The sequence below is a fragment of the Sinosporangium siamense genome, assembly GCF_016863435.1.
Classification (GTDB): Bacteria; Actinomycetota; Actinomycetes; order Streptosporangiales; family Streptosporangiaceae; genus Sinosporangium; species Sinosporangium siamense.
The window spans coordinates 56376-113274 of sequence record NZ_BOOW01000009.1; the positions used below are offsets into that span (position 1 = coordinate 56376).

The 56899-nt window shown below is 68.2% G+C and carries 52 protein-coding genes, 1 tRNA gene, 2 pseudogenes, 2 CRISPR repeat arrays and 1 riboswitch (2 of these 58 only partly in view); of the genes and pseudogenes, 25 read left to right on the plus strand and 30 right to left on the minus strand.

From position 1 onward, the window contains the following. A protein-coding gene (locus Ssi02_RS07605) for a DUF3352 domain-containing protein (RefSeq protein ID WP_204022638.1) crosses the window boundary here: on the minus strand, positions 1-1287 show its 5' portion. 630 nt of this gene lie to the left of the window's left edge; only the first 1287 of its 1917 coding nucleotides appear in the window; the start codon lies at positions 1285-1287; the stop codon falls past the left edge of the window. 104 nt (positions 1288-1391) lie between these two features. After that, positions 1392-1727 carry a hypothetical protein gene (locus tag Ssi02_RS07610; protein WP_204022639.1) on the minus strand — a complete coding sequence of 112 codons (336 nt, stop codon included), beginning with the start codon at positions 1725-1727 and terminating at the stop codon, positions 1392-1394. 188 nt (positions 1728-1915) lie between these two features. Here Ssi02_RS07610 and Ssi02_RS07615 point away from each other — a divergent pair, with 188 nt between their 5' ends. The 8 genes from Ssi02_RS07615 to Ssi02_RS07650 all read left to right on the plus strand — a co-directional run bounded on the left by Ssi02_RS07615 (position 1916) and on the right by Ssi02_RS07650 (position 9100). Then, complete coding sequence (locus Ssi02_RS07615) at positions 1916-2707, plus strand: thioesterase family protein (RefSeq protein WP_204022640.1); 792 nt, start codon at positions 1916-1918, stop codon at positions 2705-2707. Positions 2708-2832: 125 nt separating this feature from the next. Next, a complete protein-coding gene (gene murI / locus Ssi02_RS07620) occupies positions 2833-3717 on the plus strand; it encodes a glutamate racemase (RefSeq protein ID WP_204022642.1) in 885 nt (294 codons plus the stop codon). A gap of 57 nt (positions 3718-3774) precedes the next feature. Beyond that, the gene (locus Ssi02_RS07625) at positions 3775-4539 is read left to right on the plus strand and encodes an MBL fold metallo-hydrolase (protein WP_204022644.1); all 765 of its coding nucleotides are present in this window, start codon (positions 3775-3777) and stop codon (positions 4537-4539) included. A 47-nt stretch (positions 4540-4586) separates the two neighbouring features. Then, on the plus strand, positions 4587-5303 hold the full coding sequence (rph, locus tag Ssi02_RS07630; protein ID WP_204022646.1) for a ribonuclease PH: 717 nt from the start codon (positions 4587-4589) through the stop codon (positions 5301-5303). Continuing rightward, positions 5300-5920: an RdgB/HAM1 family non-canonical purine NTP pyrophosphatase gene (gene rdgB, locus Ssi02_RS07635; RefSeq protein WP_204022648.1), complete on the plus strand. Its 621-nt coding sequence runs from the start codon at positions 5300-5302 to the stop codon at positions 5918-5920. The genes rph and rdgB overlap by 4 nt, the downstream gene beginning before the upstream one ends. 317 nt (positions 5921-6237) lie before the next feature. Beyond that, positions 6238-7944: a molybdopterin-dependent oxidoreductase gene (locus Ssi02_RS07640; RefSeq protein ID WP_307825597.1), complete on the plus strand. Its 1707-nt coding sequence runs from the start codon at positions 6238-6240 to the stop codon at positions 7942-7944. Positions 7945-8033: 89 nt separating this feature from the next. After that, the gene (locus Ssi02_RS07645) at positions 8034-8834 is read left to right on the plus strand and encodes a toxin glutamine deamidase domain-containing protein (RefSeq protein WP_204022650.1); all 801 of its coding nucleotides are present in this window, start codon (positions 8034-8036) and stop codon (positions 8832-8834) included. Beyond that, positions 8831-9100, plus strand: coding sequence for an SUKH-4 family immunity protein (locus Ssi02_RS07650; RefSeq protein WP_204022652.1), 270 nt, complete (start codon positions 8831-8833; stop codon positions 9098-9100). The genes Ssi02_RS07645 and Ssi02_RS07650 overlap by 4 nt, the downstream gene beginning before the upstream one ends. 103 nt (positions 9101-9203) lie before the next feature. Here the strand turns inward: Ssi02_RS07650 and Ssi02_RS07655 are convergent, their stop codons facing one another. From Ssi02_RS07655 to bcp, 6 genes are all read right to left on the minus strand, one after another. After that, complete coding sequence (locus Ssi02_RS07655) at positions 9204-11729, minus strand: ABC transporter permease (RefSeq protein WP_204022654.1); 2526 nt, start codon at positions 11727-11729, stop codon at positions 9204-9206. A gap of 1 nt (position 11730) precedes the next feature. Then, the gene (locus tag Ssi02_RS07660) at positions 11731-12483 is read right to left on the minus strand and encodes an ABC transporter ATP-binding protein (RefSeq protein ID WP_204022655.1); all 753 of its coding nucleotides are present in this window, start codon (positions 12481-12483) and stop codon (positions 11731-11733) included. 220 nt (positions 12484-12703) lie between these two features. Then, complete coding sequence (locus tag Ssi02_RS07665; RefSeq protein WP_239128676.1) at positions 12704-13375, minus strand: response regulator; 672 nt, start codon at positions 13373-13375, stop codon at positions 12704-12706. Next, positions 13372-14571 carry a sensor histidine kinase gene (locus Ssi02_RS07670; RefSeq protein ID WP_239128677.1) on the minus strand — a complete coding sequence of 400 codons (1200 nt, stop codon included), beginning with the start codon at positions 14569-14571 and terminating at the stop codon, positions 13372-13374. The genes Ssi02_RS07665 and Ssi02_RS07670 overlap by 4 nt, the downstream gene beginning before the upstream one ends. 389 nt (positions 14572-14960) lie before the next feature. Then, positions 14961-15036 (minus strand) — tRNA-Leu (locus Ssi02_RS07675). A 149-nt stretch (positions 15037-15185) separates the two neighbouring features. Further along, entirely contained in the window at positions 15186-15674 is a 489-nt protein-coding gene (gene bcp, locus Ssi02_RS07680) for a thioredoxin-dependent thiol peroxidase (RefSeq protein WP_204022658.1), read from the minus strand. A gap of 199 nt (positions 15675-15873) precedes the next feature. On the opposite strand from bcp, the gene Ssi02_RS07685 reads away from it, so the two are divergent. Further along, the gene (locus Ssi02_RS07685) at positions 15874-16212 is read left to right on the plus strand and encodes a DUF3618 domain-containing protein (protein ID WP_204022659.1); all 339 of its coding nucleotides are present in this window, start codon (positions 15874-15876) and stop codon (positions 16210-16212) included. Between the two features lie 154 nt (positions 16213-16366). On the opposite strand, the gene Ssi02_RS07690 is transcribed toward Ssi02_RS07685, so the two are convergent. Then, a complete protein-coding gene (locus Ssi02_RS07690) occupies positions 16367-17560 on the minus strand; it encodes an amino acid deaminase/aldolase (RefSeq protein WP_204022660.1) in 1194 nt (397 codons plus the stop codon). A gap of 195 nt (positions 17561-17755) precedes the next feature. On the opposite strand from Ssi02_RS07690, the gene Ssi02_RS07695 reads away from it, so the two are divergent. After that, entirely contained in the window at positions 17756-18379 is a 624-nt protein-coding gene (locus tag Ssi02_RS07695; protein WP_204022662.1) for a DUF6286 domain-containing protein, read from the plus strand. A 268-nt stretch (positions 18380-18647) separates the two neighbouring features. On the opposite strand, the gene Ssi02_RS07700 is transcribed toward Ssi02_RS07695, so the two are convergent. After that, positions 18648-20363, minus strand: coding sequence for a hypothetical protein (locus tag Ssi02_RS07700; RefSeq protein ID WP_239128678.1), 1716 nt, complete (start codon positions 20361-20363; stop codon positions 18648-18650). A 118-nt stretch (positions 20364-20481) separates the two neighbouring features. Next, positions 20482-20580: riboswitch (glycine riboswitch) on the plus strand. Between the two features lie 131 nt (positions 20581-20711). Here Ssi02_RS07700 and gcvT point away from each other — a divergent pair. From gcvT to Ssi02_RS07715, 3 genes are all read left to right on the plus strand, one after another. Further along, a complete protein-coding gene (gene gcvT / locus Ssi02_RS07705; protein ID WP_204022665.1) occupies positions 20712-21803 on the plus strand; it encodes a glycine cleavage system aminomethyltransferase GcvT in 1092 nt (363 codons plus the stop codon). Next, positions 21800-22189, plus strand: coding sequence for a glycine cleavage system protein GcvH (gene gcvH / locus Ssi02_RS07710; RefSeq protein WP_204022666.1), 390 nt, complete (start codon positions 21800-21802; stop codon positions 22187-22189). The genes gcvT and gcvH overlap by 4 nt, the downstream gene beginning before the upstream one ends. A gap of 70 nt (positions 22190-22259) precedes the next feature. Next, positions 22260-23636, plus strand: coding sequence for an L-serine ammonia-lyase (locus Ssi02_RS07715; RefSeq protein ID WP_204022667.1), 1377 nt, complete (start codon positions 22260-22262; stop codon positions 23634-23636). 543 nt (positions 23637-24179) lie between these two features. Here the strand turns inward: Ssi02_RS07715 and Ssi02_RS39755 are convergent. Beyond that, positions 24180-24704, minus strand: a complete 525-nt coding sequence (locus Ssi02_RS39755; protein WP_373870095.1) for a GntR family transcriptional regulator — start codon at positions 24702-24704, stop codon at positions 24180-24182. Next, on the minus strand, positions 24701-24871 hold the full coding sequence (locus Ssi02_RS07725; RefSeq protein WP_204022669.1) for a hypothetical protein: 171 nt from the start codon (positions 24869-24871) through the stop codon (positions 24701-24703). Before Ssi02_RS07725 ends, Ssi02_RS39755 begins: the two co-directional genes overlap by 4 nt. A 399-nt stretch (positions 24872-25270) precedes the next feature. Between Ssi02_RS07725 and Ssi02_RS07730 the strand changes: the two genes are divergently transcribed. The 3 genes from Ssi02_RS07730 to Ssi02_RS07745 all read left to right on the plus strand — a co-directional run bounded on the left by Ssi02_RS07730 (position 25271) and on the right by Ssi02_RS07745 (position 27642). Further along, on the plus strand, positions 25271-26050 hold the full coding sequence (locus tag Ssi02_RS07730; RefSeq protein WP_204022671.1) for a helix-turn-helix domain-containing protein: 780 nt from the start codon (positions 25271-25273) through the stop codon (positions 26048-26050). Next, complete coding sequence (locus tag Ssi02_RS07735; protein ID WP_204022673.1) at positions 26029-26235, plus strand: DUF397 domain-containing protein; 207 nt, start codon at positions 26029-26031, stop codon at positions 26233-26235. The genes Ssi02_RS07730 and Ssi02_RS07735 overlap by 22 nt, the downstream gene beginning before the upstream one ends. A gap of 358 nt (positions 26236-26593) precedes the next feature. Beyond that, a CRISPR array of direct repeats spans positions 26594-26887; the repeat unit is 30 nt; unit sequence GTTGTGACCCCTCGTAGGGGAGATGAGGAC. A 551-nt stretch (positions 26888-27438) separates the two neighbouring features. After that, the gene (locus Ssi02_RS07745) at positions 27439-27642 is read left to right on the plus strand and encodes a DUF397 domain-containing protein (protein ID WP_204022678.1); all 204 of its coding nucleotides are present in this window, start codon (positions 27439-27441) and stop codon (positions 27640-27642) included. On the opposite strand, the gene Ssi02_RS07750 is transcribed toward Ssi02_RS07745, so the two are convergent. Then, positions 27639-28118, minus strand: a complete 480-nt coding sequence (locus tag Ssi02_RS07750; protein WP_204022680.1) for a VOC family protein — start codon at positions 28116-28118, stop codon at positions 27639-27641. The genes Ssi02_RS07745 and Ssi02_RS07750 overlap by 4 nt on opposite strands. Positions 28119-28211: 93 nt before the next feature. Here Ssi02_RS07750 and Ssi02_RS07755 point away from each other — a divergent pair, with 93 nt between their 5' ends. Continuing rightward, entirely contained in the window at positions 28212-28808 is a 597-nt protein-coding gene (locus Ssi02_RS07755; RefSeq protein ID WP_204022682.1) for a TetR/AcrR family transcriptional regulator, read from the plus strand. 774 nt (positions 28809-29582) lie between these two features. Continuing rightward, positions 29583-29873: direct repeats of the CRISPR family, unit length 30 nt; unit sequence GTTGTGACCTCTCGTAGGGGAGATGAGGAC. A gap of 267 nt (positions 29874-30140) precedes the next feature. On the opposite strand, the pseudogene Ssi02_RS38580 reads toward Ssi02_RS07755, so the two are convergent. From Ssi02_RS38580 to fxlM, 8 genes and pseudogenes are all read right to left on the minus strand, one after another. Further along, a pseudogene (locus tag Ssi02_RS38580) lies at positions 30141-30329 on the minus strand (GntR family transcriptional regulator); the annotation flags it as partial. A 15-nt stretch (positions 30330-30344) separates the two neighbouring features. Next, a complete protein-coding gene (locus Ssi02_RS38585; protein WP_239128681.1) occupies positions 30345-30620 on the minus strand; it encodes a winged helix-turn-helix domain-containing protein in 276 nt (91 codons plus the stop codon). Between the two features lie 321 nt (positions 30621-30941). Next, complete coding sequence (locus Ssi02_RS07765; protein WP_204022685.1) at positions 30942-31868, minus strand: phosphotransferase; 927 nt, start codon at positions 31866-31868, stop codon at positions 30942-30944. A gap of 33 nt (positions 31869-31901) precedes the next feature. Next, positions 31902-32924 carry a thiopeptide-type bacteriocin biosynthesis protein gene (locus tag Ssi02_RS07770; protein WP_239128682.1) on the minus strand — a complete coding sequence of 341 codons (1023 nt, stop codon included), beginning with the start codon at positions 32922-32924 and terminating at the stop codon, positions 31902-31904. 26 nt (positions 32925-32950) lie between these two features. Next, entirely contained in the window at positions 32951-34126 is a 1176-nt protein-coding gene (locus Ssi02_RS07775) for a lanthionine synthetase C family protein (RefSeq protein ID WP_204022688.1), read from the minus strand. 5 nt (positions 34127-34131) lie between these two features. Then, a complete protein-coding gene (locus Ssi02_RS07780) occupies positions 34132-37080 on the minus strand; it encodes a lantibiotic dehydratase (protein ID WP_204022691.1) in 2949 nt (982 codons plus the stop codon). 202 nt (positions 37081-37282) lie between these two features. Next, positions 37283-37471 (minus strand): FxLD family lanthipeptide, encoded by a 189-nt coding sequence (locus Ssi02_RS07785; RefSeq protein WP_204022693.1) that lies wholly within the window; start codon positions 37469-37471, stop codon positions 37283-37285. Between the two features lie 44 nt (positions 37472-37515). Then, complete coding sequence (gene fxlM / locus Ssi02_RS07790) at positions 37516-38706, minus strand: methyltransferase, FxLD system (protein WP_204022695.1); 1191 nt, start codon at positions 38704-38706, stop codon at positions 37516-37518. Between the two features lie 346 nt (positions 38707-39052). Here fxlM and Ssi02_RS07795 point away from each other — a divergent pair, with 346 nt between their 5' ends. Continuing rightward, a complete protein-coding gene (locus tag Ssi02_RS07795) occupies positions 39053-40441 on the plus strand; it encodes an NsdA family TPR-like regulatory protein (RefSeq protein WP_204022697.1) in 1389 nt (462 codons plus the stop codon). 31 nt (positions 40442-40472) lie between these two features. Then, entirely contained in the window at positions 40473-40937 is a 465-nt protein-coding gene (locus Ssi02_RS07800; RefSeq protein WP_204022699.1) for an SAM-dependent methyltransferase, read from the plus strand. On the opposite strand, the gene Ssi02_RS07805 is transcribed toward Ssi02_RS07800, so the two are convergent. Next, positions 40925-41407 carry a transposase gene (locus Ssi02_RS07805; protein ID WP_275410617.1) on the minus strand — a complete coding sequence of 161 codons (483 nt, stop codon included), beginning with the start codon at positions 41405-41407 and terminating at the stop codon, positions 40925-40927. The two genes, Ssi02_RS07800 and Ssi02_RS07805, sit on opposite strands and share 13 nt — an antisense overlap. A gap of 71 nt (positions 41408-41478) precedes the next feature. Here Ssi02_RS07805 and Ssi02_RS07810 point away from each other — a divergent pair. Further along, positions 41479-41646, plus strand: a pseudogene (locus Ssi02_RS07810) (DUF397 domain-containing protein); the annotation flags it as partial. A 189-nt stretch (positions 41647-41835) separates the two neighbouring features. On the opposite strand, the gene Ssi02_RS07815 reads toward Ssi02_RS07810, so the two are convergent. From Ssi02_RS07815 to Ssi02_RS07830, 4 genes are read right to left on the minus strand one after another with little or no spacing between them, the layout of a single operon-like run. Continuing rightward, the gene (locus Ssi02_RS07815) at positions 41836-42537 is read right to left on the minus strand and encodes a gamma-glutamyl-gamma-aminobutyrate hydrolase family protein (protein ID WP_204022704.1); all 702 of its coding nucleotides are present in this window, start codon (positions 42535-42537) and stop codon (positions 41836-41838) included. Then, entirely contained in the window at positions 42537-43307 is a 771-nt protein-coding gene (locus Ssi02_RS07820) for a 3-oxoacyl-ACP reductase (RefSeq protein ID WP_204022707.1), read from the minus strand. Before Ssi02_RS07820 ends, Ssi02_RS07815 begins: the two co-directional genes overlap by 1 nt. 38 nt (positions 43308-43345) lie before the next feature. After that, on the minus strand, positions 43346-44692 hold the full coding sequence (locus Ssi02_RS07825; protein ID WP_204022710.1) for an aldehyde dehydrogenase family protein: 1347 nt from the start codon (positions 44690-44692) through the stop codon (positions 43346-43348). After that, a complete protein-coding gene (locus Ssi02_RS07830) occupies positions 44689-46077 on the minus strand; it encodes a glutamine synthetase family protein (protein ID WP_275410618.1) in 1389 nt (462 codons plus the stop codon). Before Ssi02_RS07830 ends, Ssi02_RS07825 begins: the two co-directional genes overlap by 4 nt. 330 nt (positions 46078-46407) lie before the next feature. Here Ssi02_RS07830 and Ssi02_RS07835 point away from each other — a divergent pair, with 330 nt between their 5' ends. Then, on the plus strand, positions 46408-47310 hold the full coding sequence (locus Ssi02_RS07835) for a hypothetical protein (protein WP_239128684.1): 903 nt from the start codon (positions 46408-46410) through the stop codon (positions 47308-47310). A 92-nt stretch (positions 47311-47402) separates the two neighbouring features. After that, positions 47403-48125, plus strand: coding sequence for a hypothetical protein (locus Ssi02_RS07840; RefSeq protein ID WP_239128685.1), 723 nt, complete (start codon positions 47403-47405; stop codon positions 48123-48125). A gap of 465 nt (positions 48126-48590) precedes the next feature. Here Ssi02_RS07840 and Ssi02_RS07845 read toward each other — a convergent pair whose 3' ends face one another. From Ssi02_RS07845 to Ssi02_RS07855, 3 genes are all read right to left on the minus strand, one after another. Continuing rightward, the gene (locus Ssi02_RS07845) at positions 48591-48926 is read right to left on the minus strand and encodes a hypothetical protein (protein ID WP_204022713.1); all 336 of its coding nucleotides are present in this window, start codon (positions 48924-48926) and stop codon (positions 48591-48593) included. Positions 48927-49406: 480 nt separating this feature from the next. Then, a complete protein-coding gene (gad, locus tag Ssi02_RS07850) occupies positions 49407-50771 on the minus strand; it encodes a glutamate decarboxylase (RefSeq protein WP_239128686.1) in 1365 nt (454 codons plus the stop codon). A 10-nt stretch (positions 50772-50781) separates the two neighbouring features. Beyond that, entirely contained in the window at positions 50782-52236 is a 1455-nt protein-coding gene (locus tag Ssi02_RS07855; RefSeq protein WP_204022944.1) for a nickel/cobalt transporter, read from the minus strand. Positions 52237-52483: 247 nt separating this feature from the next. Between Ssi02_RS07855 and Ssi02_RS07860 the strand changes: the two genes are divergently transcribed. Then, a complete protein-coding gene (locus tag Ssi02_RS07860; protein WP_204022715.1) occupies positions 52484-52720 on the plus strand; it encodes a helix-turn-helix domain-containing protein in 237 nt (78 codons plus the stop codon). Between the two features lie 74 nt (positions 52721-52794). Here the strand turns inward: Ssi02_RS07860 and Ssi02_RS07865 are convergent, their stop codons facing one another. Further along, complete coding sequence (locus Ssi02_RS07865; protein ID WP_307825599.1) at positions 52795-54588, minus strand: ABC transporter ATP-binding protein; 1794 nt, start codon at positions 54586-54588, stop codon at positions 52795-52797. Between the two features lie 189 nt (positions 54589-54777). Here Ssi02_RS07865 and hutU point away from each other — a divergent pair, with 189 nt between their 5' ends. Both hutU and Ssi02_RS07875 read left to right on the plus strand, forming a co-directional pair. Continuing rightward, positions 54778-56433, plus strand: a complete 1656-nt coding sequence (hutU, locus tag Ssi02_RS07870) for a urocanate hydratase (RefSeq protein ID WP_204022716.1) — start codon at positions 54778-54780, stop codon at positions 56431-56433. Positions 56434-56597: 164 nt separating this feature from the next. Continuing rightward, positions 56598-56899, plus strand: the start of a protein-coding gene (locus tag Ssi02_RS07875) for a MurR/RpiR family transcriptional regulator (RefSeq protein ID WP_239128687.1). Its footprint extends 556 nt past the window's final position; only the first 302 of its 858 coding nucleotides appear in the window; it begins with the start codon at positions 56598-56600; its stop codon lies off the right edge, out of view.

Consider the following 56899-nt stretch of genomic DNA (forward strand, 5'->3'; position numbering starts at 1 on the left):
CAGGTTGCCGAGCGGTGTGGCGCCCGGCCGGCCGATGTCCATGCCCTCGGCTCCGCGGCTCATGCCGGCGAGCTCGACGTACTGGCCGTCGAAGCGCAGGGCGGCGACGACGCGCATGTTCTTGAGCTGCTCGAGCTGAGCCGCCTGGCCGGCCGGGAGCTGGCCGGAGAGCTCGGCGAGCTTGCCGGCGCTGAGCCACATGGACAGCACCCCGGGCTCACCGAGCGCCGCGATGTCGTCGGTGAACTCGGTGTTCTCGGCGAGGGTGGTGGCCGTGGCGTATTTGTCGGCGGCCGCCTGCGTCTCGGTGACGAGGGCGTAGTCCTCGCGGAAGGCGATGCCGTTGTTGCTGCTGCCGCCGAACAGCTTGCCGAGACCCACGCGCGCCTGCTCCTGGTCGGTGACCTGGATCGCGATCACCGCGTCGGGCTCGTCCGACCCGCGGGCGGGGGGCAGCGCGACGACGCCGATGCGGCTGCCGAGCCAGGGCGCGATGTCGCGGTCGTAGTCCAGCTTCTCGGTCGCGCCGAGGTCCGGCAGCAGGCCGCTGACGAAGGACTTGCGGAGGTCGTCGCCGGCGAAGCTCTCCTTGGTCGCGGAGAACTTCCTGGCGATCTCGAACAGCGCGAGCTTCTGGTTGGCCGCCGGGTCGAGGTCCAGGCGCGCGTAGCCGATCGCGTTCTGGCCGGGCAGGACGTCGTGAGGCTGCGCACCGCCGCCGCTGAGCGCCGTGAAGGCGTACACGCCTCCGCCGCCCACGAGGACCACGACGAGCGCGGCGATGATCGCCACGAGCCAGTTGCGGCCACCCTTCTTGGCGGGCGGCGTGCCGTCATAGTGGGTCGCCGCCGTGCCGAGCGTCTCGGGACCCTGCTGCCAGCCGCCCTGCTGGTATTGCCGGCCGTGCTGGTAGTGCTCGTGGGGCGCTCCCTGGGAGAACGCCGCGGTCTGCTGATAGGCGGCGGTCTGCGGCTGCTGATAGGGCTGCTGCTGGTGCGGCTGCTGCTGCGGCTGCCCGTAAGGCTGGCCCGGCGCCTGCGCCTGGTGCTGCCCGTAAGGCTGCTGCTGCCCTTGAGGCTGCTGATATTGCTGATGTGCCTGGGGCTGCTGGTAGGGCTGGCCCTGAGGCTGCTGGTAGGGCTGCTGCTGCGGGGCCGCGTGGGGCGCGCCGTACTGCTGGCCGTCCTGCTGATATGGCGGCGCCGGCTGACCCTGCGGCGTCCTATAGGAGGTGGTCTGATCGGGATCCTGGCCGGGTTGGGGGCCGGGGGGAAAGTTGGCAGACATCTCTACTCACAACAAGGGAACCATGAACTAGAAAAAAATAGCCCATATTTCCTGCAGGTGACTTGCATCGAACTTGTTGCGAGGTTCTCGCGTCTAAAGCATGCTCACACTCGCTGGAGCGCGCGGCGCGGACGGCTGAGCATCACTTCGCCCCCGCCGGATGAGGCGACGTCCTCCATCGGCACGTAGTTGCTGCCCGCATAGAGCACCCTCACGAGCAATTGTGTGAACCAACTCATCCGGCCCCCCGGATCCCTGGTCACCCCGAGCAGGATCGGCGCGCGGTAGGCGGACACGAAGAAGCCGAGCACCTCAAACTGCTCCTGCATGCCAAACGTCGCCGCGCGGTCTTTCACCACCCGGACGTCCACGATCTGCCCCACCCAGACCCCGGTGGAGTCCCACACCGACTGCCCGATGAGGTCGCCGACTCCCGCCATGCCCGCCTCCCCGACGTGAAAACGGTTATCAGCGTTTCAAGCCGGACAGCGTTTATGCAGGTCAGAAGCCTCCGTGTTTGGCCACGCAGTGCATAAGTACGGCAAAGCCGTAGAATGAGGTTCGGTTACCGGTTGGTCCTGACCGGTAGAGCTGTACCTGCTTCTGCGGTGGGTGCGAAGGGGCACGAATGACAAAATTTGACGAGGCCACCGGTGCGATCCGTGTTGATGAGAACACATATGACGTGTGCCTGGACCCGGCGTATGCGGTATTTAATGCACTAAATGGTGGCTATCTGATGGCTACTGTTCTACGCGCTGTAACCGATGATTCGCCCCATGATCATCCAATCTCGACTTCGGCACAGTTCCTGCGAATTCCCGCCCCCGGCCCCGCCCAGGTGATCATCAATAAGATCAAGACCGGCCGTACCGCGACGTTCACGCAAGCCACCCTGATGCAGGGTGACACGCCATATTTGGCGGCCCTCGTCACCACCGGCACCCTGGACGCCACCGCCGTCCCCGACTACGAGACCCCCGCCTACCCCATGCCCCCGATCGAGGAGTGTGCGAGCCTGCCGCGCCCCGGACGCGAGTCCGGCATGACGCTCTCCGCCCAGATGGACCTCGCCTTCGACCCGTCCTCCATCGGCTGGCTGGACGGCAGGCCGTCCGGCCGCCCGGAGGGCCGCGCCTATTTCCGGATGTCCGAACCCCAGGACCCCGACCCCTACGTCCTCGCGCTGGCGGTGGACGCGCTCCCACCGGTCGTCTTCTCCGCCGGGGCCGGCGGGTGGGCCCCCACCGTCGAGCTCACGTGGCACCTGCGCGCCCTGCCGGCCCCCGGCTGGCTCACCGTGCTCGCCTCCGGCAAGTCGATCAGCGACGGGTGGTTCGACGAAGAGGTCGAGGTGCGCGACTCGGCCGGCCGCATCGTCGCCCAGTCGCGGCAGATAGCCCGTCTCGGGCGAGGATGAGCTTCTTCCGGGATAGAGGCCCGGAGAGGGGGAAGTGGTGCGACGCTCCCGGAAAGCCCAGCCTGGTAACGATGTGAGCATTCTTACCGTGAGCAATCGTCCCAGGTAGCTTACCCTTCTTTATCGTGCCGGAAGCTAACATCGGAATCTTCGACAGCGGGGTAGGCGGGCTGACGGTCGCGCGAGCGATCATCGACCAGCTCCCCCATGAGTCCATCCTCTACGTGGCTGACTCGGCGCGGCAGCCGTACGGTCCGAAGCGCATAGCCGAGGTCCGTTCACACGCTCTTGAGGTCATGGACCACCTCGTCGAGCACGATGTGAAGATGCTTGTGATCGCGTGCAACAGCGCCAGCGCGGCGGTGTTGCGCGACGCGAGAGAGCGCTACGACGTGCCCGTCGTCGAGGTGATCCTGCCCGCGACCCGCCGTGCCGTCCGCGCGACGCGCAACGGCAGGGTCGGGGTGATCGCGACGCGGGCCACGATCGAGTCCATGGCCTACCACGACGCCTTCGCCGCCGCCCCGGATGTCAAGCTGGTGGGAGTGGCCGCTCCGCGGCTGGTGGAGTTCGTCGAGCGGGGCGAGACCATGAGCGCCGACCTGCTGGAGGTGATCCGCGACTATCTGCGTCCCGTGATCGAGGCGGGATGCGACACGTTGATCCTGGGGTGCACCCACTACCCGCTGCTCGTCGGCCCCATCTCGTATGTCGTCGGCGACGGGGTGACGCTGGTCTCGAGCGCTGAAGAGACGGCCAAGGACGTCTATCGCGTCCTGCACGACCAAGGCCTGGCAAGCGTCGGCAGCTCCCCACGCCATCGCTTCCGCACCACCGGCGACGCCTCGCTCTTCGCGCGGCTGGGCCGGAGGTTCCTGGGCCCGGAGATCGAGGCGGTCGAGCTAGCCGCCGTGGGGGATGTTTCCAGTGAGTCTCTTTCGGGTTATCCGGCACCTCAAGGTGCGGCCGTCCTGGGCACGCGGCCGACCCTGTCGGACTCGACCTCGTAACCAGGGCTCGGCGGCCCGAAAAGGCTCACCTGAACGGCACCGAAAAGGGAGGTCGCGATGAAGTTAACGATCATCGGGTGCTCGGGGAGTTTCCCAGGTCCTGACAGTCCCGCATCTTGTTATGTTGTGGAGGCCGAGGGTTTCCGAATGCTGCTGGACTTCGGCAACGGCTCTCTCGGAACGCTCCAGCGGCACATCGGTCTCTACGACGTGGACGCCATCTGCCTGTCACACCTGCACGGCGACCATTGTCTTGATCTCTGCGCCTATCACGTGGTGCGCACCTATTCCCCCCAGGGTCCGTTTCCGCGTGTGCCCGTCTACGCGCCCGCCGACGCTCCCGGACGGCTGGCGGCGGCCTATGGCATGCCCGACGAGCCGGGTCTTGAGACCGCCTTCAACTTCATCGCTCTCTCGCCGGGAACGGTGGACATCGGTCCGTTCGAGGTGACCTCGGCGCTGATGAACCACCCTGTGGAGGCCTACGGCTTCCGCGTCGCGCACGGCGGCCGTTCCATGACCTATTCCGGGGACACGGGGGAGACCCCCGAGCTGATCCGGCTGGCCAAGGACACCGACCTGTTCCTGTGCGAGGCGTCCTTCCAGGATCAGCCGAACCTCCCGCCCGACATCCATCTGTCGGGCCGGCAGGCCGCCGAGGCGGCGGTCAGGGCGGGGGCGGGCAGCCTGGTGCTGACCCACCTCGTGCCGTGGTTCGACTCCAGCCGCATCTATGAAGACGCGATACGTGTCGGGTTCGACGGCCCCGTCACGCTGGCGCGCACAGGGGCGGCCTACGATCTGGGAGCCGCCCCTGCCTGACCTCCCCGCGGCGGCACATCGCATCTGCACCCCTTAGGGTGTGCGCTATGGCTCGCTCAGACGGACGCACTCACGACGGACTTCGCCCCGTCACCATCACCCGGGGCTGGCTCGCCCACGCGGAGGGATCGGTCCTCGTCGAGTTCGGCGGCACCAAGGTGCTCTGCGCCGCGACGGTGCAGGACGGCGTGCCCCGCTGGCGCAAGGGCAGCGGGCTGGGGTGGGTCACGGCTGAATACGCAATGTTGCCCCGGGCCACCAACACCCGGGGCGACCGTGAGTCGGTGCGCGGCCGGATCGGCGGGCGCACCCACGAGATCTCGCGGTTGATCGGCCGCTCCCTGCGCGCCTGCGTCGACTACAAGGCCCTCGGTGAGAATTCGATCCTGCTCGACTGCGACGTGCTGCAGGCCGACGGCGGCACCCGCACCGCCGCGATCACCGGGGCCTACGTCGCCCTCGTCGACGCGGTCCGCTGGATGCGCTCACGCAAGATGTGCCCGGGCGACCCGCTGGTCGGCTCCGTGGCGGCGGTCTCCGTCGGCGTCGTGAACGGCGCCCCGATGCTCGACCTCTGCTACACCGAGGACGTCGCCGCCGACACCGACATGAATGTCGTGATGACCGGCAAGGGCGACTTCGTCGAGGTGCAGGGCACCGCTGAGGGCAAGCCGTTCGACCGGGCCCTGCTCGACTCGCTCCTCGACCTCGCCTCCTCGGGCTGCGCCGAGCTGACCCGCATCCAGAGCGAGGCCCTGGCATGAGCGCCTCCGCCCTCCGGCTGGTCCTCGCCACCAGAAACCCCGGCAAGATCCGCGAGCTCCGCGGCATCCTCGCCGACATCGGCCTGGACGTCGAACTGCTCAGCCTGGACGAGTTCCCCGCCATCGGCGACATTCCCGAGACCGGCCTCACCTTCGCCGAAAACGCCCTGATCAAGGCACACGCGGTGGCCTCCGCCACCGGCCTGCCCGCCGTCGCCGACGACTCCGGCCTCTGCGTCGACGCCCTGTCCGGCATGCCGGGCGTGTTCTCCGCCCGCTGGGCGGGCGGCCACGGCGACGACAAGGCCAACCTCGACCTCCTGCTCGCCCAGATCTCCGACGTGCCCGACGGCCGCCGCGGGGCCCACTTCGCCTGCGCCGCCGCCCTGGCCCTGCCCTCGGGCACCGAGCGCGTCGTCGAGGGCACCATGAGCGGCGCGATCATCCGCGAGCCGAGGGGCACGGGCGGCTTCGGCTACGACCCGATCTTCGTGCCCGAGGGCGGCCCGCGCACCCTGGCCGAATACGGCGCGGAGGAGAAAAACGCGATCAGCCACCGCAGCCGCGCCTTCCGCCCCCTGGCCTCGATCGTCGCGGAGCTTTTGCGCGCGATGTGAGCCGCGCGCTCCATGGACGACTTGAGCGCGAGGTCACGCACCTCGCGCGAGGGATGGCGCACGGTGCTGACCAGCGTCGTCCCACGACATGGCCCGAACCTGAAACACGCCACCGCCCGGCGCCCTCGGGGGTTGGGCGATGGGTGTTTGAGCGGATGCCGCCGTCGGCGAGGACGCCAGGCCCCGCACACCCGGACCGGCGTCCGAGGCGCCCGCATCGGTGGCGCCGACCGGACCGTTAAGCAAAGGCCGGGCTTCACGCGTGTTGTGAGCTTCGGACTGTCTGCTCGGCTCCGGTACGGCATAACCTCGGAGACGTGACCGAGCGAGCGGTGCGGCTCCCCGCGTGGGCCGCCGTGATGAGCGGGCTGGTGGGCGGGGCCGTCGCTTTCGCGGTGGCGTTCCTGGTCGCGGGGCTTGTGGACGCGCGGGCGTTTCCCGTCCTGGCGGTGGGCGACGCCATCGTGGATCTCTCCCCGGCGTGGCTTAAGAACTGGGCGATCGCGCAGTTCGGGGAATACGACAAAGTCGTGTTGCTGACGTGTGTCTCGGTCGTGCTCGCCGGGTTCGCCGCCGGCCTCGGGCTCGCGGCCCGCCGGCGGATCGCATATGCCGTGGCCGGCGTGGTGCTCCTCGGTGTGGTGGGGGCGTGGGCCGTGCTCTCCCGTCCGGGGGCCACGGCCGCCGGCATCCTGCCGACCGCCGTCGGCACCGCGGTGGGGGCGTGGACGTTGTCGTGGCTGGTGCGGCGGGCCATGGGAGCGCCCGCAGCGGGTGATGAAGCGGCGCGTCGTGAAGCGGCGGGCCGTGAGGCCGCAGGCGGGGCCGCGGCGGGTGGCGAGGCGGCGGGGCATGACGCGGGGGAGGCCGGCGAGGCCGGCCGGGCTCTGCCGTACGAGACGCCGCCCCGCGAGCCGGAGCGGCCGGCGGTGATACGGCCGGGCAGGAGTGCGGGGTTCGACCGGCGCAGATTGCTTCAGGGCGCCGCGGGCGGGCTTGTGGTGGCAGGTGCCGCCGGGGTGGCGGGCCGGGTCCTGACCGACCGTATGGCGGTGTCGGGGGCGCGGGAGAGCCTGCGGCTGCCGAGGCCGGCCCTTCCGGCGCCGCCCCTCCCGGCGGGAGTGGATCTCCGCCTCAACGGGCTGTCGCCCTTTGTCACACCCAACGATGACTTCTACAGAGTGGACACCGCGCTCATCGTCCCCCAGGTGGACCCGCGGGTGTGGTCGTTGCGTGTGCACGGGCTGGTGGAGCGGCCGATCATCCTCACCTTCGGCGACCTGCTCCGCCGTCCACTGCTCGAGGCCGACATCACGCTGGCGTGCGTCTCCAACGAGGTCGGCGGTCCCCTCGTCGGCAACGCCCGCTGGCTCGGCGCACGCCTGAGCGATCTGCTGCGGGAGGCGCGGGTGCGGCGCGGCGCCGACATGCTGCTCTCGACGTCGGCCGACGGCTGGACCTGCGGCACGCCGATCGACGTCGTCATGGACGGCCGCGACTCCCTGCTCGCGGTGGGGATGAACGGCGTGCCGCTGCCGCAGGCGCACGGGTTCCCCGTCAGGCAGGTCGTGCCGGGACTCTACGGCTATGTCTCGGCCACCAAGTGGATCGTCGACATCAAGGTCACCAAGTTCACCGTGGACCAGGCCTATTGGACCCCGCGCGGCTGGGCGGAGCGTGCGCCGGTCAAGACCCAGTCCCGCATCGACGTGCCCGCCGAGGGAGCCAAGGTCAAACCGGGCCGTACGGCTGTCGCCGGCGTGGCGTGGGCGCAGCATCGGGGGATCGACGCGGTGGAGGTGAGGGTGGACGGCGGGCCGTGGCACGTGGCGCGGCTGGCGCAGGCCCCCACTGCGGACACCTGGCGGCAGTGGGTCTTCGAATGGGACGCCACACCCGGCAGCCACACGATCGAGGTGCGGGCGACCGACGGCACGGGCCACACCCAGACCTCCACCCAGGCTCCCCCCGTTCCGGACGGCGCGACGGGGTGGCATTCGCGCGTGGTGAGTGTGTCCGGCTGATCTTCCCGGCCTATCTGAAGGACTTTCCGACGGCGGAGCCTTACTCGCCCTACTATCGGCCATCAGGTAACGGCTCAGGGGGTGTGCGTGTGTACCACGACCGAAACCACCGTGCGGACGGTGTCCGCTGGAGCCTTCCCACGGGGTTCTACAATCCGGTCGTCACCTCAGACGGCCGCAGGTGGCGTGATTTCGAGCTCGTGGCCGACGCCGAGCCGTCGCCGCAGGTGGGCGGGGTGGTGGATGACGGCTCGTCCGACTGGTTCGACCGCCGTGACCGGCCACCCAGGTTGCCGACCTGCCGCCCTTACGGCGTGCCGGGCGGTTTGACCCGGCCCGATCCGCATACTGAGCGAGACCTCGTGAAGGCGGTGCCGGTGGACGAGAGGGGCAGGGCCAGGCGGTTTCCCGACCCCCGGGGCACGTGGATCCGGTTGATCAACGGGGAGGGCGCGGTCGACGATCCGTTTCGCGCCACAAACGCGGTGGACTGCGCACTTTCCGTCCTTTCCACCTGGCACGGGGAGCCGGAGGTGGCGGCGCCCCGGTTGCCGGAATACGACCGGGTGGGCAGGCCACTGCTGACCGGCGAGGCGGGTGGTGTGGTGCGGGCCGAGCGGTGGACGGGCCACCGGTTCGAATATGCGGGCCACGGCCGGCGCGCCTACGCGTCGATCGCCCGGCGCCTCACGGACGCGGGGCACGGCGCGGCGGTGTTGCTGGTCACCCGATGGCCGAGCGGCGGCAGCCACGCCTGGAACGCCGTCAACACGCAGGGTGAGGTCGTGTGGATCGACGGTCAGCGCGGCCACATGGCGGTCGAGCCGCCGTATGAGTCGGTGACCGGGGTGTTCTGCGTGCTGCTCGACCGCGGGGGGCGGTTCCGGTGAACCTCGATCAGGCGCGGGCGCTGGCCGAGGAGTATTTCAACGGGGTACGGTCACCCGACGACGCCCTTGATCTGGGCATTTATAGCTTTAAAGAGGGATATGTCGTCTGGGCGCGGGACCCCGAACCCGACGACCCCAGTGTGCTTCCCGATACCGTCGGCGGCGGCTGCGTGGTGATCGACAGAGCCACCGGCGAGGTCGTGATCCGGCCACTGCTCGACCCCGGCACCGTGGCCGAGCAGTGGCCGGGACGCCTTCCCCGGTAGCCCTTTACGGCAGGCGGCGCCGGGCGTGGGACCGCCGTCCTCGCAGGGCCCGCGCCGGGCGCGGGACCGTCGTCCTCACAGGGCCGCGGTCCCGCACGCCAGGTCAGCCGCTCGCCAGCGAGTTCACGATGGACGCGCGTGCCGCGCGGCGGGCAGGGAGCAGCGACGCCAGCACACCCGCCAGTCCCGACAGGACGATGAACGCGGCGATGTGCAGCGGCGCGGCCTGGAAGATCGGCTTGTCCTGCATCGTCTGCACCGCTGCCCAGCCGAAGACGAGCCCGAGCACCACCCCGATGAGCGCCCCGATCAGGCCGAGCACGAACGCCTCCAGCGAGAGCATCACCCTGAGCTGCGGCCGGGTCAGGCCGAGCGCCCGCAGCAGCGCCGACTCGCGGGTGCGCTCGTGCACCGAGAGCGACAGGGTGTTGGCGATGCCGAGCAGCGAGATGAGGACCGCGAGGCCGAGCAGGCCCGCCATTACCATCAGCACATTGTTGATCGAGTCGTTGAACTCCCCGCGGATCTCGGTCGTGCTGGACACCTGGACGGTCGGCAGGTCGGCGATCACGCTCTCGACCACCTTACGTGCGGCCTCGGGAGCGGCACCGTCCGTCATCTTGACCACGACCCGGATGTCCTCCGTGGCCCCGTAGTAACGGTGGAAGGTGCTCTCCTGCAGCAGGACGTCGGAGCCCGGCATCTTCTCCCGGTCGTAGGTGCCGGAGACCGTGACCTTCTCCATGCGGCCCGACCTCGTCTTGATCTCCATCGTGTCGCCGGCCTTGACGCCCAGTTTCCCCGCCGTCCCGAGCGAGAGTATCGCCTGGTCCGGGCCGGGGTCTCCGGTCCACCCTTCCTGGGCGATCGTCTTGATGGGGCCGACGATGGTGCCGACCGACACGAAGGAGTTGTTGTCGGTGGTGACCGGCCGCGTGTGCTCGCGGAAGGCCACGACCGTGCCGAACTCCGGCTTTGTGCGCAGTGTCTCGGCCACCGACCTCGGGATGGTCGCTTCGCGGTCACCGATGGCCATGAGGACGTAGTCGACCGGATACTGCCGGTCGAGCCGGGCGTCGCTGGAGGCCTGCACGGAGGCGCTGACCACGGAGATGAGCGTCATCAGCGTCACGCCGATCGTGAGGGCGATCGTGGTGGTGGCCGAACGTTTAGGGTTGCGGGTCGAGTTGTCCACGGCCAGGCGGCCCGGCACGCCGAACAAGTAGGCGGGGAGGAACCCGGTGAGCCTGCTCAGCGGCTTCACCAGCACCGGTCCGATGATCAGCACGGCGAAGAAGACGAGCACCCCGCCGCCCGCGACCGTGAAGAGCCCGCCTGCGCCCGGCGGCATGGTGATGCCGGCCACCGTGACCCCCACGCCGAGGATCAGGAAGAGCCCGGTGAAGACCCACCGCAGCACACCGGACCTGAACGCGTTCTCCTCCACCTGGGTGCGCAGCGCCGCGATGGGCGCCACCCCGGTGGCGGCGCGCGCCGGGAGGAGCGCGGCGACGACCGTGACCACGAGGCCGGTCAGCAGACCGGCGGCGGTCGAGGTCACCGTGAGGGTCACCGTACCGGCCGGCATGGGGCTGCCGGTGGCGTTGATCACTTGGATGGCGGCTGCGCCCAGCCCGAGGCCAAGGAGCAGTCCCGCGACGGAGGCGAGCAGACCGACCACGGCCGACTCCAGCAGGATCGACCGGAACACCTGGGAGCGGGTCGAGCCGATGCAGCGGAGCAGCGCCATCTCCCGGGTGCGCTGGGCGACGAGGATGTTGAACGTGTTGTAGATGACGAGTCCGGCCACCAGCATCGCCACCGCGCCGAACAACAGCAGCCCGTAGGTGATGAAGTCGATCTCGACGCCGTTGCCGTCGGCCATCTTCTCCATGAGCGTCTGGCCGGTGATGGCCTCGCCCTTCGCGCCCACCGCGGCGGCGACGGCGGCCCGGAGGGTCTCGGCGGACACCCCGTCCTTCGCGAGCACGTCGATCTCGCGGAAGCCGGTCGGCTGCGCCATGCGCTGGAAGGTCTCGGAGGTGTAGCCGACCGCGCCGCCGTGTGACAGCTCCTGGTCGACGCCCAGTTTGAACAGTCCGACCAGGGTGAACCTGTGCTTCTGCTGCCGGACGTCCAGCACGGTGATCGTCTCACCGACCGTGAAGCCGCGGGTCTTGGCCGTGCTCTCGTCGAGCACGGCCTCGTTCCCGGCCTTCGGGGCGCGTCCCGTGACGATCTCGGTGCGGTTGAGCTCGCCCTCGACGACGGGCACGCCCCAGGTCGTGACCATCGATCCCACGACCTTGCCGTCCTTGCCGATCAGCGCGGTGCGCTCCCGGCCGACGCCCACCGCGGCTGCGACGCCCTCGACCCCCTTCACCCGGTCGAGCAGCTCCATGGGGACCGTGAGCGGGCCCTCCTGCGAGCGCTTTTCGTCTTTGGCGGGGATGACCGCGACGTCCACCTTGTCGGCCGCAGCGGTGAAGGACTGGGTGAATCCCGCCTGAATGGTGTCGGTGAGTACAAACGTGCCCGAGATAAAGCCCACGCCGAGGGTGATCGCGAGCGAGGTGAGGATGAGCCGGAGCTTGTGCGCCCTGAGCCCGGCCAGAGTGGTCTTCAGCACCTCAGCTCTCCAGCTTCATCAGCGTGTCGTGGATGATCTGCGGCGTCGGCTGGTGGACGTCGCTGACCAGCAGCCCGTCGCGGAGGAACACCACACGGTCGGCGTAGGACGCGGCGACCGGATCGTGGGTCACCATGACGATCGTCTGCTGGAGCTCACGCACCGATGTGCGCAGGAAGGACAGCACCTCGGCGCCGCTGCGCGAGTCGAGGTTGCCGGTGGGCTCGTCGGCGAAGATCACCTGTGGCCTGCCGATGAGCGCTCGCGCGACGGCGACCCGCTGCTGCTGGCCGCCGGACAACTCTGCGGGTTTGTGGCTGAGCCGGTCGCGCAGGCCCACGGTGTCGACGACCCGGTCGAACAGCGCCGGGTCGGCCTGCCGTCCGGCGATGTCCAGCGGCAGCCGGATGTTCTGCTCGGCGCTCAACGTCGGCAGGAGGTTGAACGCCTGGAAGATGAACCCGATCCGGTCCCGCCGGAGCATGGTCAGCTCCTTGTCCGAGAGCCCGGTGACCACAGTGTCGCCGATGTGCACCGACCCCGAGGTCACGGTGTCCAGCCCGGCCAGGCAGTGCATGAGCGTGGACTTCCCGGACCCCGACGGCCCCATGATCGCCGTGAACGCTCCCGTCGTGAACGCGACGTCGACACCCCGCAGGGCGTGTACGGCCGCGTCCCCCTGGCCGTACACCTTGGTGAGGCTCCGGGCCACCACGGCAGGCGGGGCCTCGCGGTGGATATCGGTGAGAGTCACGTTCGCTCCTCGGCGATCACGGCGTTGAACAGATCGCGTCGTCGTCCGAGGGCGGCCGGGCCGTACCGGCGGCCGGGACACACCGCCTTCGCGGGCTCTCGACGCGCTCTCAACGCTAGGTGCGCGACCCCATGGGAATCATGAGTCGAAAGGACGGAATGGCAGCTCTGACCAGGGACATAGCCCTTTGTGGACCTATGACCGGGGTGTCACGCCAGGGTCAGCCTTTTGGCCGATCCGACGGAGTGACGAGCCCGGACTCGTAGGCGAACATCACGACCTGAGCCCGATCCCGAAGGTGGAGTTTGGCCAGGACGCGGCCGAGATGCGTCTTCACGGTGCCCTCGGCGAGATCCAGCCGCGCCGCGATCTCGGAGTTGGACAACCCGCGGGCGACCAGCAGCAGCACCTCGCGCTCGCGGCCGGTGAGCCGGCTCACGGCGGCGGAGTCCACGGTGTCGCCGCCGGGGAACTGCCCGGCGAACCGGTCGAGCAGCCGCCTGGTGGTGCTCGGCGCCACGACGGCGTCGCCGCTCGCGACCGCGCGGATGCCGCTGAGCAGGTCGGTCGGCGGCACGTCCTTCAACAGAAATCCGGACGCGCCCGCCTTCAGCGCGGCGAAGGCGTATTCGTCCAGGTCGAAGGTGGTGAGGATCAGCACCCGGGGACCGCCGGGAATCTCACTGATGGCCCGTGTGGCCTCCACGCCCCCCATCCGGGGCATACGCACGTCCATCAGCACGACGTCGACCGCCGTGCTCTTCAGGCACTCAAGCGCGGCCAGGCCGTCGCCGGCCTCGGCCACCACCTCGATGTCCGGCTGGGCGTTCAGCACCATGCGGAAACCCGCCCGCAACAACTCCTGGTCGTCGACCAGCATCACCCGGATCACGCGGCTCGTGTCCCGCCCGAGTCGGCGATCGGCAACCACACCGCGACCTCGAACCCGCCACCCGTGCGGGGCTCGGCCGACACCCGCCCGCCGTACATCGCCACTCTCTCCCTCATGCCCACCAGCCCGTGGCCGTCGACCCGGCGGGGCGCCGCGGCCCCACGCCCGTCGTCGGTGACCACGACGAAGATCTCGCGCGGCCGGTAGTCCACCACCACGATCGCGTGTGCCCCGGGTCCACCGTGCTTGATGGTATTGGTCAACGCTTCCTGAACGATGCGGTATATCGCGAGTTGCTCCCCTTCGGGGATCTCCTGACGTGTCCCGCTGACGAGGAACTCCACCGGCAGCCCGGACGCACGCACCTGCACGACCAGCTCGTCGAGCTGATCCAGCCCAGGTTGAGGCGCATATTCCTCGGGGCCCGCGTCGTGCTCCCGCAGAACCCCGACGAGCCGCCGCATCTCGGCCAGCGCCTGCCGCCCGGTCGAGGAGATGGTCTGTACGGCACGGCGCGCCTGTTCGGGGTCGCCGTCGATCGCGTAGCCCGCGCCGTCGGCCTGCACGATCATCACACTGACGTTGTGCGCCACCACGTCGTGCAGCTCCCTGGCGATCCGCGCCCGCTCGGCCGAGGCGGCGAGCTGCGTCTGCTGGTCGCGCTCTCGCTCGGCGCGTTCTGCCCGCTCCTCCAGGCTCTCCAGATAGCGCCGCCGGGTGTTGGCGTAGATTCCGGCCAGCCAGATCGTCACGACGAACGCCGACAGGCTGAAGAAGGTGCCCCGGGTGAAGGTGTTCCACTGCATCATGGCCAGCACGATCCCGAGCTCGGCGACCAGCCCGGCCGCCACCGCCCAGCGGAAGCTCCGCAGCGAGGCGACCGTGAACATCGCGATCAGCACCGACATGTTCGCCGGGATCGCCGCCACCTCCAAGAGCCACTGCACGAAGCAGGTCCCGGACAGGACGGCGAAGACCGTCAGCGGATGGGAACGCCGCCAGAACAGCGGCACAAGCATCAGCAGGCTAAGCGTGACAAAACCCCAGAGCGGCAGCACGGGCTGCTGCCCGGGGGCGGAGGAGAGCGTGGCGTAAACGAGGGCGGTGGCGAGGTAGAAGGCGCCGAGGGGCAGCAGCCACACGACGTCCCACCATCCGCTGTAACGCCTCGACCAGGCGTGGACCTTGCCGAACACAAGACCCACCATATGTTTGCGCTGATCGACGGCGGTCCGCCTGAAGGCTGAAGTCCGTCTACGACCCAGGTCGCACTCTGCGGCTCCCTTACGCGCCCCTTACGCCTCTTAGGCCATTCTTGTCCTTGGGAGCCCCTCGGGGTTGGTAAAGGGAATGTGATGGCGGATCACAACGACGCCGGGTCGCGCGGTTGACGACATCGCCGCGCGACCCTGCGGGTGCTCCGGAGGCCGTCACCGGCCACCCCGGCGACCGGGCTTGCTCCCCGATCTTCGCGCGATGCCCGTCTGGTGCGCGGCGCCCAGACCAGTCGGTTGAATGATGTTGGGTTTTGTGCTCACTACGCTACTTATCGTGCTTCTCTCGCGGCCCAAGTGGTAGGAAAGAGTGGTGAGGTCGGTGGGATTCGAACCCACACTGTCAGGTTCCTAAGACCTGTGTCTCTGCCATTGGACTACGACCCCGTGCCTACGGGCACCTGAATGTGCTGTGACAAGCCCCCGACAAGCATGGTCATTTTAGGTCGCACTATGCCGTTGGGCCAAACGCTTTCCGGATGGCGACACGACCCGAATTAGTGATCTTGCCTACAGGGGCTTGTACGGAGACGGGACTAGAGGCCCAGTTTCTTCTTGAGGCCGGCCACGTGACCCGTGGCCTTCACGTTGTAGAGGGCCTTGTCCACGACGCCGTCGGCGTCGATGACGAACGTGGAGCGGATCACGCCGACCACGGTCTTGCCGTATAGCTTCTTCTCCCCGTAAGCACCGTATGCCCGGTGCACTTCTAGCTCCGGGTCGGACAGGAGGGGGAAGGTCAGCGCGTCGTGCTCCACGAACTTCGCCAGCTTGGCCGGGGAGTCCTTCGACACACCGAGGACGACGTAGCCCGCGTCGGCGAGCTCACCCAGGTTGTCGCGGAAATCGCACGCCTGCTTGGTGCACCCGGGCGTCATCGCGGCGGGGTAGAAGTAGAGGATGACCCGTCGGCCGAGGAACTCCTTCAGCGACAACGTGCTGCCGTCCGCCGCCGTCAGGGCGAAGTCGGGGGCACGGTCGCCGGGGGCCAGCCTGCTCTGGTCGGATGTCGTCTTATCGGACACCGCTCATCCTCCCCGGGGATGCGGTCGGCCCCGGCCTGGTGCGTCGCCCAGCCGGTGTCACACACCGGTGAAGAGCGACGAGGTGGGGCAAGTGCTCGGTCACGAGACCAACCTACCCCCATCCGGGCCGGTCGCTGTGCCGTATGACGGGTGAACCTGACAGACTGATCGTTGTCAAGGGGTGGACGAGAGGATGACCATGGCCGAGACCAATCCCGAGGAGTTGGAGCGGCGCATCGAGCGCACGCGCGCGGAGTTGGCCCGCACGGTCGACGAGATCGCCGAAAGGGTGCACCCCCGGCGTGTCGCCGAGCGGAGCGTGGCGAAGGTCAAGGCCAATGCCGAGCACTTCATGGCCTCCGTCGGTGACGCCGTGGGTCTCGCGCCGCGCGACCACAGAGCGGAGGCCCTCAAAGGAGAGCCTGACGACGACCTGTGGGAGGACGAGCGTCCCTCGCTGGCGCCGGTGCTCATCGGCGTGGGGGCGGTGCTGATCGTGGGCGCGGCCGTCGTGCTCTGGCGCCGCCGCCGTCGCTGACGGTGCCCGCCCGGGCTCGCCCGTGCTCACCCAGGCACAGGCGCGGAGCGTCACCCGCGCGGAGCCGCCGGCTACGGGCCGCTGGGGGGCGGCCGGCAGCCGGACGGCCGCAGGCGGGCGTCCTGGAAGAGACAAAGCTCTCGAAAGGATCCCGTCAGAGAAACGTGCACCCCTCGCCCCGATAGGTCGGCACCACGTCGACGAGCCGGTCGCCCTCCACGAGGTGGAGGGAGGCGAAACGTTCGCACAGCTCACCGGCCTTGGCGTGGCGGAACCAGACGCGGTCGCCCACCCGCAGGTCCCGCGCGGCGGTCCCGAGCAGGGGGGTCTGCACCTCACCCGCGCCCTCGTCCGGCGCATATCTCAGCCCGGAGGGCAGATAAGGCTGCGGCAGCCGCGTGCCGTCACCCGGTCCTGAGGCGAGATAACCGCCGCCGAGTACGGTGGCCACACCCGGACCCGGCCGGCGCACCACGGGGAGCGCGAACATCGCCGCCGGCCGGCCCGTGAACCCCCGGTAGGAGTCGAACAGCCTCGGGTGGAACAACCCCGAGCCCCCGGCGAGCTCGGTGACGGCCTTCTCCCGCGCGGTCTTCTCCAGGCTGCCGGTCCCGCCGCCGTTCACGAAGGCCAGGTCGGCCACCTGCCGTACGGCCCGCACGACCTGGCCTCGCCGTACCGTCACGTCGCGCTGCGAGCGGTTCTGCATCCAGCGTACGGCGTGGCCGTAGGCCGGCCTGCCCGGCGGCTTGTCGCCCACCCCGGCGATCTGGGCCTCGTAGGCCATCAGCCCGACGAGCCGGAAACCGCGGCGTCCGCCGATGTGGGCCGCGAGGCCGGCGGCCTGCTCGGGGTAGCGGACGGGGGAACGGTGCACCCCGGCGCGCAGCCGGCCGCCGAGGGTCACGTAGCTGACGTCCAGGTCGAGGCAGAGGCGTATCTCCTGGCGCGGGCTCACCCCGGCGATCGCGGCCTCGACGAAGTCCAGGTGCGCCGTGGAGTCCACCATGAGGGCGATCTCGCGGGCGGCGCGGGAGTCTGCGGCCAGGCGGGCTAGCGCGGCGCGGTCGGCGGTGGGGTAGGCGACGAGCACGTCGGTGAGGCCCGTCTCGACCAGCCACAACGCCTCGGGCAGGGTGAAGGCCATGATGCCCTGGAAGCCGTCGAGCGCGAGCACCCGTTCGAGGAGCGGGCGGCAGCGCACGGACTTGCTGGCCACCCGGATGGGTTTGCCGCCCGCGCGGGCGGCCATGGAGGCGGCGTTCGCCGCGAAGGCGGCGAGGTCGACGACGGCGAACGGGGGGTCCAGGTCTGCGGTGACCCGGTCGTAGCGCTCACGGTCATGCATATCGGCAGCGTATAGGGGCGCTCACGCGATGAACATGAGTTGGCGTCATATATTTTGGGCCGTCCGTGGAGCGTCGGCGATTGGACCCCCCGAGCACGGTCCAACGGGTAAATTCCCCTGGCGATCCCGGCCATGATCGCGCAAAACAGCGGGGAAGGGCCTCATCGATTGGTTCACCCGTGTACCTCTGTCGGGGTGACCACAGCGAACCTCGAGACGGCCGCGCGAGGCGAGGGCGGCCCGCCGCAGCAGGAGCGGCACCGGGCTGGTGGGGGAGCCGTCCGGGTGCTGCGCCCCTCCCGCGCTCCGCTGGGGGTGACGGTCGCGGTCCTCCTGTCGGCCGTGTTGTCGCTCACGGCGGTCGAGGCCGTCGTGCTGCTCGTCGGAGACCCGCCGCGCCTGGTGCCGCTGAAACGCGTCGCCGCCGCCCTCTGGGCCGCCAAGTGGTCCGACTCCGCCGTCATGGGCATTGCCCTGCTCACGGCCCTGGCCGGCGCGGTGTTCGTCATGACCGGCCTGCTGCCGGGCCGCTCTCGGCTGATGGCAGTGGAGACCACGGACCGGCGCACGGTGATCGGGGTGACCCGCCGGGGGCTGCGCCGCAGCCTGCGCGCCGTCGCGCAGTCGGTGGACGGAGTGGAGCGCGCCCGCGTGCGGCTCGGCCACCGGCACATCGAGGTCACCGTCCTCACCGGCGTCCACCGTGACGGGCACATGCTGCGTCAGGTCGGCACCGCCGTGGGCGACCGCCTGGCCGGGGTGGGGATCGTGGGCGGCGTGGAGGTCGTGGTCCGCCTGCGCAGAAAGAAGGCCAGGTAGTCGTGCTCGCGATCGGAGCGGACGGAACCGGCCCGATCGGCGAGGAGGTCGTGTAAGCATGCGGGTGTTCAGAGCGAACCGGATCGGGCTGGTCGTGGTCGGCATCGCGTTGTTCGCCGGCGGGGTCTACGGCGTGCTGCGCGGCCGGGGTGTCGTGCCGGGGCACGAGCCGTACGGGCGGGTGCTTCCGGCCGCGGTGCCGGCCTACCTCACCGAGCACGTGTGGGCGTCGTGGCTCGCCGTCACGCTCGTCACGACGCTCGCCCTGCTAGCGCTGCGGTGGTTGCTGCTTGCCCTCGGCTGGGGGAGGCTCGGCAGGCGGGACAGCACCGGGGCGGCGATACTTTGCGTGGGGCTTAAAGAAGTCGAAGGGCTCCGTGTCCGTGTGCGCATCGTCGACCACGACCGGATTCGGGCCAGGGTGAGCTGCCCACCGGGGGCCGACCTCGGGAGCATGGTCGGACGCCTCGACCGCGACGTCGTGGCCCGCCTCCGGCGGCAGAGCGGCGACGGCACCCTGCCCGCCGTGATCCGCCTCCACGTGCGCTCCCGCTGACCCGCGCCGCCGCTCGTGCCGTCCGCGGCGCCTGCCGCTCTCACCGAGCGCGAGCCCGGCGGCCAGGCAGGCCAGGGGGATCGACACCACGGCATATCGGTGGTCGAAGGCCGCGATGAAGGGCGGCAGCACGGCGAGCACAAGCGCCGCGGAGTACGGCATGAGCACCGCTCCGCCGAGTCTGCGCCACCTGACCAGCACCCCCAGCAGCCCGACGGCGAGCAGGGCGGCGAGCATCGGCCCCCGGACGAAGACGTAGTCCTGATAAGTGCGGATCCATCCGGCGTAGGGCTCCACCATCCGCGGCGTATCGCTCTCCCCCTGATAGGCCCGGATCAACTCGTCGGCGGTGCGCCCCTTGGACGCGGGCTGGTCCGAGAGGGGCCGGACCTTGTCGGGGAAGACATAGGAGGACTGCGGCCCGGGGGTCGGATAGACCCGCCGCTCCCAGGTGAAGACGTGGCCGGCGTCCACGAGCCCCGCCCGCAGGAAGTCGAGCGGCTGAGCCAGGATGGCCTGGCGCGCGAACGCCCCGGCCAGCCTGTCGCGTTCCACCCACTCAAGCCCGGTCTTGTTCAGCGGCGACTCGCCGTCCCAGATGTAGACCGGTGGCGGCTTCCGCGCGCTCACCGGCTCGGCCGGGCAGAGTACGGCCTCGGGCCCCGTGGGCCGGATGACCGAACAGTCGGCGAAGGTCATGGTGCGTGCCCAGAGGAAGGCGTTGCCCCGGGTGAGGCCGAAAGAGCCATGGGTGGCGTTGAACCACGCCATGTATCCCACGAGCAAGACCGCGCTCGCCGTCGCCGCCGCGGTGAACGCGAGCCAGGGGCGGCCGCGCTCCCCGGCGGGTGCCCGCCGGCCGGCGAGGCCGTGCAGGAGCAGGCAGACCAGCACCACGGCGATGAGCGGCAGCCCGATCGTGCGCGTGATCGTGGCCAGGGCGAGCAGCACCCCGGCGAGCAGAGCGGGGACGATGCGGGGCCGGTCGTGCCACATGAGCAGAGTGACGGCGAGGGTGACCAGGAACACGAACAGCAGGTCGGCCATGACCAGGTGTTCGAGCTGGAGGAGGTAGGCGTCGGCGAGCACCGGCAGCGTGATGAGCGTGGCCGCCCACCCGGGTAAGCGGGTGCGCCTGCGGAGCAGGGCGTAGACGCACACCGCGACGGCGAGCCCCAGCAGATGCTGGACGACGGCGATGGCGGTGACACTGCCGAGGGGCTTGAGCGCCCACAGGAAAAGCGAGTAGCCGGAGGGCCTGGACTCCAGCGGCTGCGGCGACAACGCGGCGCCGAGGTAGGCGAACGAGTCGGCCCAGAACCAGATCGCCGGCCTGTAGCCGAGGATCGCGGCCGCCCGCAGTCCCGCCGCGAGGAAGAGCACGATCGCGAATATCCAGTGTCGGCGCAGGCCGGTGAGAACCGACACCTCCACCTCCCTGCCGCTGGACGCCAGCCGATTGCCCATCCTAGGCAACACGGACCACGGATGCCTGGGGGGATTTCGCTCGGACACCCGCTCCTATTAGGGTGGTCGCAAACACCGACAAGCCTGCGCGGGAGAGCGCCCTGGCACCCAGTCCAGGGCCCCTGAAGGAGCAAGCCCTCCCCGCGAACCTCTCAAGGCAAAGGACCGCGTGGGTAAAGGTGGCCTCTGGAAAGCAGACTCAGTAGAGCCTCGCCGAAGGTGAAAATCCAGTAAAAACTGGGTGAAACTCTCAGGCACACGTGACAGAGGGGGAGGACTCCGACATCTGTCCCTGTCTGAGGTGTGATCATGTCCAAACCCACGCCGCTTCGTGGCATCCACGAAGACCTCGGCGCGACGCTGACCGATTTCGCCGGATGGCTGATGCCGCTGCGCTATGGCAGCGAGTCGGCTGAGCACAACGCGGTTCGCCAGGCGGCCGGGTTGTTCGACCTCTCCCACATGGGGGAGATCTTCGTGACCGGCCGGGAGGCCGGCGCCGCCCTCGACCACGCCCTCGTCGGCTGGATTTCCGCCCTGGTGCCCGGCCGCGCGCGCTACACCATGATCTGCGCCCAGGACGGCGGCATCCTCGACGACCTGATCGTCTACCGTCTCGGCGACGAGGAGTTCATGGTCGTCGCCAACGCCGCGAACTATCCGATGGTGGCCGAGGAACTCACCAAGCGGGCCCAGGGCTTCGCCGCCGAGGTCGAGGACCGCTCCCACCACTACGCGCTCATCGCCGTTCAGGGTCCGCAGTCCCAAACCCTTCTTTCGACCTTGACCGACGCCGACCTTCCCGGCCTTAAGTACTACGCAGGACTACCCGGCACCGTAGCCGGGGTGCAGGCGCTCATCGCCCGCACCGGATATACGGGCGAGGATGGTTTCGAGCTGTTCGTCGAAGGAAACGAAGCGGTGAAAGTGTGGGAGGCGCTGACCCGCGCGGGTGCGCCCTACGCCCTGCGACCTGCGGGTCTGTCCGCCCGCGACACCCTTCGGCTGGAAGCGGGCATGCCCCTCTACGGCAACGAACTGTCCTCGGCACTCACCCCGTTCGACGCGGGACTCGGGCGTGTGGTGAGGTTTGACAAGCCGGGTGACTTCGTCGGCAGGGCCGCCCTTGAACCCCTCAAGGACGTCCCGCCCCGACGCCGCCTGGTCGGATTGATCGCGACCGGTCGCCGCGTGCCCCGACACGGCTACCCGGTGGTGCTCGCGGGCGGCGGCGACGTCGTCGGCGAGGTCACCAGCGGCGCTCCTTCGCAGTCCCTCGGCAAGCCCATCGCGATGGCATATGTGGACACCGGGGCGACCGGAGACCTCGCCGTGGACATTCGAGGCACCCACGAACCGGTGGAACGGGTAGAACTGCCCTTTTACAGGAGGAACAAGTGAGCAGCATTCCCGACGAGCTTCAATACACCAAGGAGCACGAATGGGTTGGCGGGCTTGACGACGGCCGCACGGTGACCGTGGGCGTCACCGAGTTCGCCGCCCAGGCTCTGGGCGACGTCGTCTTCGTGCAGCTACCCGAGGTGGGCACGAGGGTCGAGGCCGGTGACTCCGTGGGAGAGATCGAGTCGACCAAGTCGGTCAACGACCTCTTCTCCCCGGCGGATGGCGAGGTTGTGGAAATCAACCCCGTTGTCGTGGACGACCCCTCCCTCGTGAACAGCGATCCCTATGGCGACGGCTGGATGTTCCGTATGCGTGTCGACAACGACCCCCAGGACCTGCTCAGCGCGGAGGAATACACCGCGCTGACCCAAAGCGAGTCCTGACCTTCGCTCGTCCGCCCGCCGGTCGCGCACCGGCGGGCGCGGACTCCCCCCGCAGGAAAGGCGCACCACTGTGGCGATCAGCGTCTTCGATCTTTTCAAGATCGGCATCGGCCCCTCAAGCTCGCACACCGGCGGCCCGATGGCCGCCGCCCACAAGTTCGCCCGCGGCCTCGCGGACGACGGACTTCTAGCGACCACCGCCCAGGTCGAGGTGATCCTTTACGGCTCACTCGGCCTCACCGGCAAGGGGCACGGCAGCGACAAGGCTGTCCTGCTCGGGTTGTCCGGCGACAAACCCGAGCTTGTCGACGTCGACACGGTGGACGAGCGCCTGGCCGCCATGCGCGCCTCCGGCACCGTCACGTTGTACGGCAAGCACGAGATTCCCTTTGTCGTCGGCGAACACCTGATCTTCGAACGCAAGATCAGCTTGCCGCACCACCCCAACGGCATGCGATTCACCGCCAAGGACGGCGGCGGCCGGCCGATCAGGGAGAAGATTTACTACTCGGTCGGCGGCGGTTTCGTGGTCGACGAGTCGGCCACGGGAGCCGACCGCATCAAACCCGACGACACCGTGCTGCCCTACCCGTTCACCACCGCAGCCGAACTGCTCGCCCACTGCGGCGAGACCGGGCTGTCGATCTCCGGGCTGATGCTGGAGAACGAGCGGGCCTTCGGCCGTACGGAAAGCGAGATCCGCGGCGGCCTGCTCAAGCTGTGGCACGTCATGTCCGAGTGCGTGCGCCGCGGCTGCTCGCGTGAGGGGGTGCTGCCCGGCGGCCTCAAGGTCCGGCGGCGCGCCCACCAGATGCACCGCAGGCTGCAGACCGAGTCCGCGGAGAAGGACCCGCTGCAGACCATGGACTGGGTCACCCTCTTCGCCCTGGCCGTCAACGAGGAGAACGCCGCGGGCGGCCGGGTTGTGACGGCCCCCACCAACGGCGCGGCGGGCATCATTCCCGCCGTGCTCACCTACTACGACAGGTTCGTCCCCAAGGCCGACGACGAGGGAGTCATCCGCTTCCTGCTGACCGCCGGAGCCATCGGCGTGCTGTTCAAGGAGAACGCCTCCATCTCCGGTGCCGAGGTCGGCTGCCAGGGCGAGGTCGGCTCGGCCTGCTCGATGGCCGCCGCGGGCCTCACCGAGGTGCTCGGCGGCACCCCGGAACAGGTCGAGAACGCCGCCGAGATCGGCATCGAACACAACCTCGGCCTCACCTGCGACCCCATCGGCGGCCTCGTGCAGATCCCCTGCATCGAACGCAACGCGGTCGCCTCCATCAAGGCCATCACCGCCGCCCGCATCGCCCTGCGCGGCGACGGCCGCCATCATGTCTCGCTGGACAAGGCTGTGCGCACTATGAAGGCGACCGGGGCGGACATGCTCAGCAAGTACAAGGAGACCTCCCGCGGCGGGTTGGCGGTGAACATCATCGAGTGCTGACGGTTGTAGGCCCTGACCAGCGCTTTCTCGCCTTTCGGCGCTGTCGGGGCCCTCCCCGCTCGCATAGCGGAAAATCCTTGATACCGGCCCGCACAGCTCACAGGGCCATCCGAATCGTGTTGTGGCCCCTCGTAGGGAGATGAGGACACGCCGCGCCTACCGGAAATCAGGATCCAGCCGTCGTTGTGACCCCTCGTAGGGGCCTCGTAGGGGAGATGAGGACGGGAAAGCCAGTACTCGACCCGGGCGGGAGAGCTGCGGTCGTAGGGGCCTCGTAGGGGAGATGAGGACCCCAGAGTAAAGCCGCTGCACGCAGGCGGTGGGGTCGATGCGTTTCGGTCTGGTTTTCAGCGGACCTCCGGTAGTGCGGCCGAGCCCGGTGTGTCGCTGAAATCCGTCGCTGTGGTCTGGTCAGGGATCAGGGTCACAGGATATCTGCGGGCTCGGGTTCGGTGGCCTCTGTGTGGACCGTCGTGGACTTCCTCCGGGGGAGGCGCCGGAGCAGGGCGTGCGCCGCCGGCGCCGCCCGCCGGTCTGGCCTGGTCACCGTGTCGCCCCACCGGCGTGGGTGTGAGGGGGAGGATCCGTGATCTTTGTGACGAAGGTGCCCTTGCAGGGTTGGGTGCGGACGCAGGATGCGTCGCGGAGAAGGGCTATGGCAGCGCGTGCGGTGTTGCGGGCGACGCCGTACTCCGCGGCCATTTCCACCTCTGTGGGAAGGCGGTCGCCCGGTCGCAGGTCGCCTCGCTGGATCTTGCCGAGAATATCGTCGGCTATCCGCTCGCATCGCTGCGCTGGGCGGACCCTGGGAGCGCTTGGCGGGCCGACATAGGAGGCTTCGGTGCGGACGGTGTAGACAAGGCCCTGTTCGCGGAGAAGCGCCACCGCCTGCCGTACGGTTGCCCTTGATGCACCGTAGTGCCGGACCAGTTCGGACTCCGAGGGGATGGGGTGTCCGGGGAGGAGATTCCCAGCTCGGATGTCGACTGTGATCTGGTCTGCGATCTGTCGGTAGATCGGTGCGGAACGCCCCCCGCCTTGGGGCGCGTCCACGGGTGGAGGCCTCATCTTTGAAGTGCTGACACGATAAGGTGCCGCACCCTGCGATAGTCGCCGGGCTTGGTGAAATGGAAGCCCGCCTTGAGCGGCAGCATGGACACGATGAAGATGCGGCTGCGGCGGCCCACGACGACCGTTGCCACCTTTCGAACACCGACGACGACTTCCAGTTCCATCGGAGGGGGCATGTCCCCTGAGTCCGTAGAAGGAAGCGTCAGCACTGCTGTGAGCCGATTGGCCCATAGCAGGCGTTGTACCACTTCCAGGTCGCTTCTCTGCGTATCCAGCATTTCCGAGCTATCTGGCTTTCGTGGAACGGGTATGGTCCTAAACCCCATGGGGATCGCACTCCCTTGCGATCAGAACCCGCCTGGTCGCACTACCGGACGGGTCCGCTGTTTTCAGGAACCTCGCTCCCATGAGCGTTGCACTCCGGATCTTGACGCGGAAGGGGTTTGGCATTAACCATTCCACACAGGTCTGTGAACGCGTGTTAGTGACCTGTGGAGGCCACGGTGCAGTCGGAGAACTCCCACGACACACCTAAATCACCGAGAGCTAGATGGGCTCTTGAAATGCGCAAATACCGCGAAGCTGCTCAAGTCAGTCAAAGATCTCTCGCGGCCAGAATTGGGTGGTGCTCAGGGTCGTGGGTTTCGATGGTGGAGACCGGACATCGGAGGCCAACACGTGAATTCGCGCAAGCTGTGGACGGGATCTTAGGACTAGGGTCCGTCCTCACCGATCTTTACGATGAGATCGAAAATCTTCCTGTGCCTGAATGGTTCCGACCGTGGGTTGAGATTGAGCAGGATGCGATGGTCCTGCGGACTTGGCAACCGCTAGTGGTGTACGGCCTGCTCCAAACAGAGGCCTACGCCAAGGCGCTGATGTCAGGGGAACCGGGAGTAACGGACCATCAGCTCAATCAGAATGTGTCCGCTCGCCTAGAGCGGCAGCAGGTGCTACGCCGTACCCCGCCGGTTGTCGTGTGGGTAGTGCTCGACGAGGGCGTGCTCACTCGTTGTGTAGGTGACCCGAATGTGATGGCAGGGCAACTGCAACACCTCATCGAAGTCGCGCGGCAACCGCACATCACGCTGCAGGTCCTCCCAAATGCTTCCCGGGTGACGACGGGGCTAAATGGCGGGTTCGTGATCGCTGAGGGCCAGGGGGCTGCGATGGTGGGGGCCTGGCGAGAGAGCTCCGGCGAAGGACAGTTGGTCGACAGGGCGAAGGGCATTAGAGACTTGAGCTACATGTACGAGGTGATTCGCGCTGAGGCGTTGGCGCAGCGTGCATCCTTGAGAGTCATAGAGGAAATGAGGGGTCGATGGCTGGCGGACCAGAGCTAGAGAACGCAAGCTGGGTGAAGTCGTCGTTGTCTGGAGTCAACGGTGATTGTGTCGAGGTAGCGGTGCTGTCCGATGGCCGGAGAGCGGTGCGTGACAGTAAGCAGCCTGAAGGCCCCGAGCTGATCTTCACACCCGGTGAGTGGTCGGCCTTCATCGGCGGGGTCAAAGACGGGGAGTTTGACTAGATCTAGGAGACCAGGTCCCCGAGAACGGCGGAGAAAACCTCGGGGGCTTTGTCACTTCTGTGTGATTGCGGGCCGTCATTCAAGGGAGGGGGCGAACATCCTCAAGCAAGCACAAGGAGACCTCCTGCGGCGGCCTCGCGGTCAACGTCATCGACGTGCTGAGGCGACAGGCCCTGACCAGCGCTTTCTCGTCTTTCGGCGCTGTCGGGCCCTTCTCTGCCTGCAGAGCGGAGAATCCTTGAGAACCGGCCCGCGCAGCTCACAGAGGCCAACCGAATCGTGTTGTGGCCCCTGGTAGAGGCTCGTAGGGGAGATGAGGACTTGGACGGATGACCTACATGCAGGACATCACTCGGAAGTTGTGACCCCTCGTAGGGGAGATGAGGACGTCCTGCTGATCGAGGAGTTCCGAAGCACCAACGATGTTGTGACCCCTCGTAGGGGAGGTGAGGACTCGCCTACTCCAAGTCCGACGCGATCGACGTGCTTGAGTTGTGATCCCTCGTAGGGAAGATGAGGACAGTGGGTGGGTCGGTTACTGCTCCAACTGGGCGGGTTGTGACCCCTCGTAGGGGAGATGAGGACTCCATCCTCTGTGCCCAGCCACCCCGTGGCTGTCCATGTTGTGACCCCTCGTAGGGGAGATGAGGACCCCAGAGTAAAGCCGCTGCTCGCGAGCGGTGGGGTCGATGTGTTTCAGTCTGGATTTCAGCGGACCTCCGGTAGTGCGGCCGGGCCCGGTGTGTCGCTGAAATCCGTCGTTGTGGTCTGGTTGGGGAACAGGGTCACAGGATATCTGTAAGCTCGGGTTCGGTGGCTTTCTATGTGGGCCGTTGCGGAGTTCTGCTGGGTGGAGGGTCCGCCGGAGGTGCGGGAGCAAGGCGTGCGCTCCGGCACCGCCCGCCGGGTGCCGGTCTGGTTTGATCACCGTGTCGCCGCACCATGGTCACGAGAGGGAAGCTCCGTGATCTTTGCGACGAAGGTGCCCTTGCACGGTTGGGTGCGGACACAGGATGCTTTGCGGAGAAGGGTTATGGCGGCGCGTGTGGTGTTGCAGGCGACGCCGTACTCCGGGGCCATCCCGACCTCAGTGGGCAAGCAGTCGCCCCCGCTTTCTGATCTAGTGCATACGTTCGAGGCGATTCGCTCGGATGCTCTCACTCGCGCGGGCTCGTTGCGAAGGATTGAGGAGATGGTGGAGCAATGGGCGACCAAGAGCTAGCAGCCGCGACGTGGCGGAAATCCCGTAGTTCGGCGGGAAACGGCAACTGCGTTGAAGTTGCCTGTCTCGGCGACGGCGGGAGGGCTGTTCGAGACAGTAAGAGCCCCGACAGGCCCAAACTGGTCTTCACGGCCGGGGAATGGGCCGCCCTTGTGGCAGGGGTCAAAGACGGAGAGTTCGACTAGCGCCGAAGCCCCTGGGAGTTCTCGGGGGCTTCGTCCTGCCCCGCCGCTTGGTCGAGAGTCGGTCGACTGACGTACTGCTCGGTGTACTCCCCGGTGGGTGGGGTCGGGGTGATGACGTCGATGAGCACGCCGGTGGGGTCGGTGACGATGAAGTGGCGCTGGCCGAAGTCCTCGTCCCGCAGTGGCAGGGCGAGGGGCAGGCCGGCCCGCGTGACGAGTCTTTCGTACTCCGCGTCGACGTCGTCCACCTCGAAGTTGAGCAGCAGGCCGCGCACGGGCTCGCGGTATCCCTCGGGGATCGTCGGATGGGTGTGATCGAGGATCGCGAGCTCGTAGTGCGGCTTCTCGGGGAGGACGAGGCTGATGTACCAATCCGAGGTGAAGGTGGGCCGGAAGCCGAAGTGGGTGGTGTAGAAGTCGCGCAGTTCGTCGATCCGTGACGTGGCGATCACCGGGTAGAAGCCGGTGGGGTTCATGACGGCGCCTTTCGAGAGAGTTACATACCGTCGGTATGCGTCGCTAAGCTAAGACGCATACCGACGGTATGTCAACATGGGGAGAGGCGTACGGTGGCCCAGGCATCGCGGACCAAGGAGGAGCAGCGCCTGTCGACCAGGCGGGCGCTGGTGGCGGAGGCCAGGAGGCTGTTCGCGGCGCGCGGCTACAGCGCGGTGAGTCTCGCGGAGATCGTGCGGGGCGCGTTGGTGACGAAGGGCGCGCTCTACCACCAGTTCGAGAGCAAGGCCGACCTGTTCCGCGCCGTCGTCGAGCGGGTGCAGGAGGAGGTCGGCGCCCGGGTGGCGGCGAGCGCCGAGGCCGTGGACCACCCCCTCGGCAGGCTCGTGGCGGGCTGCGAGGCGTTCCTGCTCGCCGGCCGCGACCCCGAGGTGCAGCAGATCATGCTGATCGACGCCCCCGCCGTTCTCGGCTGGAACGAATGGCGCGCCATGGACGAGCGGCACTCGGCCCGGCACCTCACCGAGGCGCTGACGCACCTGGTGGAGGCCGGCGTCATCGCCGAGCAGCCGATCGAGCCGCTGGTGCGCCTGCTCTCGGGGGCGATGAACGAAGCGGCCCTGTGGCTCGCCCGCAGCTCCGATCCCGGTGACCTGCGGGCCACCGTGTCCGCGCTCACGTCGATGGTCGAGTCCCTGCGCCGGAGCTGAGCCGGCCCACGGGGCAACCTCCGGGCGCTTGAGCGGGCTGGCTCCTCACCTTTGCCGAAAGGGGTACTAAGGGGCGAACGCTCCGGTCGCCACACCGTACAAGGGGAAGGGAAGCCCGCTTCCCAGAAGCAGGCCACCTGCTCCCCCGTTCGTCTGCGAGGTTCCGGTGAACGGGCGAACGCCCAGTTCAAAGGCTGGTGAGTCCCTCGTAGGCTCTGACCCGGGATCTGGGAGGCTTGGCGTGCCGCCGTCGGCACCATGCCTGAGGAGAACCCGTGACCAGGTTCGACGGAAAACCTCGTGACGCTGACGGATGCCACCCATCTGCGTGAGTAAGGCTTTGTCACCGGCTACGCTGAAAGTGCAACTCAGGTGACGCGACCGAAAAAGTCGAGCGACGGTGAGCGTGGACCTCGAACATGAGCCCATTCATGACCTTGCCCACGGGCCATCCGGTTGGCCGAGGAAACTCAGCACGCCGCTCAAGTGCTCGAACGCCGCTTGGAGGCGCTGGAACGCCGCACCGGAACCGCTCGCAGAGCCGAACGCATCCTGAGTACCGCCGTCGGCATGCGAACCCGCTTGGGTCAGGATCGGCTCTCCATTGAAGACCTGTACAACCCCAACACCGGCCTACCCGCGTGATTATCGATTCCAGCGTCCTCATCGCTGTCGTCAACGGTGAGCCCGAGGCCATCCAATTTGCCCATGTCATCGCCGCCCCGTATGTGGTGAGGACCGGAAGCGGGTGGGTGACTGCAACTGCTGAATTCCGCTGTGACCCCTCGTAGGGGAGATGAGGACGCGCGCGGAGTATCGCGACAATGTCCCTCTGGCAGTTGTGACCTCTCGTAGAGGAGATGAGGACGGGAGCAGCTCCGAGACATCCTCGCCGAGTACGCCGAGTTGTGACCTCTCGTAGGGGAGATGAGGACCAGGCAGGCCGGTGACAGCCTGGCCGACGGCACTCCGTTGTGACCTCTCGTAGGGGAGATGAGGACGTGAGGGTACATGGCCGGACGGTTCAGGATCTATGTTGTGACCTCTCGTAGGGGAGATGAGGACCCTAGAGTAAAGCCGCTGCTCGCAGGCGGTGGGGTCGATGCGTTTTCGGTCTGGTTTTCAGCGGACCTCCGGTAGTGCGGCCGAGCCCGGTGTGTCGCTGAAATCCGTCGCTGTGGTCTGGTCAGGGATCAGGGTCACAGGATATCTGCGGACTCGGGTCCGGTGGCTTTCCATGTGGGCCGTTGCGGCGTTCCGCCGGGTGGAGGGTCCGTGGGAGGCGCCGGAGCAGGGCGTGCGCCGCCGGCGCCGCCCGCCGGTCTGGCCTGGTCACCGTATCGCCCCACCGGCGCGAGCGTGAGGGGGAGGATCCGTGATCTTTGTGACGAAGGTGCCCTTGCACGGTTGGGTGCGGACGCAGGATGCGTCGCGGAGAAGGGCTATGGCAGCGCGTGCGGTGTTGCGGGCGACGCCGTACTTGGCGGCCATCTCCACCTCTGTGGGGAGGCGGGCGCCCGGTTGTAGTTCGCCTCCTTAGATCTTGCCAAGAATGTCATCGGCTATCCGCGCGCATCGCTGCGCTGGACGGACCCTGGGAGCGCTTGACGGGCCGACATAGGAGGCTTCGGTGCGGACAGTGTAGACAAGGCCCTTTTCACGGAGGAGCGCCACGGCCTGCCGTACGGGTGCCCGTGACACTCCGTAGTGCCGGACCAGTTCGGATTCCGGGGGGATGGGGTGTCCGGGGAGAAGATTCCCGGGCTGGATGTCGGCCGTGATCTGCTCTGCGATCTGCCGGTAAATCGGCATAGAACGACCTCCGACATCGCTCTGACGGGTGTGAGTTGAAGGTGTGATCGGCCTGGATGGCGGACGGGGAAGACAGACGGCCGAATGCCTGATGCACAGAAGCCTCGGCTACGCGGCCTTCCTGAGCGCTTCCGCGAGCGGGTGAATCACCTCTGCAGTGCTGACACGATCAGGTTCCGCACTTCGCGATAGTCGCCGGGCTTAGTGAACCTGTAGCCCGTCTTGAGCGGGAGCAGAGATACGATGAAGATGCGGCTGCGGCGGCCCACGACCACTGTCGCCACCTTGCGAACGCCAACGACGACTCCTGATAAGGATCTTTCATTCGTCCCCCGAGGCTCCACACCATGCTTTGGTATCGAGCCCGTCGAAATCCAGGCTCCCGACTCGGCCGTCAGAGGGAGGGATCGCCCGTCCCAACAGGTGTGCGGCGCGATCACGGAGAGGAGCAGCCAGGTCGAGGTTATCATCACGGGCATTGAACTCCAGGAGTTCGGTGATTACGGCCAGTTCAGCGAATCGGCCTGCGGGGGTGTCCAGTAGATGAGCGAGCCGGTCGCGAATGCGGGCGGCGACAGCGGGGACGAGCAGGCTGTAGCTGTGCAGGACGGCGGCGTCATAGCCGGTTGGGGCCAGGCCCCATCCCTCCCAGTCGAGAACATGCAGGGTAGGGGCGCAGAGATTGGCAAAGTGGAGATCGCCGTGGGCGGTGGACCACGACCTGACGGTGGTGTCGACGGGGGTGCCCAGGAAACGGGGCATGGCGGAGTCCAGGTAGGCCTGGCCTATGGTCACACGGCCGGTTGCGATGGGGGCGATATCTGCCAGCACGACCTCCAGTGCTGTCCACCACGCGGAGGGCAGGTGAGGTGTCGAGCGCAGTACGGCGGTCGGCGACGCGAGTTGCACGGTAACGTGGTCATACAGCTCAGCGCGGTAGCGCCACGAGGCAGGGGTCCAGTCGTAGACGTTGCGGAGCCGGGGACGCGGCACGGAAGCAGGGAGGATCTTGTCAGCCTCCAGAGTGCCGTTCCAGAACGTCATGTTCGTCTGATCGGCTGAGATGCAGGCCAGGCGCAGCCAAGCTGGCCCCTCCGGCGCCGAGACGGGTCGGCTCAGCGTCCTGCCGCGCCAGCCCCACACCTCGTGGGTCTCGGCCTCAAGTAGTACGCCCATGACAGCGCGAGCGTGGCGGTGCGCGTTTCGCATACGGTCTGCGACGGCGATGTCTTCCGGTGCGGGAAACATCTGTCCTCTCCTGTGCGGGCCGAGCATGTGCGGTCAGTGGGTCTCCATAGCGGGCGGCGGACCCATAACGGCCTCGTGCGCGGCGTGGGCAAGGATGGCCTGGGCTCGGCACGGCAGACCGAGACGGTTCCAGTGGAAGATCACGTGGTGGGCCAGGACATCACGTATGCCGCGATGGATGCCTTCCTCACCAACGGCGTCATCGAGGCGTTGGCCTTCACGGTAGAAGGCGGCATTCCACGGCCTTGCGAACGCCAACGCTCCGCCAGGGCCGAACAGAGGGCTCGTCTGCGTAGTCATCAGTCGTCGGATGCCGTCGACCATGCCGGAGATCTTTTCGGGAGGAACATCGGCTGGTAGCGGTCTCAGGCCTGTCACGCGGTGCCAGATGTCGCCTTGCTCGTGCCATTCCTGGCTGGCGGCGCGGAACAGGACGCTGCACAGCGTCATTGATAACTCCCTGCGGCCAGCAGTACGTTCGGCCTGCCCGAGACGACGGCATCGGTGCAGATAGTCCAGGATGGCGTGGCTGTCGGCGTGAAAGAGATCGTGGGCGATGCCCATTCCGCGGGGGCCACCGAACGCGCAGACCTCCGGCTCGTAGATGCCAGTGGCCCTGCCAGCGAGGTGCCCGGCTGCAATGAGGCCGTCCAGATGGGTGTCTACAACCGCTCGAAGCTCGGCGAGCGTCGTCGCGGGGGTCAGCCGAAACCGCAGTCGCCAGCAGGGTGCCTTACGGATGAACCACCAGGCCGCGATCAGTTCGGTGGCGTGTGCCTGCTCTACAAGAGGGCGCAGGTGCATGGCCGCGACGGTTTCAGCGTTCGCCCAATTGGAGAACTGGATCCGCACCTGGTACCAGATTCCGACAGTGTCGGTGTGGGTGCGGAGCGCAGCGGTTCCAGCGGCTTGGTACACCGCGACGGCTGCGGAGAGTTCGGAGGGACTCAGTCCGGCTTGTCGAGCGACCTGAATGAGGGTAGCGCCGCTCAGCACTGCGAGAACCGCATCCACGGTCTGATCCGATTCCAGGGGTGCCCTCGCAGTTGGGTTCATGCCGGTCTCCTTCGGCGAGGTGTGGGTCATATGAGCAGGCAGGCATCCCAGCCGGAGACCGGCGGTGTGGTGCGAGCAGCGGTATGCAGGGCCAGGTCGAGGCCCGCGTCGCCGTCGAGGAACCCGCATCCCCGCTCGTGCACGGGTCGACTGTGCGCGACGACATGGTCGGTTAGATAGGGCAGGTGCGCACCGATCTCGGAGGTGCGGGCATCGTGGGCGGCCCGCCAAGAGGTCTGAAACAATCCCGCCCAGCCATGGCACAGGCCGGTATTGGTGAGGCGTGCGAGCTGCCTGCGGTCGGACAGACAGTGGGCCAGTGCGTGCTCGGCCTTGTCTTGACGCTGAATGTCGCCGACGGCGAGGGCGGCCAGTTGCTGCGCGCGTGCCAGCCCGGGAGTGCCATAGCACCAGCTCAGCCGCAGCGGTCCCTGCTGGTGGCTACGCCCGGCGGCCACTTCCTCACGGGTGATCCACTGTGGCCACCACGAGCCCGTCCCGCTAGGCCCATCATGACGCCAGGTGTCCAGCCACGCGCAGATACCGTTCACGCCTTCGGCCTGGCCGCCCACGCTGACGCCGCACCGGAGCGCCCGAGCCATCAGCGCAAGTGGGCCTGAGATGCCGTGAGCCATACCGAGGTTGGCATGGCCACCGGGGAAATCCGCTGAGATGCCCCCGCGTGGGCCGTGTTCGGTCCACCAGCCGGGAAGTCGGTCCGGGTCGCCCGGTAGCGGTTCGGTGAGTCGCACTAGATACTCCAGCACGTCGCGAAGGAGCCTACCGGTGGGGTTGCGCAGCAATAGATAGGTGCCCAGGCCCGTGAGTCCGTACAGCAGGTCGAACTCAGCGACCCGGGGACGTTCGCGACGGTCGATGCGCGCGTGCGCCCGATCGAGCCGTACCTGCGTCAAGTCGGCGATCTGTCCGTCGAGAGCCTGTAGAGGCGCGGCATAACGGCCGGTGCCGGCATCTGCCGTATGCAGAACGAACGCGACGGCGGGAGCGCCGACGAACAGCGAGGCGTCAGTAGTGGCCATGAGGGCATGGCGGGTGATCCCGGTCAGAGCAGAGTGGATCTGGTGCCAGGCTCCAGTTCCGTTGTGGGCTCGTTCGATGTGCACGAGGATTTCGCCTAACGGGCCATCAGCCAGGGATTGTGCCCGCACGTTCGTTTCGGCTGCGGCTGAAGAGCGAGGCATAGGAGTCACCGGTGGGTGCTCTGCGCCTGGGCGCAGAAGGACAGGGCGACCGTGCGCGCCAACCTGGTACAGGCATACTCGTCCTCCTGGTCGGCCCCTGCCATCCGGTTGTGGTGGAGGTGCAGTAGGGATCCCAGAGCGTAGTCCGGATCGATGTCGCTGCGCACCCGAAGCTGGTCCCGGTAGTAGGCAGCCGCGTGGCGACGCGCTGCCCAGGACGCGAGGACCTCTTCACCGCCCGGCAGTTGGCGTAAGGCCGCGAAGTTCCCTCGCGGGTCGGCCACACGCCGGGCCTCTTGATGGAGCGAACGTGGCGGGCGAACAGCGGAACTGTTGGATAGATGATCGACCAACCAGCGCATCGCGGCGTCGACATCGCCGATGAAGGCGATCGCAAGATCGATGAAACTTGCCGCTGTGAGCACCTGCCGATGGCCGACACCGGGATGGGTCAGCTGCGTGACGGCTGTGGTGGAGTCGGCGGCGAACAGGCCTTCTGCTGCTCCCATGGCCGGGCCGGTTCCAAAGCGGCCCGTCTCCGGGACATAGGTGTCCCAGGCCATCCGGTTGATCAGCCCAAGCCGCCGCAAAGTTGCTGCCCAGGCACCGACCTGCTCGATGACCTGGGTGAACATGGCAGGGGTGGGCAGCTGGATGCGTAGTCGGAGGTGATCTTCCGGGTCGCGGTAGCGGACGAACCACCACTGCGGCGGTACCTGACCGGCGGCCAGGAGCTCCGGGAGGTGGGCGGTGAGCAGAGGTGTCTGCATGTCGCGATGGCCGTAGAGCTTCGCGAAAGCCCAGGATGAGGCCCCTGGAAGGTGCCCATGATCTCGGCGAATGACTGCTACCGCACTCCTTGGGCGGGCCGGTGCGGGCGGACGGGTGGATGCGAGGGTCACAGTGATCTCATGTGCCCGCCCGTCGAACCATCCGTAGGCCGCCTGCTCGGGTGCTTCTCGCAAGGTGGCGTGCCCGGCGCGGGTGAGGTCGGCGCGTAGAAGTTGAAGGTGGGCGGACTCTTCCAGGTTCAGTCTCAGACAGCGGTCGTCGTCGCCGAGCAGGACCGCGCCGGGGGTACCATGCCGTCGCTGCCACTTGTCCAGGGCCTTTCTCCACTCGTCCCACGAGGCGTCCACTGCGGGCAACTCGGAGGCTTGGAGCCTCCAACGGGCGGGTGACAGGATGCTGCGGCCGTAGCGGATACGCGGTAGGTAGGGCAGGTGGCGTGCGGCACCCCAGGGGAATGCACCAAAAACGGCGGTATGGGCGCGCGGCAGTTCACTCAGGAATCTGGCTAAGGGGTGTGCGAAGTTGCTCGCCTCGACGGTGTTGAGGACGGCAGGCTCGATGGTCTGTCCGGTGGAGATAGACACCAGGCGGAACCGGTGGGGGTCGGCGGTGACGGCCAGATCGCTTAATGCGAGGGCGGGAAAGTCGTTGTACTCGCCGACGCAGATGAGTGTGGGCCACGTCCTGGGGGCGCGACTGACGTTCTCAGTCCGGGCATGGAGGGGCGGGCTGGAAAGGTGAGCGTGCAGCGCACCCTCGGTCAGAGTCGGGAGTTCGGCGTAGGAAGTGAGGAACCGCGCGCGCTCGGGCGGGCTGAGCAGATCCAGGAACCGGCCGACCGATGCGCCGGCGGTCGAGGTGAGGCTTGCGACGACGAGAGTAAAGTCGCCGCCTTGAAGGGCTTGCCGGGTCGGGGCATGCAGGTGGAAACACAGATCGAGATGAGGCGGCTGCGTGATGTCGTCGCGGAGTGTCAACTCCTTCACCAGGTGATCCGACAAATTGAGCTCGCGTGCGCCGTCCAGGGCGCTGCGCTGGGCGATTGCCAGGAGCTGTTCGTCGCGGCTGGTCAAGGAGCGGGCAGGCGGCTCCCGAAGTGAGCTGCGGTATCCGGCGGGAAGGCCCAATCCGTAGTGGGGGTCGGTGAGGTTGAGCACCGGGACCAGCGCACCGGGCCCGTAGCGGTCTAGGAAAGCCGCATGATAGGCCAGCCATCCGGGAGCCCCGGAGGGGTAGGAGGTGAGGCGGGTCAGCGCCGCCGCCGCTCGCTCCGCTTCGTGGGCCACCGCCTCCGGCAGCACCAGCTCGCAATCCAGGTGCAGATCCACAGTCACGGGGTGATCGACAATGGTCGACAGCGTCCTCATCGTCTGACGCGCCCGGCCCCGCAAGTGCCTGTGCTCCGCGGAGGTCGCCCCGACATGCCGGTCCAGGGCCGTTTGAACCTCGCGCAGGGTGTGGATGGTGGTGGCCAGGCGGGGGATGTTCTCGGCCTGTGCGGCGGCGAGCTGGCGGTTGAGATGGGCCAGTCCGTCCACGACCGTCATCGGCGGGTGCAAGACGGTGAGCAGGATACGTGCGGAGACCAGTCCGGCCAGCAGCTCGTCGATCGCTGTGGAGGAGCTGTGGGGGTAGGCGGCAGCGAGCTTGCCGGACAGCTCGCTGAACGCGATGGGCGTCCTCGCGGCCTCCACGAGGGTCCGCAGAGCCGGGGTATGGCGGACCTTCACCTGCCGCGACCGGCGCGGGCCGGTGGCGGGTGGTGGTTGCTGGAAGGCCACGACGAGGAAGTCACCGCAAATCACGTGGGTGGGGTCGACCACCACATGGAGGCGGTGCAGCAGGTCCGGGCACGCTTCTAGCTGGGAGATCACCTCGGCCAGCCAGGCGGCGTCCGCCCGAGCGACGGGACGGTGGTCATGCCCCCATCGCAAGGCAAAACGAGAGCCGAAGTGAGCGGGGGCGATGCCAGCGAACAGGCCGAAGGGGGTGGAGCGATGGCGCATGCGCAGCAGATAACGGGCCAGGGACACCGCAGCGCTGTGGACTTGACGGGGCTCTACCGGATCGCCTGCGCATATCGCACTGATGCGGTCGGCCAGGCTGGGGGTGGCCACCTCGATGGCTTCGGCCACCCCGGGGGCCGCCCACGCCTGCCTCATCCACCACTGCGGCCACTGTACATCGCTGTCGGCTGACGTTGACAAGTCAGGCCACGCCGGCTTTGGATACCCGCTGCGGTATGCGGGTGCTCGGATGATCGCCGCGTCGACGTGCTTGTACATCGGCGGTCCCTTCTCACGCGTGCGGGGAGGTGTCCGGCGTCAGAGGGCACCTCCTCTGACGCCGGATCACCGCTGGGACCTAACTGATCACGCAGGTGACGCAGGCGCTGGCGCCGGTAGACGTGCAGCCGTCGCTGGTGGAGTTCATCAGCTCCGCAACGACCGGTCCGTCCGTCACGAAGGTCAGGTCCAAGGCGAAGTCGGTTTCGGCATTCTGATCGACTCCCACGGGCGTCACGATCATGGTGCTCACTCCGGCAAGTGCCATCTTTTCCTCCGTTGGTGGGGAGTGTTTGCCGTTCCTGACCGGATCTAATGAGGCCAGGAGATCACGTGGCGGAAATTACGCCGGTTGACGACCTTCCCTTCGGGGAACTGGTCCTCGGGTGTGCCCAGCGGGAAGGCGCGGAACACGGCGCGGATGTCGCGGAGATCGCTGTTCCAGACGCGCATCTGCTCGGCGAGGCGGTCGGCGGCCTTCACGCCATCAGGGCCGTGGCCCAACGCCCCGAACTCGAACGCCGTCCGTTCCGGGCTGGTAGCGCGGTAGGTCAGGTAGGCGAAGGAGTCGCCCTCGATAATGGCGGCCACACCCATTGGAGACCAGGAGGCGACCAGGCCACTGTCACGTGCCCGTCTGGTGGTCGCGAGAAGCGCGAAGGTGGGCAGAGACGTGGCTAGCCACAAATCCAGGTCGTCGTAGGGCATCCCCTTTTCCAAGGTCATGCCCGACCATGCCTCGGAAGCCGGCTCGCGCAACGCCGCTCCCAGCCTCTGCGCATCAATCTGCCGATCGTCGTCCACACGAAGGCCGACCTGCACTCCCTCGCCATCGTGAAGCACCAAAAGCCGTTCACGGCATTCGCCTGTGCCTTGCATCGGCACGAATCCGCACGTGTGGTAGTCACGCCCGATCAGATGTCTGCCTTCACGCTCGAAGCCGATCGAACGGGTCAGGCCCTGCACCCGCAACGGGACCACCAGACGACCGTCTTCGGCGAGCTGGTTCTGCCACGCGGGCGCGAGATCGGCGGCCCCGGCGGTGACGATGATCCGGTCATACGGCGCATGATTGGGCTCGCCATTCTCCCCATCGGCGAGAACGACGTTCACGCGCCTGTACCCGGTGGCCTGGAGCAGGCGTTCGGCGCGATCAATGACGTCCGCATCGATGTCGATGGAGGTGACCGCGCCGTCATGGCCGACCATCTCGGCTATCAGAGCCGCGTTGAGGCCGCCGCTGCCGATCTCCAGTACGCGCATCCCCGGCCGGATGTCGGCCTGTTCCAGCATGAGCGCCTGTATGCGGGCGGCGCTGATCGAGCTGAGGGCTACACCATCCTGATCTCGCTTGGTGACCTGCGCGTTCTCCGGCTCGTATACCTGCTCCAGCGGCACCTCGGGCACGAACTCGTGCCGCCACACCGTCGCGAACGCCGCTGCGACCGGCTCCGTCCGGATCGCCCCCAGCTCACGCAACTTGGCGATGAGCGCCTGCCGCAACGTCTCGGCATCGGCTGGATGGGCTACGTCATTCACCAGTGTTCCTCTTCTCCAACTCACGCTTGGTGCGGGCGCGCACGCCGACGCCTCCGGGAAACGATGAAGCTGCGACCGGCAGTGTTCAGCCAACCCTATGAAGGCGGGGCAGGGTCCGATTCCGCTTCGCGGAGGTGGTCAAAGTGATCAAAGATCGTTTCAGAACACCGGCCGCGGATGGTGACTCCGGCACAATCACCCTTGGTCCGCCTCTGCTGCGGTCTACGCTGGCCGCAGGGAGTCCAGCGCGTGCTGCGGATGCAGATCGGTCACAGTGGTCAATGCTCATTTGGAGTGCGGGGGGCACGCCATGACGCGCACACGAAACGAACGCCTGGCGACGCTGCTCGCCGAAGCCGGCTGGTCGCGCGCGCAGGCGACCGCCGCCTACAACCGTGTGGTCAGGGAGGCACAGCACACGGACTGCGCCACCATCGGCCGATCTCATGTCAGCATGTGGGTAGGCGGAACAATGCCCTCCGGCATGGCCCCTCTAATCTTGTGCCAGGCGCTGTCTCGGCATCTCAGGCGTGAGATCACACCGGACGAGCTCGGATTCGCCGTCCCCCGCCCGGCAGGGCAGAGGCCTGCCAGGTGGGACGGTAACCCTGTGACAGCGCTGACCGAGCTGGGGAGAACGGACTTGGACGCCAACCGCAGGGACCTTTTGGCCGGGGCGGTCTACTCCGCTGTGTCGCTCGCCCTGCCCGACGCGGCGTGGTGGAGGGCCAAGGCCGAGGAGCCGACGACGCCGCATTCGCGCAGACAGCGATGCGTCCACCGTGAGGACGTGCTCGCCGTCCGGCAGCTCACCACCGCCTTCTCCAACATTGACCAGCTACGTGGTGGCGGCCACGGCAGGAAGGCGCTGGTGCAGTACCTGAACTCCGACGTCGCCGCCTTACTTCGCGGCACGTTTCCCAACGAGCAGGTCAAGCGCGATATGTTCGCCGCCGCCAGCGAGTTGGCCTATCTGTCCGGCTGGATGGCCTTCGACAACAACGAGCAGGTTCTCGCGCAGAAGTACTTCCACCTTGCCCTTCGGCTTGCCGCCCCTGCTGCCGCTCCGCCGCTGGCCGGGCACATCCTGCGCGCCATGGCGCATCAAGCGGTCGACCTCGGCTTCTACAAGCTGAGCTTGGAACTCTCCGCAGCCTCTGTAGAAGGTCAGCGCTACAGGTCGGCCACCCCTCGGGAGCGCGCCTTGCTCGGCGTCGTCCATGCCCGGGGGCTTGCGGCCACCGGCCAGGGACAGGCCGCTGCGAAGGCACTGCTGAGGGCGGAGGACGACCTGCTGGCGGCCGGCGATGCCATCGAAGAGCCATCCCGCATGTTCTTTTTCACCGAGGCATCCCTGGCGCATGAGACCGCTTGTGCCTTGCGTGACAGCGGCGACCACCAAGGCGCCATCCGCGAATTCCGGCGAAGCGCCCAAACCAGGGGAACTGCCTTCCGGCGCACACACGCCGTCACACTCGGCTACCTGGGGGCCGCACAGATCGCTGCGGGTCACGTCGAAGGAGCATGCGCCACTTGGGGAAAAGCTCTGGACGCGATGGAGGAGGGCATCCACTCCAGCCGGGCGCGGAAAACGATCGTCGACATGCGTAACCTGCTCTCCCCCTTCCGGCGCCGCCGGATACCTCTCCTCGCCGAGCTGGACGCGCGTGGCGCCTCCTACCTCGCTCACGTAGATTGAGACCCTCATGCCCCTTGAGTGAGGGAAACTCATGCCACACTCGCTGGAGATCCAGCCCGTAGGTGTCGTTGTCGGCGGACGCAGCGAAGTCAGCGACGACCATTGGGACGGCCCCGCCGTCATCCGGCTCAACCCCGACTACCCGGTCGAGGTCGTTCAAGGCCTGGAGGAGTTCTCTCATCTACTGGTCGTCTGGCACTTCCACCGCGCCTCACCCAATGATGTGGCCCTTCATGCCCGCAGTCCGCGCAACAATCCCGCCTGGCCGCCCACCGGGACCTTCGTCCACCGCAACCACCGCCGCCCCAATCAGCTAGCGCAGTCCTTTCCGCGACTGCTGAAGGTGGAGGGGCTCGACCTCCACGTGACCGACCTGGACGCCATCGACGGCAGCCCGATCTACGACCTGGCTCCCTACTTCACTGCGATGGGCCCCAGGGGGACCGTCAGCGAGCCCGCCTGGCCGGGTGAGATGTTGGCGAACTACTGGGGGTAGCAGGTGCCCGGCACCAGCCCCAGGGTGTTCACCAGCAGGTGGCGCTTGACCCCGAACACCTTCCTGGCACCGTCGTACCCGTGCAGGCCGCCCCGCTCGGTGCCCTTCACGCTCTGACTGTTGATCACGCCCGCGCTCGGCGCGGGATCCCGGCCTCGGCGGATGCGCTCCCGTTCGCGCAGGGCCGCCGCGACGGCCTCCCAGCGGTTCTCCTCCCGCCACAGCCTCCAGTGGTGGTAGGCAGTCTGCCAGGGCGGGAAGTCGTGCGGCAGCAACCGCCACGTGCGGTCGGCACGCAGCCGGTAGGCGATCGCGTCCACGATCTCCCGCCGGGGTGCGCCACCTGGCGGCCTCCGGGCTTCGGCGCGGGGATCAAGGGTTCCAGCAGTACCACTCCCGATTGGTGAGGTCGGCAGGGTAGGTGCGGCGGTGGCCGGGCATGGGGGAACCTCTCGTACCCAGCACCTCATGAAGGGGACATCACGACCAGTTACTGGTCGGCTAGCTCTTCAGACACTCTCTAGCGGCCGCGACGTGGCGGAAATCCGGCCGTTCGGCGGGAAACGGCAACTGCGTTGAAGTTGCGTGTCTCGGTGACGGCGGGAGGGCTGTTCGAGACAGTAAGAGCCCCGACAGGCCCAAACTGGTCTTCACGGCCGGGGAATGGGCCGCCCTTGTGGCAGGGGTCAATGACGGAGAGTTCGACTAGCGCCGAAGCCTCTGAGGGGTCTCAGGGGTTCGTCCTGGCCCGCCGCTTGGTCGAACGCCGGTCGGCTGATGTGCTTCTTGGCGTGCTCCCCGGCCCCGGCGCACGGGGCTTGTGGCGACCTGGGTTGGGTGAGTGCTTGGCGGGGTGGCCGAGCGGCCCGGGTGGGGCGGGCGCAGGGGGCGCGTGAGGTCAGCAGCCGCCGTTCGCCTGGGCGACGAAGGCGTTGAAGAGGGAAGGGTCGTCCCCGGCCTCGGGATGCCACTGTACGGCTATCGCGAACGGATGGCCGGGGATCTCCAGGGCCTCGATGGTGCCGTCCTCGGCGGTGGCGGCGATGCTGAGGCCGTGGCCGAGGCGGTCGGCGGCCTGGTGGTGGTAGTGCGAGCAGTCGAGCATGTCCTTGCCCGTGATCGTGGCCAGTCGGCTGTCGGGGGCGAGGAGGACGGGGAGGTTGCCGAAGGTCGCCGGAGCCGGGGCGTGTCCGGCGTGGCCGACGAGGTCGGGCAGGTGCTGGTGGAGGGTGCCGCCGAGGGCCACGTTGAGCACTTGCAGCCCCCGGCAGATGCCGAGGAAGGGCAGGTCCGACTCGACCGCCCGACAAACCAAGGCAACCTCCGCTTCATCACGAAATTTCCGGACGTGGCTGGTGGCTGGGTGGGGGGCTTCGCCGTACCACGTGGGGTCGACGTCGCCGCCCCCGGCGACGATCAGCCCGTCGAGCCGCTCGACCAGCCTGGCCGGGTCTCCCGCGGGCGGCAGGAGCACCGGCTGGCCGCCGGCGGCCACCACCTTGTCGATGTAGGTGAGCGGGAGGACCGCCGACGGCAGCCGCCAGGCGGAGAAGCTCGCCGTTTCGACGTAGCACGTGATGCCGATGAGGGGACGGTTCATCACGCGTCCAACGGAGTGACGTAGGCACCTGAGATGCCTCCGTCGACGAGGAACTGGGACGCGGTGATGAAGGAGGCGTCGTCGGAGGCGAGGAAGGCCACCGCGGCGGCGATCTCGGACGCCTCGGCGAACCGGCCCAGGGGGACGTGCACGAGGCGCCGCCGGGCACGCTCGGGGTCCTTGGCGAACAACTCCTGTAGTAGTGGTGTGTTGACCGGGCCGGGGCAGAGCGCGTTGACCCGGATGCCCTCACGGGCGAACTGCACGCCGAGCTCACGGGTCATCGCCAGCACTCCGCCCTTGCTGGCGGTGTAGGAGATCTGTGAGGTGGCCGACCCCATGACCGCCGTGAAGGAGGCCGTGTTGACGATGCATCCCCGGCCCTGGCGTCTCATATAGGGGATGACGTGCTTGCAGCAGAGATAAACCGAGGTGAGGTTGACATCCTGGACGCGCCGCCAGGCGTTTAACCCGGTGACGAGGATGGAGTCGTCTTCCGGAGGTGAGATGCCCGCGTTGTTAAACGCGATGTCCACGCTCCCATATGTCTTGAACGTGGTTTCGTATACGGCTGCGACGTCCTCCTCAACCGTCACATCCGCCCGCACGAACAGGCCGCCTACCTCGGCCGCGGCCTCTTCTCCGGTCGCAGGGTCCACATCGACACAGACCACCCGCGCTCCCTCGGCGGCGAAGCGCCGCGCGGTGGCCAGGCCGATGCCGCTCCCCGCTCCCGTGATGACCGCGACCCGGTCCTTGAGACGGTGCATGCCTCTTGTCGCTCCCGATGATGAAGATCGTTATGGTCTCATTGGTCGGCGAGGAAGACGTTCTTGGTCTCGCTGAAGGCGGCCAGCGCGTCGGGACCGAGTTCCCGGCCGAGCCCCGACTCCTTGTAGCCGCCAAACGGGGTCCAATAGCGCACCGACGAGTGAGAATTGACGGAAAGGTTTCCCGCCTCGACGGCACGGGCCACGCGCAACGCCCGGCCCACGTCACGGGTCCAGATCGACCCGGACAGACCGTACCGCGTGTTGTTGGCAATCCGCACAGCCTCGATCTCGTCCCCGAACGGCACCACCGACACGACGGGCCCGAAGATCTCCTCGGTGAACGCCGGATCGTCCAGTGACGCCGGTGTCAACACCGTCGGCGGAAACCAGAAGCCTCGCCCGGCAGGGCACTCACCCTGCATGTAGGGGGCGGTGGACACAAATGACGCCACCCGGTCCCGGTGCTCGGCGCTAATCAACGGACCCATTTCGGTAGCCTCGTCCAGCGGGTCGCCGACTACCAAGCAATTCACAGCGTTTCCCAGCTTCGCCAGGAACTCGTCATAGATCGAACGCTGCACGAGCACCCGGGAACGCGCGCAGCAATCCTGGCCCGAGTTGTCGAACACCGCATACGGCGCGCTGGCCGCCGCGCGGTCCACGTCGGCGTCGGCGAACACGATGTTGGCGCTCTTTCCGCCCAGCTCAAGCGTGACCCGCTTGACCGTGGCGGCGGCCTTCACCATCACCTGCTTGCCCACCTCGGTGGAGCCGGTAAAGACAATCTTGTTCACGCCGGGGTGGCCCGCGAGCGCCGCCCCGGCGACCTCGCCTTCGCCGGGAAGCACTTGCAGCACCCCCTCCGGCAAACCCGCCTCAAGCGCCAGCTCCGCCAGCCGCAGCGCGGTCAGCGGGGTCTGCTCGGCCGGCTTCACGATCACCGTGTTGCCGGCCGCGAGGGCGGGAGCCGTACCCCACATCATGATGACCATGGGGTAGTTCCACGGCGCGATCACCCCGACCACGCCGAGCGGCTCCTGAAAGGTGATGTCCACCCCGCCGGGCACGGGGATCTGGCGGCCGAACTGCCGCTCGGGGGCACCTGAGTAGTAGAAGAGCACGTCCCGCACGTTGCCCGCCTCCCAGCGGGCGGTGCTCACGGTGTGTCCCGCGCTGACGATCTCCAGACTCGCGAGTTCGTCCGCGTGGGCGTCCACGAGCGCCGCGAACCGCCGCAGCAGCGCCGCCCGGTCGCCGGGGGCCGTCTCACGCCAGCGCGCGAAGGCCGCGCGCGCCAGCCGTACCGCCTCGTCGACCCCTGCGGCCTCGGTGGCCTCGACCTCCGCCACGACCTCCTCGGTCGCAGGATTGACGATCTTCATAGCCGCTCGAACCCCCGAAACATCTCCCAGTCGGTGACCGCGCTGTCGAACGCGTCGATCTCGACCCGCGCGGCGTTGGCGTAGTGATCGACCACTTCGTCACCGAAGAGGTCCCGGGCGATCGGAGACGCCTCAAACAGGCTCAACGCCTCATGGAGCGTCCCAGGGAGCCGCTCGGCCCCCGAAAGGTAGGCGTTGCCGTCATACGGCGCCTCAAGCGGTAGCTCACGCTCGATGCCGTATAAACCACCGGCGATCATCGCGGCCACCGCGAGGTAGGGGTTGACGTCGGCCCCCGGCACCCGGTTCTCCACCCGCAGCGACAGGCCCGAGCCGATCAGGCGCAGCGCACACGTGCGGTTGTCCAGGCCCCAGGAACCCGCGGTCGGGGCGAAACTGCTCCCCGCGAACCGCTTGTAGGAGTTGATGTTGGGCGCGAAGAGCAGGGTCATGTCGCGCAGGCACGCGAGCTGCCCGGCCACGAAGTGCCGTCCCACCTGTGACAGGCCGTACGGCTCAGCCGGCGCGGCCATCACCGGCTCGCCGGAGGGCGTGCGCAGGGACAGGTGAATGTGGCAGGAGTTGCCCTCCCGCTGATTCGGCTTCGCCATGAAGGTGATCGACACGCCCTGCGCGGCGGCGATCTCTTTAGCGCCGTTCTTATAGATCGCGTGATTGTCGCATGTTGTGAGCGCGTCGGCGTAGCGAAAAGCGATCTCGTGCTGACCGAGATTGCACTCGCCCTTGGCCGACTCGACATACAGGCCCGCTCCCTCCATGCCCAGCCGGATGGCCCGCAGCAGAGGCTCGACCCGGGAGGTGCCGAGGAGGGAGTAGTCAACGTTGTACAGGTTCGCCGGAGTGAGGTCCCGGTAGGCGCGCCGCTGCGCCTCCTCATAGCTGTCCCGATAGACGACGAACTCCAGTTCGGTCCCGACCTGCGCGGTCCAGCCGCGCTCGGCCAGTTTGCCGAGCTGGCGCCTGAGCACCTGGCGGGGAGAGGCCACCACCTCGCCGCCGCCGGCCCAGGCCAGGTCGGCCATGAGGAACGCGGTGCCCTCCTGCCACGGGATGTTCCGCAGCGTGGCCAGGTCGGGGCGGAACACGAAGTCGCCGTATCCCGTGTCCCAGGACGACATGGCGAACCCGCTCACGGGGTTCATGTCCACGTCGACGGCGAGGAGGTAGGCACAACCCTCCATGCCGTGCGCGGCGACCTCCTCTAGAAAGAACCGGGCGGACAGCCGCTTGCCCTGGAGGCGCCCCTGCATATCGGCGGCTGCCAGCACCACGGTGTCGACACGACCTGCCGCCACCTCCACGCTCAGCTCCTCGACCGTGAGCGTTCCCGCCACGTCGCTCTCCTCGTGAAGATTATTGGTCAATTGTCAGACCCCTGTGGTCTACCCACCCTCATCTACAGCCGCAACCTCCGCCCCAGCCTCAGCCCAACATCGCTCACCCGAGCGATCCACACAAGACGGTCATATGCGTTGTGACGTGACTCTGGACGTGCTATAGCCGTTCTTCGGGGATTTCTGGCTTAGGCATGGCGTTACCTCTCTAAAGAGAGCTTCTGCGCGACGCCGTGCCGCGTGCCTCCCGAGTGGCCGTGGAACGGGCGATTTTCGGCGGGTCAGGCACCCTGGGCCTGTCCGCCGGGCAGGATGAAGCTCCTCATAGGGTCGTAACATCAGTAACGGGGCGAAGGGTTTATGGGGGACTGGTTCCAGCAGCGCATTATCGAGACCGGGCGGCTACCGCTGTTCAGCTTCTTCGTGGCGCTGATCGTGGCGTTTGTGTTCACCCGCATCAACGTGCGGCTCATCCGGGCCAACGTGCGGTGGTGGTTCAAGAACGTCAACGTCGGCGAAGTGCACGTCCACCACGTCGTCTTCGGAGTGGTGCTCATGCTCGTCGGCGGGGTGACCGGCCTGATCGTCTCCACCGTCTCACCCGGCTGGTTCGCCGTCACCGCCGCGATCTTCGGCGTGGGCGCAGCGCTGGTCCTGGATGAGTTCGCCCTCATCCTGCACCTCAGGGACGTCTACTGGTCGGAGGAGGGGCGCACCTCCGTCGACGCCGTGTTCGTCGCCGTCGCCGTGACCGGCCTCCTCCTGCTCGGCCTGCGCCCCCTCGGCTGGGAGAACCCCGACGGCACCCCGCAGGGCGTGTGGATAGCCGTCGGCTTCCTCTTCGGCAACCTCGTCCTCGCGATCGTCACGCTCCTCAAGGGCAAGATCTGGACCGGCCTGGTCGGCCTTTTCATCCCCGTCCTGCTGATCGTCGGCGCCGTCCGCATCGCCCGCCCCGGCTCCCCGTGGGCCCACTGGTACTTCGCCCCCGACTCCCAGCGCCCGCGCCCCGCCAAGTGGGCCAAAGCCGTACACCGCGAGAACCGGTTCCGGAGACCCGCCATCCGCGCCAAAATCGCCTTCCAGGAGTTCCTCTCCGGACGCCACGACCTTCCCTCCCCGATCCGCCGCCTCTCCGCCCATATCCAGGACACCGTGGGCGAACTCCAGCAGCGCCACACCCACCGCCACGACCCCACCCGAGCCGACCCGCCCCGCACCGAGGACGAGACCACCGGCCCCGCCACCCGCCGTCACCGCTGATCTAGTGGGCTGCGCCGTACGGCGGAAGCCAGATCGGCGACGTGATCCTCACGTTGTCCGACAATCCGTGTCCGATAGGTCACACTGGAGTGGTGGACGAACTCTCCACCACCTGGGCCCAGGAGGCCCTGTCGCCGCTTCAGCTCCGGCTGCTGACCGACGCCGGAGCGGTCCTGACGCGCCACCGCCTCCTTCTGGCCGGCGGCCACGCCATGCGTGCCCACGGCTTCACGTCCCGCCGCTGCCGCGGCCTCGACTTCGCCACCGACGCCGAGACCCCGCTGCCGTGGGTCGCGCAGGACGTCGCGGAGGCATATCGCGCCCTCGGCTTCGACGTCGCCGTCCGCGACAGCGGCGAACGCATCAGCGTGCTCACCGTGACCGACCCCGGCACCGGCGCCGAATGCGAGATCGACCTCCTCAGGGAGGCCCTCCAGTCCCCACCCGCCCCCGGCACCCCGTGCCCCGCGGTCGGCCTGGACGACGCCGTCGGCCTCAAGGTCCGCGCCCTCCACAACCGAGGCGCCGCCCGCGACCTGGTCGACCTCGCCCCCGTCCGCGACCTGTATCCCTTCCGCGAACTCGAACGCCTCGGCGCCCTCCACGAGGACGACTTCCACCTAACGGAACTCGTCCAACGCCTGGAGGCCACCGACATGCTGAGCGACGACGCCTTCACCCGCTACGGCCTGTCCGAGGAGGAAGTCGACCACTTGCGGCACTTCGCCCATGCCTGGACCGAGGACATCAAACTCCGCCGCGTCGAAGACGACGACCTCCCCGAACCGAACTTCGACATCGAAGCCCCCGACTGACCCCGGACACCCCCGAGAGGGCGCCGGGGAGGCCGTCGCTGAGGCCCGGCGGACCCCGCGCGAGGGTCCACCGGGCCTGCAGGCCGAGGTTCCGGCGTCAGAGGCCGCGCCGGCCGACGTTCACCATCCGGGCGTCGCAGCCCGCACCATGGCCGGTAAGTACCTCACCATGCCGATAGTGGCGTCCCGTTCAGGGCTCGGAACCACAGGTTCCCCGGATCGGTGGATATCTCCTTCTAGCCGTCCTCGAAGACGTGTATGTCGGGACGTGGACCAGATTCCAACTCCGTATTTGCCCGAGGGCCTTGATCATGGCCTTGGAGTGCGAGGCGGGGGAGAGGACGATCATGTTGGCTTGGCCTTCCTGGATTTTCGCCGACTTCTGATAGGGCTGCGAACGCGTCCATTGCCACACCGGCCTCACCTTGGTGGCGGGCCGTCGCCGGATCCGCATCGATTCGGGGTTCACATCACGTTCCTTCCTTGGTTGGGTGTGGGGACTTGCTGGTATGCAGCGGTCGCCGCCTGCCGGGCCAACATCTCCTGGCCGACCTTAAACATGATCATCTGCGTTGCGGCGGAGTGGAACGACGAGGTGCCGTGAAGGACAAGGCGGGCGGCGACGCCTGCGGTGAGCACAACCAGGGAGGGGGTCCCGACGGCCTGCCAGAGGGGGTACTGGAGGTCGAGGAGGTGCATGGCGAAGAACAGGTGGGCGCCCAGTAGCAGGGCGAAAACGATGACGTTGCTGTAGGAGGGCATGTGCTTCTCGTACGTTTTCGTGGGGTCGGACGTGCTCAATGGAGATCCCTTTCTGCGAGGAGGACGTGGGGTGACACCATGGGTTCACCGCACGCCCTGCGGTCTCAGGCGGGTCTCGCACGGGCTTGTGCGAGTGCCGTCACGTGGCCATGGCCAACTCGCCCGCGGCCTTCCGCGCTGACCTCCGGACGCGGGGGGCGGGCCAAGGGGAAGACAGTCATCCGGCGGTGGCCTTGTGATGACTGTCATAAAGAATGACGATCGCATTCCTTGGGTCACGTGACAAGCACATGTCGTGATCTATGCGGGAATAGGGCCTTTGTGCTTGCTCCGGGCTGATGGCCGTGTAGATGAATCCCACATTCGACCCCACTGTTTTGGGAGGGTGCGTGGCTTATGTCGTGGTTTCCGGTGCCACGGGTGGGACGAGATTCGGTTCCGCCGCCGGTGCATCCGCGCGATTCCGGTGGTCACTCAGCGTGGCGGCCGTCCTGCTGTGCTCCGCCGTACCCCAGGGGGTCAGTGGTGGAAGCCGCGGCGCTTTGAGTCGTCCGGTGGGGTGGTGAGGCGGGTGAGGGCCCAGTGGAGGTCGTCGACGAACAGGGAGATGCGGTCGCGGCCGATGCCGTGGCGGATCAGGGCACGTTGGACGACGGTCTGCTCCTGAGCGGGGGGAAGGGGGTAGGTCGGCACCTGCCAGCCGCGCATGCGCAGGGTGTCGGACAGGTCGTAGAGGGAGAAGGGGGAGCCTGGGTCGGCCAGGGTGTAGCTGACGCCGGGGATGGCGCCGCGGCCGTCGTGGAGGAGGGTGAAGCGGCCGGTGGCGGCGAGGCGGTCGGCGAGGTGGGCGGCGGTGTCGAGGCAGGACTGCTGGACGGCGCGGTAGCCTTCACGGCCGAGGCGCAGCATGGTGTAGTACTGCGCGACGACCTCCGACCCCGGCCGGCTGAAGTTGAGGGCGAAGGTCGGCATGTTCCCCCCGAGGTAGTCCACCCAGAAGACCAGCTCGTCGGGCAGGCAGGCGGCCTCCCGCCAGACGACCCAGCCGACGCCGAGCGGGGTCAGGCCGTATTTGTGGCCTGAGGTGTTGATGGAGGCGACGCGGGGCAGCCGGAAGTCCCACACCAGGTCGGGCTGGACGAAGGGGGCGACGAAGCCGCCGCTGGCCGCGTCGACGTGGATGGGGATGTCGAGGCCGGTCTCCCGCTGGAGGTCGTCGAGGGCGGCGGCGATGTCGGCGACGGGTTCGTAGGCGCAGGTGAAGGTGACGCCGAGGATGGCCACGACCCCGATGGTGTTCTCGTCGACGTGGTCTTTGAGCTGATGCGGGCGCAGACCTGTGGCGCCCTCCTCCAAGGGCACCTGGCGGAGTTCGAGGTCGAAGTAGCGGGCGAACTTCTCCCAGCACACCTGCACGGGACCGCACACGAGGTTCGGCCGGTCGGCGGGAAGTCCGGCCTCGCGCCGCCTCGCCCGCCACCGCCGGTGGAGGGCGAGGCCGCCTAGCATGCACGCCTCGCTGGAGCCTGTGGTGGAGCAGCCGATGGTGGAGCGTTCGTGGGGGGCGTGCCACAGGTTGGCCATGATGTGCACACAGCGCGACTCGAGTTCGGCGGTGAGCGGATATTCATCCTTGTCGATCATGTTCTTGTCGATGTTCTCGTTCATCAGCGCGTGCACCTCGGGTTCGCTCCACGTGGTGCAGAAGGTCGCGAGGTTCTGCGAGGCGTCGCCGTCCAGCAGGAGCTCGGACCTGACCAGTTCGTAGACCTCGCGCGGGTCCGACGAGTGCTCGGGCATGCGATATTTCGGCAGGGGCACGCGGCTCAGGGGCTGGGTGTAGACGTCGGCGAATCCGCCGGGGGTGGTCCTGTGCAGTGGCACGTTTTCCTCCTCAGAGCACTCCGGTCAGGTTGCGTACGGCGAGGCCGGCGCCGAGCACGACCACGACCGCCGCGCTGGTGAGGGGGGTGAGCGCCGAGACACGCGCGGCCAGGCCGTGTCCGGCGCGGGTCAGCCGGTCGAGGCGGTCCGCCAGCCCGACCAGCAGCAGCCCGGTGGCCGTCAGGGTGGCCGCCATGCCGAGTCCGTAGGCGGCGACCAGCGCCACCCCGAACCACGTGCGGCCCAGCGCGACGGCGCCGAGCAGCACGATCAGCGCCGACGGGCTCGGCACGAGCCCACCGGCGACCCCCATCCCGACCAGCCCGGCCCGCCCCCGCGCCACCCGGACGGGGGCCGGCGCGACCACGAGCTCCCCGGGCGAGTGCCCATGCCCATGTCCGTGCCCATGTCCGTGGTCATCCCCATATCCGTGCCCGTGCCCGTGCCCATGTCCGTGGCCGAAGAACTCCCGGGCGTGTGCCGTACCCTCCGCCCGGTCCCGCCAGGCGGTGCGGAGCAGGTGGCAGCCGATCGCGGCGATGAGGAGGCCGCCCGCCGTGCCCAGCCAGGTGAGCAGGGTCTCCCCCGTCAGGGTGGCGGCGAGGCTCAGGGCGAGGCCCGCGGCGAGCACGCCGAGGGTGTGGGTGAGGGTGACGGTCGCGCCGACGATCAGGGCGTCGCGGGGCCGCCCCCGGCGGCCCGCGAGGTAGGCGGCCATGATGGTCTTGCCGTGTCCGGGGATGAGGGCGTGCCCGGCCCCGAGGAGCGCGGCGAGGAGGACGGCGAGCGAACCGAGCGGCACGGTGAGGGACTCGGCGCCGACGAGTCCGGTGAAGGTGCGGTCGACCGCGGCGAGCAGGTCGCTCACCGGCCCGATCACAGGCAGGCCGAACGTCGCGGAGGGCTCCGCGTCCGCCGTGCCCTCGCCCTCGGTCACCGTGAAGGCCGCCGAACGTTGATCGGGCGGCGTGGCGAGCAGATCGTCCGGATAGGAGCGCAGTTCCTGGCTAATGCTGTGGGCCGGTACGGACGAGCCGGTCAGCCGCACACCCTCGGAGACGGCGGTGGTCTCCCGCCAGCCGGGCCGATCCGGCAGATATCCGTCCTCGAACTCGACCGATGCGGCGGGCAGATCGGCAGGTGCCGTGAGCCGGCACGTCAGCCGGCTGACCGGCAGGCCACCCTCCCCGGGCATATAGGTGAAGCCCGACTCCACCACCCGCCACCGCGCCGCCACCCCGCCGATCGTGAGCCGCTGGGCCCCGGCCACGTCCTCACACCGCCGGGCGGCCCAAGGGCCGGCTCCCGCGCGTTCGACCGCCTCCTTGGCCTGCAGGGCAGGCAGCTCGGCGGAGTCCACGATCGCGAGGTTCTCCACCCGGTCGGGGGTGACCCGCAGGCCGTTGTAGTGGTTGACGGTGAAGTTCCCGAGGGGATGCGCGGCGAGGAGCGCCGCCGCCACCATGACGATCACGGTGCCACCACGTCCACCGTCGAAGGGGCGCAGCGGCAGGTCGGCAGGGGGTGTCCAGGCACGTCACGATCGTCGCCGCACGCCCGCATGCGAATGGGGAGCCCGCCCGGTGAGGAGCACCCTTCTTTGCCCACTTCATGCGATCACGTGACCACGCCCGCCGCACACGGAAGTCCTGAGAACGGGTCCGCCAGGTGTCGGTTTGACCTGCCAGGGTTGTCAACCTATGTTGACATGCATGGATGACGCACAACTCTCCCACCTCGCCACACTGGCTCAAGGGGAGGACCCGCTCGCCGCGCTGCGCGCGACGGCGGCGCTCCACCGGGAGGCCGCCCGGCTTGAGGCGGTGCAAGTGCGGCGCGCCCGGGTGCAGGGCAGGACTTGGAGCGAGATCGCCGAGGCGCTCGGCATCAGCAAGCAGGCCGTGCACAAGAAGTACGGCGGACGCGGCCTGTTCAGGTCCCAGGACTGACGGACGGGATCGGAGGGCCGTCACGACGAGACCCGCCCCGTGACAGGGCGGGCCTTGACGCGTGGAGCGGCGGGTCAGCCGCCGGTCTGTACGGCTTTCGCCTGCTTGTCCCCGGCCGGCGCCATCGCCTCGGCGTTGGTCAGGAACTGCGTGGTGGCGAGCTCGCGGTAGAGGTCGTCCTGGTCGAGCAGTTCGGCGTGGCTGCCCACAGCCCGCACCTGCCCGGCCTCCATGACGACGATCCGATCGGCCGTCGTGACGGTGGACAGCCGGTGCGCGATGACGAGCACGGTCGTGGTGCCCGCCACCTCCTCGATGACGTCGCGCAGGCGCAGCTCGTTGACGGCGTCGAGCTGTGAGGTGGCCTCGTCGAGCAGGAGCAGCCGGGGCTTGCGCAGCAATGCGCGGGCGATGGCGACCCGCTGCCGCTCGCCGCCCGAGAGCATCTGCCCCCGGTGCCCGACAGCCGTTTCGAGCCCTTCGGGGAGCCGGGCGACCAGGTCGTTGAGCTGGGTGCGGGTGAGAACGTCGGCGATCTCGTCCTCGCCGGCGCCGGGGTTGGCGAACAGCAGGTTGTCGCGGAGCGTGCCGGCGAGCACGGGGGCGTCCTGCTCGACGTAACCCAGCGCGGCGCGCAGCTCCGACATGGGCATCTCGGTCAGCGGCCTGCCGTCGAGGTCGATAGCGCCCTCGTTCGGCTCGTAGAACCTTTCGAGCAGGGCGAACACCGTGGACTTGCCCGCGCCTGAGGGGCCGACGAGCGCCGTCATGCCTCCGGCCGGCGCGGTGAAGGACACGCCGTTGAGCGCGGGGGAGCGGTCGTCGCCGTATTGGAAGTGCACGTCCCGCAGGGTCACCGCGGCGGGGGCGGTGTTCTTCGGGGAGGTGCTCTCGACCGGGGCGACCGGCTCGGCCGGCAGGTCCTCGATCTCGCGCAGCCGGGCGATGGCGGCGAGGCCGGTCTGGAGCTGCGTGGCGCCGTTGACGAGCTGACTGATGGGGCCGGTCAGGTAGAAGAGGTAGAGCAGGAACGCGATGAGCGACGACACCTCAAGGCTGCCGGAGGCGACCCTCATGCCGCCCACCCCGAGCACGGCGAGGAAGGACAATTGTACGGCGAGCCAGGTCGAGGTGCCGGCGAGCGCCGTCCACCCGGCCGCGGTCACACCCTTGCGCCACGCCTTCCGAGCCACGCCGCGCACCGCGTCGGTCTCACGCTGCTCGGCGCCGGCCGCCTTGACGGTGCGGAACGCCTGGAGCGAGCGGTCGAGGGTCGCGCCCATCTCGCCGAGGGCGGTCTGCGCCTCGGTGGTGGCCCTGCTGATGCGCGGCATGACGACGGCGGTGATGCCGCCGACGACCACGAGCACGATCAGGGTGACGCCGAGCAGAGCGGCGTCCATGTACGCCATCAGCGCGATACACCCGATCAGCATGAACGAGGCCGTAATGGCCTCGGTGACGCCGCTGGTGCAGACGGCGCGCAGCAGCGTGCTGTCCGCCGTGACCCGGGACAGCAGGTCGCCGGGCTTGAGCCGGTCGACGTCGGGCACGCGCAGCCGCAACATCCGGCTGACGAGGCGCAGCCGCGCGCTGAGGACGATGGTCTCGGCGGTGCGCTCAAGCACATAGGCGCCGAGCGCGCCGAGCACCGCGCCCACCAGGACCAGCACCGTCAGCACGAGGATGGGCCCCACCATCGAGCCGCCGGCCTGGAAAGTGTCGATCACGCTCTTGGCGAGGAGCGGCTCGGCGAGTCCCGCCATGCCGCCGACGAATCCCAGCAGACCGCCGAGGGCGAGCTTCCACTTCTGAGGTCGGATGTGGGTCAGCAGCAGCCGCCACGACCCTTTGGGAGGAGCGTTCACGATCTATCGAACGGCCAACGCGTAGTGTCGCGTTCCCCTCGTATGCCATTCATGTACTAAAGACAGCCAACCCCCTACGAAAGTTCCACCGCAGGTATCCATTTCATCTCGACGCGTGCCAACATGAATGCAACCATTCACATGGGTGGATGACAAGCGGGCGGCGTGCCCGGAAGAAGGAGGTCGGCGATGAGTGGCAGCCGCGTTGTGCGTGCGCCCAGAGGCACCGCGCTGAGCGCGAAGGGGTGGCCGCAGGAGGCGGCCCTGCGCATGATCCAGAACAACCTCGACCCCGAGGTGGCCGAGCACCCCGAGCAGCTCGTGGTCTACGGCGGGTCGGGCAAGGCGGCCCGCGACTGGGCCTCGTTCGACGCCATCACGCGCACCCTGCGAGGCTTGGAGGGTGACGAGACGCTGCTGGTGCAGTCCGGTCGTCCCGTAGGCGTGTTCCGCACCCACGAGTGGGCTCCCCGCGTGCTCATCGCCAACTCCAACCTCGTGCCCGACTGGGCGAGCTGGGAGGAGTTCCGCCGGCTGGAGAACGCCGGCCTGACGATGTACGGCCAGATGACGGCAGGTTCCTGGATCTACATCGGCACCCAGGGCATCCTCCAGGGCACCTACGAGACCTTCGCCGCCGTCGCCGCCAAACGCTTCGGCGGGTCCCTGGCCGGCACGGTCACCCTCACCGCCGGACTCGGCGGCATGGGCGGCGCCCAGCCGCTGGCCGTCACCATGAACGGTGGCGTCGCCATCTGCGTCGACTGCGACCCGCGCTCCATCGAGCGGCGCATCGAGCACCGATACCTCGACGTGCGCGCCGCCGACCTCGACGAGGCGGTGCGCCTGGCCGAGGAGGCCCGCGCCGCCCGGCGCCCCCTGTCGATCGGAGTGGAGGCCAACGCGGCCTGGGCCGTTCCCGAGCTGCTGGCCAGGGGCGCGCACATCGACATCGTGACCGACCAGACCTCCGCCCACGACCCGCTGATGTACCTCCCGCTCGGCGTCGCCTTCGAGGACATGGCGGCCGAGCGCGACAAGGACCCCGAGGGGTTCACCCGCCGGGCGCGCGAGTCGATGGCGCGGCACGTGGAGGCGATGGTGGGGTTCGCCGACGCGGGTGCCGAGGTGTTCGACTACGGCAACTCGATCCGGGGTGAGGCGCAGCTGGCCGGATACTCGCGGGCGTTCGACTTCCCCGGGTTCGTGCCCGCCTACATCCGCCCGCTCTTCTGCGAGGGCAAGGGCCCGTTCCGGTGGGCCGCGCTGTCCGGCGACCCTGCCGACATCGCCAAGACCGACCGCGCCGTGCTCGACCTGTTCCCCGACAACGAGCCGCTGGCCCGCTGGATCCGCCTGGCGGGCGAGCGGGTGCACTTCCAAGGGCTGCCCGCGCGCATCTGCTGGCTCGGCTACGGCGAGCGCGACAGGGCCGGCGAGCGCTTCAACGACATGGTGGCCTCAGGCGAGCTCGCCGCCCCCGTGGTGATCGGCCGCGACCATCTCGACTGCGGCTCGGTGGCCTCGCCGTACCGCGAGACCGAGGGCATGGCCGACGGCTCCGACGCGATCGCCGACTGGCCGCTGCTCAACGCGATGCTCAACGTGGCCTCCGGCGCGGCCTGGGTGTCGATCCACCACGGCGGAGGTGTGGGCATCGGCCGCTCCATCCACGCCGGGCAGGTCACCGTGGCCGACGGCACCGCCCTCGCGGGCGAGAAGCTGCGGCGGGTGCTGACCAACGACCCCGGCATGGGCGTGATCAGACACGTCGACGCGGGCTACGGCGAAGCCGTCGAGGTGGCCGGCGAGCGCGGCGTCCGCGTGCCGATGCGAGAGCAATGACCGACACCATCGGCTCCCCATCCCGCGTGTCGTGGGATGGGGAGGAGGGGCGGCGCCGGTCGGACGGTGCGAGGCGTGGTGAATCCCCCGCCAGGGCCGTGCGTCGCGAGGCGGTGAGGTCCGGCGGCGCCGGAGGTGCTGAACCGGCTATATGGTCGGGAAACGTGGGGGAGGGACTTCAGCGGCTGCTTGAGGGCAGACGGTTGTCGCCGGTGCAGCGCCGCATCGCGCACTATCTGGCCGAGCACTTGCACGAGGCGGTCTTCCTGTCCAGCGTCGAGCTGGCCGAGCGGGCCGGTGTGAGCCAGCCATCGGTGACGAGGTTCGCCGCCGCGCTGGGTTTCGCGGGTTACCCCGAGCTGCGCAACGCGCTCCGGCCGCTGGTGGTGGCCGGCCCCTGGGGGCCGCCCGCCTCCGGCTCCGGGATCGGCGGCGAAGGCGAGGTGCACCTCGCCCGCGAGGCGTT

Excerpts from the sequence above, each read along its gene's own strand:
- Ssi02_RS07785 (WP_204022693.1), bottom strand. The coding sequence starts at position 37,471 with ATGGCACTTGCCGGAGTGAGCACCATGATCGTGACGCCCGTGGGAGTC.
- Ssi02_RS07775 (WP_204022688.1), bottom strand. The coding sequence starts at position 34,126 with ATGCCTCGCTCTTCAGCCGCAGCCGAAACGAACGTGCGGGCACAATCC.
- Ssi02_RS07765 (WP_204022685.1), bottom strand. The coding sequence starts at position 31,868 with ATGTTTCCCGCACCGGAAGACATCGCCGTCGCAGACCGTATGCGAAAC.
- Ssi02_RS07735 (WP_204022673.1), top strand. The coding sequence starts at position 26,029 with ATGGCTGGCGGACCAGAGCTAGAGAACGCAAGCTGGGTGAAGTCGTCG.
- Ssi02_RS07770 (WP_239128682.1), bottom strand. The coding sequence starts at position 32,924 with ATGAACCCAACTGCGAGGGCACCCCTGGAATCGGATCAGACCGTGGAT.
- Ssi02_RS07855 (WP_204022944.1), bottom strand. The coding sequence starts at position 52,236 with ATGGTGGCGGCGGCGCTCCTCGCCGCGCATCCCCTCGGGAACTTCACC.
- Ssi02_RS07610 (WP_204022639.1), bottom strand. The coding sequence starts at position 1,727 with ATGGCGGGAGTCGGCGACCTCATCGGGCAGTCGGTGTGGGACTCCACC.
- Ssi02_RS07780 (WP_204022691.1), bottom strand. The coding sequence starts at position 37,080 with ATGAGGCAGGCGTGGGCGGCCCCCGGGGTGGCCGAAGCCATCGAGGTG.
- Ssi02_RS07795 (WP_204022697.1), top strand. The coding sequence starts at position 39,053 with ATGACGCGCACACGAAACGAACGCCTGGCGACGCTGCTCGCCGAAGCC.
- Ssi02_RS07860 (WP_204022715.1), top strand. The coding sequence starts at position 52,484 with ATGGATGACGCACAACTCTCCCACCTCGCCACACTGGCTCAAGGGGAG.
- Ssi02_RS07730 (WP_204022671.1), top strand. The coding sequence starts at position 25,271 with ATGCGCAAATACCGCGAAGCTGCTCAAGTCAGTCAAAGATCTCTCGCG.
- Ssi02_RS07800 (WP_204022699.1), top strand. The coding sequence starts at position 40,473 with ATGCCACACTCGCTGGAGATCCAGCCCGTAGGTGTCGTTGTCGGCGGA.
- Ssi02_RS38585 (WP_239128681.1), bottom strand. The coding sequence starts at position 30,620 with ATGCCGATTTACCGGCAGATCGCAGAGCAGATCACGGCCGACATCCAG.
- Ssi02_RS07815 (WP_204022704.1), bottom strand. The coding sequence starts at position 42,537 with ATGAACCGTCCCCTCATCGGCATCACGTGCTACGTCGAAACGGCGAGC.
- Ssi02_RS07805 (WP_275410617.1), bottom strand. The coding sequence starts at position 41,407 with ATGAGGTGCTGGGTACGAGAGGTTCCCCCATGCCCGGCCACCGCCGCA.
- Ssi02_RS07685 (WP_204022659.1), top strand. The coding sequence starts at position 15,874 with ATGGCCGAGACCAATCCCGAGGAGTTGGAGCGGCGCATCGAGCGCACG.
- Ssi02_RS07745 (WP_204022678.1), top strand. The coding sequence starts at position 27,439 with ATGGGCGACCAAGAGCTAGCAGCCGCGACGTGGCGGAAATCCCGTAGT.
- Ssi02_RS07690 (WP_204022660.1), bottom strand. The coding sequence starts at position 17,560 with ATGCATGACCGTGAGCGCTACGACCGGGTCACCGCAGACCTGGACCCC.
- rph (WP_204022646.1), top strand. The coding sequence starts at position 4,587 with ATGGCTCGCTCAGACGGACGCACTCACGACGGACTTCGCCCCGTCACC.
- rdgB (WP_204022648.1), top strand. The coding sequence starts at position 5,300 with ATGAGCGCCTCCGCCCTCCGGCTGGTCCTCGCCACCAGAAACCCCGGC.
- Ssi02_RS07750 (WP_204022680.1), bottom strand. The coding sequence starts at position 28,118 with ATGAACCCCACCGGCTTCTACCCGGTGATCGCCACGTCACGGATCGAC.
- hutU (WP_204022716.1), top strand. The coding sequence starts at position 54,778 with ATGAGTGGCAGCCGCGTTGTGCGTGCGCCCAGAGGCACCGCGCTGAGC.
- Ssi02_RS07625 (WP_204022644.1), top strand. The coding sequence starts at position 3,775 with ATGAAGTTAACGATCATCGGGTGCTCGGGGAGTTTCCCAGGTCCTGAC.
- Ssi02_RS07615 (WP_204022640.1), top strand. The coding sequence starts at position 1,916 with ATGACAAAATTTGACGAGGCCACCGGTGCGATCCGTGTTGATGAGAAC.
- Ssi02_RS07835 (WP_239128684.1), top strand. The coding sequence starts at position 46,408 with ATGGGGGACTGGTTCCAGCAGCGCATTATCGAGACCGGGCGGCTACCG.
- gcvT (WP_204022665.1), top strand. The coding sequence starts at position 20,712 with ATGTCCAAACCCACGCCGCTTCGTGGCATCCACGAAGACCTCGGCGCG.
- Ssi02_RS07725 (WP_204022669.1), bottom strand. The coding sequence starts at position 24,871 with ATGGAACTGGAAGTCGTCGTCGGTGTTCGAAAGGTGGCAACGGTCGTC.
- Ssi02_RS07825 (WP_204022710.1), bottom strand. The coding sequence starts at position 44,692 with ATGAAGATCGTCAATCCTGCGACCGAGGAGGTCGTGGCGGAGGTCGAG.
- Ssi02_RS07820 (WP_204022707.1), bottom strand. The coding sequence starts at position 43,307 with ATGCACCGTCTCAAGGACCGGGTCGCGGTCATCACGGGAGCGGGGAGC.
- Ssi02_RS39755 (WP_373870095.1), bottom strand. The coding sequence starts at position 24,704 with ATGAGGCCTCCACCCGTGGACGCGCCCCAAGGCGGGGGGCGTTCCGCA.